General features: G+C 74.1%; 58 protein-coding genes (2 of these 58 running past the window's edge). 35 read left to right on the top strand and 23 right to left on the bottom strand.

The window, feature by feature from the left end; genetic code table 11:
• The 3 genes from ACWCXH_RS22315 to ACWCXH_RS22305 all read right to left on the bottom strand — a co-directional run.
• On the bottom strand, positions 1–1,900 hold the 5' portion of the coding sequence (locus tag ACWCXH_RS22315) for an NADP-dependent isocitrate dehydrogenase (RefSeq protein WP_449803188.1). 320 nt of this gene lie to the left of the window's left edge; 1,900 of the gene's 2,220 nt are visible here — the first part of the coding sequence; it begins with the start codon at positions 1,898–1,900; its stop codon lies beyond the left edge, outside the window.
• A gap of 175 nt (positions 1,901–2,075) precedes the next feature.
• Entirely contained in the window at positions 2,076–2,423 is a 348-nt protein-coding gene (locus tag ACWCXH_RS22310; protein WP_449803187.1) for a DUF4180 domain-containing protein, read from the bottom strand.
• Position 2,424: 1 nt separating this feature from the next.
• Positions 2,425–2,844, bottom strand: a complete 420-nt coding sequence (locus tag ACWCXH_RS22305) for a helix-turn-helix domain-containing protein (protein WP_449803186.1) — start codon at positions 2,842–2,844, stop codon at positions 2,425–2,427.
• A 235-nt stretch (positions 2,845–3,079) separates the two neighbouring features.
• Here ACWCXH_RS22305 and ACWCXH_RS22300 point away from each other — a divergent pair, with 235 nt between their 5' ends.
• The 4 genes from ACWCXH_RS22300 to ACWCXH_RS22285 all read left to right on the top strand — a co-directional run bounded on the left by ACWCXH_RS22300 (position 3,080) and on the right by ACWCXH_RS22285 (position 5,189).
• Entirely contained in the window at positions 3,080–3,397 is a 318-nt protein-coding gene (locus tag ACWCXH_RS22300; RefSeq protein ID WP_449803185.1) for an SAV_915 family protein, read from the top strand.
• Positions 3,394–3,720 (top strand): hypothetical protein, encoded by a 327-nt coding sequence (locus ACWCXH_RS22295; protein ID WP_449803184.1) that lies wholly within the window; start codon positions 3,394–3,396, stop codon positions 3,718–3,720. Before ACWCXH_RS22300 ends, ACWCXH_RS22295 begins: the two co-directional genes overlap by 4 nt.
• A 186-nt stretch (positions 3,721–3,906) precedes the next feature.
• Positions 3,907–4,608, top strand: a complete 702-nt coding sequence (locus ACWCXH_RS22290; RefSeq protein ID WP_449803183.1) for a hypothetical protein — start codon at positions 3,907–3,909, stop codon at positions 4,606–4,608.
• Positions 4,609–4,619: 11 nt separating this feature from the next.
• On the top strand, positions 4,620–5,189 hold the full coding sequence (locus tag ACWCXH_RS22285) for a hypothetical protein (protein WP_449803182.1): 570 nt from the start codon (positions 4,620–4,622) through the stop codon (positions 5,187–5,189).
• A 17-nt stretch (positions 5,190–5,206) separates the two neighbouring features.
• Here the strand turns inward: ACWCXH_RS22285 and ACWCXH_RS22280 are convergent, their stop codons facing one another.
• Positions 5,207–6,952, bottom strand: coding sequence for an MFS transporter (locus tag ACWCXH_RS22280; RefSeq protein ID WP_449803181.1), 1,746 nt, complete (start codon positions 6,950–6,952; stop codon positions 5,207–5,209).
• A 102-nt stretch (positions 6,953–7,054) separates the two neighbouring features.
• On the opposite strand from ACWCXH_RS22280, the gene ACWCXH_RS22275 reads away from it, so the two are divergent.
• Positions 7,055–7,894 (top strand): helix-turn-helix transcriptional regulator, encoded by an 840-nt coding sequence (locus tag ACWCXH_RS22275; RefSeq protein WP_449803180.1) that lies wholly within the window; start codon positions 7,055–7,057, stop codon positions 7,892–7,894.
• Positions 7,895–8,542: 648 nt separating this feature from the next.
• Positions 8,543–10,102, top strand: a complete 1,560-nt coding sequence (locus tag ACWCXH_RS22270) for an APC family permease (protein ID WP_449803179.1) — start codon at positions 8,543–8,545, stop codon at positions 10,100–10,102.
• A gap of 84 nt (positions 10,103–10,186) precedes the next feature.
• Here the strand turns inward: ACWCXH_RS22270 and ACWCXH_RS22265 are convergent, their stop codons facing one another.
• A complete protein-coding gene (locus ACWCXH_RS22265; RefSeq protein ID WP_449803178.1) occupies positions 10,187–11,812 on the bottom strand; it encodes an FAD-dependent oxidoreductase in 1,626 nt (541 codons plus the stop codon).
• A 308-nt stretch (positions 11,813–12,120) separates the two neighbouring features.
• On the opposite strand from ACWCXH_RS22265, the gene ACWCXH_RS22260 reads away from it, so the two are divergent.
• The 9 genes from ACWCXH_RS22260 to ACWCXH_RS22220 all read left to right on the top strand — a co-directional run bounded on the left by ACWCXH_RS22260 (position 12,121) and on the right by ACWCXH_RS22220 (position 19,003).
• Positions 12,121–13,287 carry a SchA/CurD-like domain-containing protein gene (locus ACWCXH_RS22260; RefSeq protein ID WP_449803177.1) on the top strand — a complete coding sequence of 389 codons (1,167 nt, stop codon included), beginning with the start codon at positions 12,121–12,123 and terminating at the stop codon, positions 13,285–13,287.
• A 31-nt stretch (positions 13,288–13,318) separates the two neighbouring features.
• Complete coding sequence (locus tag ACWCXH_RS22255; RefSeq protein WP_449803176.1) at positions 13,319–13,744, top strand: cupin domain-containing protein; 426 nt, start codon at positions 13,319–13,321, stop codon at positions 13,742–13,744.
• The gene (locus tag ACWCXH_RS22250; protein WP_449803175.1) at positions 13,741–14,997 is read left to right on the top strand and encodes a beta-ketoacyl-[acyl-carrier-protein] synthase family protein; all 1,257 of its coding nucleotides are present in this window, start codon (positions 13,741–13,743) and stop codon (positions 14,995–14,997) included. The genes ACWCXH_RS22255 and ACWCXH_RS22250 overlap by 4 nt, the downstream gene beginning before the upstream one ends.
• A 5-nt stretch (positions 14,998–15,002) precedes the next feature.
• Entirely contained in the window at positions 15,003–16,244 is a 1,242-nt protein-coding gene (locus ACWCXH_RS22245; RefSeq protein ID WP_449803174.1) for a ketosynthase chain-length factor, read from the top strand.
• A 31-nt stretch (positions 16,245–16,275) separates the two neighbouring features.
• Positions 16,276–16,536 carry an acyl carrier protein gene (locus ACWCXH_RS22240; RefSeq protein ID WP_449803173.1) on the top strand — a complete coding sequence of 87 codons (261 nt, stop codon included), beginning with the start codon at positions 16,276–16,278 and terminating at the stop codon, positions 16,534–16,536.
• Position 16,537: 1 nt separating this feature from the next.
• Positions 16,538–16,993 (top strand): SRPBCC family protein, encoded by a 456-nt coding sequence (locus ACWCXH_RS22235; protein WP_449803172.1) that lies wholly within the window; start codon positions 16,538–16,540, stop codon positions 16,991–16,993.
• 5 nt (positions 16,994–16,998) lie between these two features.
• The gene (locus ACWCXH_RS22230; protein ID WP_449803171.1) at positions 16,999–17,319 is read left to right on the top strand and encodes a TcmI family type II polyketide cyclase; all 321 of its coding nucleotides are present in this window, start codon (positions 16,999–17,001) and stop codon (positions 17,317–17,319) included.
• A gap of 321 nt (positions 17,320–17,640) precedes the next feature.
• Positions 17,641–18,186 carry a hypothetical protein gene (locus ACWCXH_RS22225; protein WP_449803170.1) on the top strand — a complete coding sequence of 182 codons (546 nt, stop codon included), beginning with the start codon at positions 17,641–17,643 and terminating at the stop codon, positions 18,184–18,186.
• Between the two features lie 94 nt (positions 18,187–18,280).
• Positions 18,281–19,003 (top strand): class F sortase, encoded by a 723-nt coding sequence (locus ACWCXH_RS22220; RefSeq protein WP_449803169.1) that lies wholly within the window; start codon positions 18,281–18,283, stop codon positions 19,001–19,003.
• A gap of 74 nt (positions 19,004–19,077) precedes the next feature.
• Here ACWCXH_RS22220 and ACWCXH_RS22215 read toward each other — a convergent pair whose 3' ends face one another.
• Positions 19,078–20,115: a methyltransferase gene (locus tag ACWCXH_RS22215; RefSeq protein WP_449803168.1), complete on the bottom strand. Its 1,038-nt coding sequence runs from the start codon at positions 20,113–20,115 to the stop codon at positions 19,078–19,080.
• Positions 20,116–20,141: 26 nt separating this feature from the next.
• Positions 20,142–21,218 (bottom strand): right-handed parallel beta-helix repeat-containing protein, encoded by a 1,077-nt coding sequence (locus tag ACWCXH_RS22210; protein WP_449803167.1) that lies wholly within the window; start codon positions 21,216–21,218, stop codon positions 20,142–20,144.
• Positions 21,219–21,497: 279 nt separating this feature from the next.
• Between ACWCXH_RS22210 and ACWCXH_RS22205 the strand changes: the two genes are divergently transcribed.
• Positions 21,498–22,442 (top strand): deoxyribonuclease IV, encoded by a 945-nt coding sequence (locus tag ACWCXH_RS22205; RefSeq protein WP_449803166.1) that lies wholly within the window; start codon positions 21,498–21,500, stop codon positions 22,440–22,442.
• 262 nt (positions 22,443–22,704) lie between these two features.
• Here the strand turns inward: ACWCXH_RS22205 and ACWCXH_RS22200 are convergent, their stop codons facing one another.
• A complete protein-coding gene (locus ACWCXH_RS22200; RefSeq protein ID WP_449803165.1) occupies positions 22,705–22,932 on the bottom strand; it encodes a hypothetical protein in 228 nt (75 codons plus the stop codon).
• Positions 22,933–24,147: 1,215 nt separating this feature from the next.
• On the opposite strand from ACWCXH_RS22200, the gene ACWCXH_RS22195 reads away from it, so the two are divergent.
• The 6 genes from ACWCXH_RS22195 (at position 24,148) to ACWCXH_RS22170 (ending at position 29,495) form a co-directional block, all read left to right on the top strand.
• Positions 24,148–24,345: a YegP family protein gene (locus tag ACWCXH_RS22195; RefSeq protein WP_449803164.1), complete on the top strand. Its 198-nt coding sequence runs from the start codon at positions 24,148–24,150 to the stop codon at positions 24,343–24,345.
• A gap of 104 nt (positions 24,346–24,449) precedes the next feature.
• Positions 24,450–25,682, top strand: a complete 1,233-nt coding sequence (locus ACWCXH_RS22190) for a glycosyltransferase family 4 protein (protein WP_449803163.1) — start codon at positions 24,450–24,452, stop codon at positions 25,680–25,682.
• Positions 25,679–26,872 carry a glycosyltransferase gene (locus ACWCXH_RS22185; protein WP_449803162.1) on the top strand — a complete coding sequence of 398 codons (1,194 nt, stop codon included), beginning with the start codon at positions 25,679–25,681 and terminating at the stop codon, positions 26,870–26,872. The genes ACWCXH_RS22190 and ACWCXH_RS22185 overlap by 4 nt, the downstream gene beginning before the upstream one ends.
• Entirely contained in the window at positions 26,847–27,731 is an 885-nt protein-coding gene (locus ACWCXH_RS22180) for an SGNH/GDSL hydrolase family protein (RefSeq protein ID WP_449803161.1), read from the top strand. Before ACWCXH_RS22185 ends, ACWCXH_RS22180 begins: the two co-directional genes overlap by 26 nt.
• A gap of 240 nt (positions 27,732–27,971) precedes the next feature.
• Positions 27,972–29,072: an NUDIX hydrolase gene (locus ACWCXH_RS22175; protein ID WP_449803160.1), complete on the top strand. Its 1,101-nt coding sequence runs from the start codon at positions 27,972–27,974 to the stop codon at positions 29,070–29,072.
• 33 nt (positions 29,073–29,105) lie between these two features.
• On the top strand, positions 29,106–29,495 hold the full coding sequence (locus tag ACWCXH_RS22170; RefSeq protein ID WP_449803159.1) for a DUF6188 family protein: 390 nt from the start codon (positions 29,106–29,108) through the stop codon (positions 29,493–29,495).
• Between the two features lie 75 nt (positions 29,496–29,570).
• Here the strand turns inward: ACWCXH_RS22170 and ACWCXH_RS22165 are convergent, their stop codons facing one another.
• The 7 genes from ACWCXH_RS22165 to ACWCXH_RS22135 form a co-directional block, all read right to left on the bottom strand.
• On the bottom strand, positions 29,571–29,945 hold the full coding sequence (locus tag ACWCXH_RS22165) for a hypothetical protein (RefSeq protein ID WP_449803158.1): 375 nt from the start codon (positions 29,943–29,945) through the stop codon (positions 29,571–29,573).
• 68 nt (positions 29,946–30,013) lie between these two features.
• Complete coding sequence (locus tag ACWCXH_RS22160; protein WP_449803157.1) at positions 30,014–30,409, bottom strand: roadblock/LC7 domain-containing protein; 396 nt, start codon at positions 30,407–30,409, stop codon at positions 30,014–30,016.
• Positions 30,410–30,491: 82 nt separating this feature from the next.
• Entirely contained in the window at positions 30,492–31,571 is a 1,080-nt protein-coding gene (locus tag ACWCXH_RS22155) for a hypothetical protein (protein ID WP_449803156.1), read from the bottom strand.
• Positions 31,568–31,951, bottom strand: a complete 384-nt coding sequence (locus ACWCXH_RS22150) for a hypothetical protein (RefSeq protein WP_449803155.1) — start codon at positions 31,949–31,951, stop codon at positions 31,568–31,570. Before ACWCXH_RS22150 ends, ACWCXH_RS22155 begins: the two co-directional genes overlap by 4 nt.
• A 921-nt stretch (positions 31,952–32,872) precedes the next feature.
• Positions 32,873–34,057, bottom strand: coding sequence for a peptidoglycan-binding protein (locus ACWCXH_RS22145; protein WP_449803154.1), 1,185 nt, complete (start codon positions 34,055–34,057; stop codon positions 32,873–32,875).
• 236 nt (positions 34,058–34,293) lie between these two features.
• Complete coding sequence (locus tag ACWCXH_RS22140; protein ID WP_449803153.1) at positions 34,294–34,707, bottom strand: helix-turn-helix domain-containing protein; 414 nt, start codon at positions 34,705–34,707, stop codon at positions 34,294–34,296.
• 89 nt (positions 34,708–34,796) lie between these two features.
• Entirely contained in the window at positions 34,797–35,207 is a 411-nt protein-coding gene (locus ACWCXH_RS22135) for a VOC family protein (RefSeq protein WP_449803152.1), read from the bottom strand.
• Positions 35,208–35,437: 230 nt separating this feature from the next.
• Here ACWCXH_RS22135 and ACWCXH_RS22130 point away from each other — a divergent pair, with 230 nt between their 5' ends.
• The 4 genes from ACWCXH_RS22130 to ACWCXH_RS22115 all read left to right on the top strand — a co-directional run bounded on the left by ACWCXH_RS22130 (position 35,438) and on the right by ACWCXH_RS22115 (position 39,386).
• Positions 35,438–36,457, top strand: a complete 1,020-nt coding sequence (locus tag ACWCXH_RS22130; protein WP_449803151.1) for a hypothetical protein — start codon at positions 35,438–35,440, stop codon at positions 36,455–36,457.
• A gap of 147 nt (positions 36,458–36,604) precedes the next feature.
• Positions 36,605–37,285, top strand: coding sequence for a response regulator (locus ACWCXH_RS22125; protein ID WP_449803150.1), 681 nt, complete (start codon positions 36,605–36,607; stop codon positions 37,283–37,285).
• A complete protein-coding gene (locus ACWCXH_RS22120; RefSeq protein ID WP_449803149.1) occupies positions 37,282–38,868 on the top strand; it encodes a sensor histidine kinase in 1,587 nt (528 codons plus the stop codon). The genes ACWCXH_RS22125 and ACWCXH_RS22120 overlap by 4 nt, the downstream gene beginning before the upstream one ends.
• Positions 38,865–39,386 carry a hypothetical protein gene (locus ACWCXH_RS22115; protein WP_449803216.1) on the top strand — a complete coding sequence of 174 codons (522 nt, stop codon included), beginning with the start codon at positions 38,865–38,867 and terminating at the stop codon, positions 39,384–39,386. Before ACWCXH_RS22120 ends, ACWCXH_RS22115 begins: the two co-directional genes overlap by 4 nt.
• 33 nt (positions 39,387–39,419) lie before the next feature.
• On the opposite strand, the gene ACWCXH_RS22110 is transcribed toward ACWCXH_RS22115, so the two are convergent.
• Positions 39,420–40,226, bottom strand: coding sequence for an alpha/beta fold hydrolase (locus tag ACWCXH_RS22110; RefSeq protein ID WP_449803148.1), 807 nt, complete (start codon positions 40,224–40,226; stop codon positions 39,420–39,422).
• A 214-nt stretch (positions 40,227–40,440) separates the two neighbouring features.
• Here ACWCXH_RS22110 and ACWCXH_RS22105 point away from each other — a divergent pair, with 214 nt between their 5' ends.
• The 4 genes from ACWCXH_RS22105 to ACWCXH_RS22090 all read left to right on the top strand — a co-directional run bounded on the left by ACWCXH_RS22105 (position 40,441) and on the right by ACWCXH_RS22090 (position 43,066).
• A complete protein-coding gene (locus ACWCXH_RS22105) occupies positions 40,441–41,079 on the top strand; it encodes an alpha-ketoglutarate-dependent dioxygenase AlkB (RefSeq protein WP_449803147.1) in 639 nt (212 codons plus the stop codon).
• 83 nt (positions 41,080–41,162) lie between these two features.
• Complete coding sequence (locus tag ACWCXH_RS22100; protein ID WP_449803146.1) at positions 41,163–41,909, top strand: VOC family protein; 747 nt, start codon at positions 41,163–41,165, stop codon at positions 41,907–41,909.
• A 272-nt stretch (positions 41,910–42,181) separates the two neighbouring features.
• Positions 42,182–42,901 (top strand): alpha/beta hydrolase, encoded by a 720-nt coding sequence (locus tag ACWCXH_RS22095; RefSeq protein WP_449803145.1) that lies wholly within the window; start codon positions 42,182–42,184, stop codon positions 42,899–42,901.
• Positions 42,902–42,922: 21 nt separating this feature from the next.
• A complete protein-coding gene (locus ACWCXH_RS22090) occupies positions 42,923–43,066 on the top strand; it encodes a hypothetical protein (RefSeq protein ID WP_449803144.1) in 144 nt (47 codons plus the stop codon).
• A 38-nt stretch (positions 43,067–43,104) separates the two neighbouring features.
• Here ACWCXH_RS22090 and ACWCXH_RS22085 read toward each other — a convergent pair whose 3' ends face one another.
• Both ACWCXH_RS22085 and ACWCXH_RS22080 read right to left on the bottom strand, forming a co-directional pair.
• Positions 43,105–43,653 (bottom strand): universal stress protein, encoded by a 549-nt coding sequence (locus ACWCXH_RS22085; RefSeq protein ID WP_449803143.1) that lies wholly within the window; start codon positions 43,651–43,653, stop codon positions 43,105–43,107.
• Positions 43,654–43,960: 307 nt separating this feature from the next.
• Positions 43,961–44,644, bottom strand: a complete 684-nt coding sequence (locus ACWCXH_RS22080; RefSeq protein WP_449803142.1) for a TetR/AcrR family transcriptional regulator — start codon at positions 44,642–44,644, stop codon at positions 43,961–43,963.
• A gap of 97 nt (positions 44,645–44,741) precedes the next feature.
• Between ACWCXH_RS22080 and ACWCXH_RS22075 the strand changes: the two genes are divergently transcribed.
• On the top strand, positions 44,742–45,560 hold the full coding sequence (locus ACWCXH_RS22075; RefSeq protein ID WP_449803141.1) for an MOSC domain-containing protein: 819 nt from the start codon (positions 44,742–44,744) through the stop codon (positions 45,558–45,560).
• A 72-nt stretch (positions 45,561–45,632) separates the two neighbouring features.
• On the opposite strand, the gene ACWCXH_RS22070 is transcribed toward ACWCXH_RS22075, so the two are convergent.
• Positions 45,633–46,025: a ribonuclease gene (locus ACWCXH_RS22070; protein ID WP_449803140.1), complete on the bottom strand. Its 393-nt coding sequence runs from the start codon at positions 46,023–46,025 to the stop codon at positions 45,633–45,635.
• A gap of 323 nt (positions 46,026–46,348) precedes the next feature.
• Between ACWCXH_RS22070 and ACWCXH_RS22065 the strand changes: the two genes are divergently transcribed.
• Positions 46,349–47,887: a carboxyl transferase domain-containing protein gene (locus tag ACWCXH_RS22065; RefSeq protein WP_449803139.1), complete on the top strand. Its 1,539-nt coding sequence runs from the start codon at positions 46,349–46,351 to the stop codon at positions 47,885–47,887.
• A gap of 466 nt (positions 47,888–48,353) precedes the next feature.
• Entirely contained in the window at positions 48,354–48,761 is a 408-nt protein-coding gene (locus tag ACWCXH_RS22060; protein WP_449803138.1) for an aggregation-promoting factor C-terminal-like domain-containing protein, read from the top strand.
• A 224-nt stretch (positions 48,762–48,985) separates the two neighbouring features.
• On the opposite strand, the gene ACWCXH_RS22055 is transcribed toward ACWCXH_RS22060, so the two are convergent.
• Positions 48,986–49,438, bottom strand: a complete 453-nt coding sequence (locus ACWCXH_RS22055; protein WP_449803137.1) for an HD domain-containing protein — start codon at positions 49,436–49,438, stop codon at positions 48,986–48,988.
• A 148-nt stretch (positions 49,439–49,586) separates the two neighbouring features.
• Here ACWCXH_RS22055 and ACWCXH_RS22050 point away from each other — a divergent pair, with 148 nt between their 5' ends.
• On the top strand, positions 49,587–50,513 hold the full coding sequence (locus tag ACWCXH_RS22050; protein ID WP_449803136.1) for an AEC family transporter: 927 nt from the start codon (positions 49,587–49,589) through the stop codon (positions 50,511–50,513).
• Between the two features lie 389 nt (positions 50,514–50,902).
• On the opposite strand, the gene ACWCXH_RS22045 is transcribed toward ACWCXH_RS22050, so the two are convergent.
• Positions 50,903–51,166, bottom strand: a complete 264-nt coding sequence (locus ACWCXH_RS22045; protein ID WP_449803135.1) for a dsRBD fold-containing protein — start codon at positions 51,164–51,166, stop codon at positions 50,903–50,905.
• Positions 51,167–51,444: 278 nt separating this feature from the next.
• Between ACWCXH_RS22045 and ACWCXH_RS22040 the strand changes: the two genes are divergently transcribed.
• Positions 51,445–52,434: a DMT family transporter gene (locus ACWCXH_RS22040; RefSeq protein WP_449803134.1), complete on the top strand. Its 990-nt coding sequence runs from the start codon at positions 51,445–51,447 to the stop codon at positions 52,432–52,434.
• A 229-nt stretch (positions 52,435–52,663) separates the two neighbouring features.
• On the opposite strand, the gene ACWCXH_RS22035 is transcribed toward ACWCXH_RS22040, so the two are convergent.
• Positions 52,664–54,007 (bottom strand): MFS transporter, encoded by a 1,344-nt coding sequence (locus ACWCXH_RS22035; protein ID WP_449803133.1) that lies wholly within the window; start codon positions 54,005–54,007, stop codon positions 52,664–52,666.
• On the bottom strand, positions 54,007–54,096 hold the 3' end of the coding sequence (locus tag ACWCXH_RS22030; protein WP_449803132.1) for a helix-turn-helix domain-containing protein. 531 nt of this gene lie beyond the right edge of the window; only the last 90 of its 621 coding nucleotides appear in the window; its start codon lies off the right edge, out of view; the stop codon is at positions 54,007–54,009. Before ACWCXH_RS22030 ends, ACWCXH_RS22035 begins: the two co-directional genes overlap by 1 nt.

The raw sequence follows: 54,096 nt of genomic DNA, 5'->3' as shown, positions 1-54,096 counted from the left end.
CGCGGTCCAGGGTGTCGGCCAGCACCTGGGCGCGGGCGTTGCCGGTGCTGGTGGCCAGGTGCTCGAAGCTCGCGGCCAGCGCGAAGAACTCGCCCAGGCTGTCCCAGCGCAGGTAGTTCTCCTTGACCAGCTGCTGGACGTGCTTCGGGGCGGAGCCGCCGGCGCCGGTCTCGAAGAGGCCGCCGCCCGCCATCAGCGGGACGACCGACAGCATCTTGGCGCTGGTGCCCAGCTCCAGGATCGGGAACAGGTCGGTCAGGTAGTCGCGCAGCACGTTGCCGGTGACCGAGATGGTGTTCTCGCCGCGGCGGATGCGCTCCAGCGAGAACGTGGTGGCCTCGACCGGGGACTTGATCTCGATCTGCAGGCCGGTGGTGTCGTGCTCCGGCAGGTACGTGTTGACCTTCTCGATCAGCACGGCGTCGTGGGCGCGGTTCCGGTCCAGCCAGAACACCGCCGGGTCGCCGGTGGCGCGGGCGCGGGTGACGGCCAGCTTGACCCAGTCCTGGATCGGGGCGTCCTTGGTCTGGCAGGAGCGGAAGATGTCGCCCGGCTGGACGGCCTGCTCCAGCACGACGTTGCCCTCGGTGTCGACCAGGCGGACGGTGCCGGCCGCGGCGATCTCGAAGGTCTTGTCGTGGCTGCCGTACTCCTCGGCGGCCTGGGCCATCAGGCCGACGTTCGGCACCGAGCCCATGGTGGCCGGGTCGAAGGCGCCGTGGGCGCGGCAGTCGTCGATGACGGCCTGGTACACACCGGCGTAGCTGTGGTCCGGCAGCACGGCGAGGGTGTCGGCCTCCTGGCCGTCCGGGCCCCACATGTGGCCGGAGGTGCGGATCATGGCCGGCATCGAGGCGTCGACGATGACGTCGCTCGGGACGTGCAGGTTGGTGATGCCCTTGTCCGAGTCGACCATGGCGAGGGTCGGGCCCTCGGCCAGCTCGGCGTCGAAGGAGGCCTTGATCTCGGCGCCGTTCGGGAGCGCGTCGAGGCCGGCCAGGATGCCGCCGAGGCCGTTGTTCGGGTTCAGGCCGGCGGCGGCCAGCGCCTCGCCGTACTGGGCGAAGGTCTTCGGGAAGAAGGCGCGCACGACGTGGCCGAAGATGATCGGGTCGGAGACCTTCATCATGGTGGCCTTGAGGTGCACCGAGAACAGCACGCCCTCGGCCTTGGCGCGGGCCACCTGGGCGGCCAGGAACTCGTTCAGGGCGGCGGCGCGCATCACCGAGGCGTCGACGACCTCACCCGCCAGCACCGGCACCTTCTCGCGCAGCACGGTGGTGGTGCCGTCCTCGGCGAGCAGCTCGATGCGCAGGGCGCCGTCGGCGGCGATCACGGCGGACTTCTCGGTGCTCGCGAAGTCGTTCTCGCCCATGGTGGCGACGTTGGTCTTGGAGTCGGCCGTCCAGGCGCCCATCCGGTGCGGGTGGGTCTTGGCGTAGTTCTTGACCGACAGCGGGGCGCGGCGGTCCGAGTTGCCCTCGCGCAGGACGGGGTTGACGGCGCTGCCCTTGACCTTGTCGTAGCGGGCGCGGACGTCCTTGTCCTCGTCGGTCTGCGGGTCGTCCGGGTAGTCCGGCAGGGCGTAGCCCTGGGCCTGCAGCTCGGCGATGGCGGCCTTCAGCTGCGGCACGGAGGCCGAGACGTTCGGCAGCTTGATGATGTTGGCGTCCGGGGTCTTGGCCAGCTCGCCCAGCTCGGCGAGGGCGTCACCGATCCGCTGGCCCTCGGCGAGACGCTCCGGGAAGCTCGCGATGATCCGCCCGGCCAGGGAGATGTCACGGGTCTCCACCCGCACACCCGCCGTCGAGGCGTAGGCCTGGACCACCGGCAGGAACGAGTAGGTCGCCAGGGCCGGAGCCTCGTCGGTGTGCGTATAGATGATGGTCGAGTCAGTCATCGGTACTCCGCTTCACGTCTCCAACGTCTTGACGTCAAGATATCTCGTCCCGGCCCCCTCGCTCCACCTCCCCCCGCCCCGGAGCGTGCGCCGGGCGCCCCGGGGGCGCGACGGCGGTCGGTTCCACCGTCGTCCCCGGACGCCCGAGCGGCAACCCGGGGCGGCCGCCGGCCGCCTACCGGGCCGCGAACCGGTCCTCCAGTTCGGCCTCGTCGGCCAGGAACCAGAGCTGGCCGCCGCGGTTGCTCTCCCGGACGAAGTCGCGCAGGGCGTTGCTCGCGGCCACGTGGTGGGCGATGTCACCGAGGACGACGAGGCCCATCCGGTAGTTGACGAACTTCTGGACGATGCCGCCGGCGACGCGGGTGCTCAACGTGAAGAAGTCCGGGTGCAGCCGGGCAGCGGGCACGACCACCCAGGTCGCCTCGTGGCCCCAGGCGTCGGCGATCGCGTCCATCGCGTCCTGCTCGGTGCGGATCGGGGCGCCGTCGGCGCTCAGCCGAAGGAACGTCGGGTCGGACATGTCACAACTCCCTGGTCAGCGTGTGGACGATGGTGAGCAGCGCGGCGGTGTCGGCCGGATCGCCGAGGATGACCAGCCGCAGGGTCTGCGCCTCCTCGTCGAGGACGGCCTCCACGTGCAGCGGCCGGCCGTCCTCGCGCGGACCGGCGATGGCCGCGAGCACGGTGGTGGTCAGCCGGTCCGCCCGCGCGCGGTCGATCTCCTCGATCCGGACGACGGACGACACCTCGGCGCGCCGCCCCCCGGCGGCCGCCTCGGCGACCGGGGCGCCGGTGAGGGCCTCCAGGTCGGCGCGGGCGATCCGGTACTGCTTGCCGATCCTGGTCGCCGCGAGGCGGCCGTCGCGGATGTAGCCGCGGACCGTGCGCACGTGGAGGCCCAGCAGTTCGGCCACCTGTTCCACCGAGTAGTACTGCGCCACCTGCAACCATCCTTCCCGACTTCCCTATCATTACGCAAACTATCATTCTTCGCGGACGTTTAGGGAATGATAGGGAGTTGTGTAGTCCAGTTGGGTGAGTCGGCCGTCAGGAGTGCGTCAACGCACCACCTCATTCGGTCAACGCTGCGTCAGGACCGGCGACGCCCGGCCGATACCGGCCTAGCTTCGAAGGAGCAACTCCGGCAGGCACCACCACCCATTGGGGAGCACCCGCATGGCCCGCGTCCTCTGGCACGTTCCGGTCACCGTCAACCACCTCGGCCACGGCACCGGAAGCACCAACGCCCTCCGCCTCTTCCGCCTGCGCGACGGCCGCCGCTGCGCCGTCGGATTCTCCACCCCCGAGGCGCTCACCGCCCTCCTCGGGCCGGACCAGGCCCACACCGAGCTCGGCGAGACCGCCCTGCGCGAGCTGACCGCCCCGCTCGGCGTCGACGCCCTCGTCCTGGACCCGCGGCTGGTGGCCCCGCCCGTCACCACCCCCACCGCGCAACCCGCCCCGACCCCGACCGCACAGCTCCAGCACCGGTGACCGCCCTCCAACTGGTCCCGGGCGACGAGGAGCCCGCGGCAGGACGGCCCGAACCGGCCCGGGCCCTGCACGCGCTCGCCCGGGTCAGCTTCGGGCCCGTCCCCCTCGACTTCGACCGCCTCGCGGCCGAACACCCGGCCGTCCAGAGCGGCCTCGCCTTAGCCGGCGACGCCGACCTGGAGCTCCGCCTGGCCTGCACCGGACCCGAGGAGCTGCGGGCCGTCGCCGTCGCCCTCCAACGGGCGGGCGCGGCCCGCGTCCGCATCGACCTCGTCCTGCGCGCCCTCACCCCGGGGCCGCCGACCCTGCGGTCGGTGACGTGACGTCATCGGAGGAGCCAATTCCGTTCAGCTGAAGGAGAGTTGGGAGAAAATCCAGTAGCGGTCGGACGCCCGCCACGCGTAGCGTGCGTCCGTCCGCCGGTCTGCCATGGACACCACCGTGGACATCGTGGTGGGCATCGCCGTGGACATTCGCCAAGGACCGTCTCCCAAGGAACAGGTGAGGACTTGTCCCGCTCCGCACTGCGCCCCGCCCTGGGCACTGCTGCCGCCCTGGCCGCCCTGATCCTGGCCGCCCCCTCCGCGCTCGCCGCGCCCACCACGGACCCGGACCGCGGCGACGACGCCGCCGTGTCGGTCGCGGTCTTCGGCGACGACACCCTGGCCGAGGGCCAGGAGCTGACCGTCGACGAGCTGACCCGCGACCACGGCGTCGACGCCGACCTCCTCCAGGCGTACGGACAGGGCGCCACGCCGGCCGACTCCGACGACCCCGGGGAGGGGGACGCCCAGGACTCCCGCGCGGCGTCCGTCCGGCTCGCCGGCGACCCGGCCTACGCCCTGGTGGCCAGCTGGACCTCCAGCGACCACCGCACGGTCAACCTCCGTCAGGGCAACGCCTCCTGGGGCTACACCAAGATCCAGCAGAAGCACAACCTCAACGTCGGCGCCGTCCGCGCCACCACCCGCTACCCCGCGCCGGGCTGGCCCAAGAAGCAGGCCAACCCGGACAGCTGGAACTACGTCACCCGTGTCGACCACGTGCGCTGCTCCGGTTGGCTGTGGTGGCGCAAGTGCACGGTCGTCGACTTCACCAACGTGCAGGTGACGGTGAACTACGGCAACGCCAAGGGCGTCATCACCGCGTACTGCATCGGCTACGCCGACCGTTGCCCGGACTGGGTGAAGAACGCCGCCAACGCCGCCTGACGATCGTTCCCATGGACATGGAGCAACCCCAGCTGGAGCGCGGCGACTTCCTGCGCGAAGCCGCCGCGCTCCAGCGGTCCAACACCGACGGCACCCGCCGCCTGACCCGGATCGCCTTCCCCGTCGGCGCAGACGTCGCGATCACGACGACGGGCCCGGACGCGGCCGTCCGCCTGCCGGTGACCGCCACGCGCGACGACCTGCACGCCGCCCTCGCCCCCGAAGGCGGCTGGGCGCCGCCCGACCCGGAACCGCTCGCCCGCCTCCCGCTCGCCGCCCCGGCCCCGCTCCTCCTCGTCTGGGCCGACCTCCTCGACGACCTCGGCGACCTCCTCTTCACCCTCACCGGCTACCCCCGCGACGTCGGCCGCCCCGACCTCGTGCCCCGCCTGGACGCCGTCACCCTCGCCGACGCCACCACCGCCGTCGTCGAGGTGACCGCCCTCGGCATCCCCCGCCGGGTCCGCATCCCCCTTGACACCGGCACCCCACTGGTGGCCGTACCCCTGGAGATCGCCGAACACCTGCTGACCCTCGGCGACTCCCCCACCACGGACTGGGACTACCCCATCTGCGGCTGACGGGCGCTCCACCGGTGTCAGGACCGCCCTCGGCACTCGGGCCGACCGTGAACCGGGCAGTCGTCCTCCACGGCCGAGTCACCCGCCGACCACCGCGCCGCCCGCAGGCGGACGCGAGCGGCGTCGAGCCGCTCCCCGTAGTCGGGGGCGAAGATCGCCGTGAGCATCTTGTCGAGGGTGCCGGAGATCCGGTGAAACGGCGCCCGGACCGCGGGGTCGTCGACGAGACCCGGCGGCAGCTGTGGGACGACCGCCGGATCGCCGTCGAGTTCGCCGCCTCCACCGCCCTGGCCGCCCTCGCGGCCCGGCCCGAGCGCGAAGTAGGTGAGCACCGCGCCCAGCGCGGACAGGGCGGCGAGCAGCAGTCCGAGCACATGAAGGGCGCCGGTGAACCCCTCGGCCAAGGCGGCACGGTGGGCCGCGTCCACCTGCCCCTGCACGGCCCTGCCCGCGAGGCGCGCCGCCTCGGCCGGCGGGAGGCCGCGCAGGCGGGCGGCGGTCAGGGTGGTGAGGAGCGCCGCCGCCCCGGAGACGGCGACGGACTCGCCGGTGATGCGCATGGTGTTGAAGATGCCGGCGGCAGCCCCCGCGCGCTCGACCGGGACGGTGCCGACGGCCGCGTTGTCCATCACCCCGAACGCCAGCCCGACGCCCGCGCCGAACGGCAGCAGCGGCAGCGTCGGCCACATCCCGTCGACGCGCACGGAGGCGAGCAGCAGCGCACCCGCCGCGATCAGCGCGGAGGCCGTGGTCAGCACGGCGCGGACCGAGGTCGCCGCCGCCAGCCGGCCCGCCACGAGCGGCAGCAGCAGGACGGGTGCCGTCATCGGCAGCAGGAGCAGCCCGCTGGCCAGGACGCCCCGGCCGCCCACGCCCTGGAGGTACGCGGGGAGGTGAACCAGCAGCACGACGAATCCGAGGGTCACGGTGAAGGGCTGGCACACGACGGCGAGGAACTCGGGCCGGCGGAACAGCCGGACGTCGAACATCGCCCGCTCGGCCCGGCGGAACTCCACCGCCCCGAACAGGACCACCAGCAGCGCCGAACAGACGAACAGCGCCACCGTCCCCGGCGCCGTCCAGCCGGCCGCTCCCGCCCGGACGAGCGCGAAGGACAGCGCGGCGAGCCCGGCGGTGAAGCAGAACAGCCCGGCCAGGTCGAAGCGCGGCCGGTCGGGGTTGCGCGACTCCGGCGCCCGGGTCGCGAGCAGCCACGCCGGGACGGACACGGCCGCGACGAGGAGGAAGACCGCCCGCCAGCCCGCCGCCTCCACCAGCGCGCCCGCCGCGAGCGGCCCGATCGCCAGGCCCGTGCCGAAGGACGTGCCCAGGATCCCGAACGCCAGCTGCCGGCGCCGCCCGGTGGTCGAGTGGGCCAGCACCGCCGCGCCCGACGCCAGGACGGCCGCGGCCCCGCACCCCTGGACCGCCCGCGCGGCGTCCACGACCGCCATCGACGGCGCGAGCGCGATCAGCAGCGACAGGGCGCCGACCAGTGCGATGCCGGTGAGCAGCACGCGGCGCCGGCCGAGCCGGTCGGCGAGGCCTCCCGCGGCGAGCGGCAGGGCGGCGAAGGTGATGTTGAAGGCGTTCAGCATCCACTGCGCGGCGCCGACCGACGAGCCCAGGTGCGCGGCCATGGCGGGCAGGGCGACGGCGGCCCCGGTCACCGAGAACGGAAGCGTCGCGCTCGCGCAGCCGACCGCGGCGACGGTCTCCCAGTAGCCGTCCCTGCCCGGGGAGTTGGGGGAGGTAGTGGTCATGCCCCGATCCTTCGCGGGCACCGGCGGCGGATGAAGTGAGCGCCGTTCCCTGGGACTGACAGGTCCAGGCACCCGCGGAGCACCGCGCCCATACTGGAGCGCATGGCCGACTCGACCACGCTCGCCGGCAGCCTCGGCGACTACCTCCGCGCCCGCCGCGCCCTGGTCTCCCCCACCGACGCGGGCCTGCCGCCGACCGGCCGCCGCCGCGTACCGGGCCTGCGCCGCGAGGAGGTCGCCGAACTGGTCGGCCTCAGCACCGACTACTACGTGCGCCTGGAGCAGGGCCGCGCCGACCGTCCCTCCGACGAGGTGCTCGACGCGCTCGGCCGCGCGCTCCGGCTCGGCCCCGCCGAGCGCGCCCACCTGTACGACCTGGCCCGCCCACCCCGCCGGAACACCGGAGCGCCGCGGAACGACGTGCTGCGCCCGGCACTTCGGCGGGTCGTGGAGGCCATGGCGGCCACCCCGGCCGTCATCATGAACGACCGCAGTGACGTCCTGGCCTGGAACCGCCTGGCCGCCGCGCTGATCGCGGACTTCCCCCGACTCCCGCCGCGCGAGCGGAACATGGCCCGCCGGATCTTCCTCGACCCGCGCGCCCGCGAGATCCACCTCGACTGGGAGGAGGCCGCGCGCACCACCGTCGGTATCCTCCGCATGGCCGCCGGGCGGCGTCCGCACGACCCGGGGCTCGTCCGGCTGGTCGGCCAACTCTCCCTGGGCAGCGCCGAGTTCCGTACGCTGTGGGCCGGGCACCACGTGCACGAGAAGAGGCACGGGCCCAAGCGCTTCCGGCACCCCCTGGTCGGCGACGTGACGCTCGACTACGAGACCTTCCAGGCCCCGGGCACCGCGCACCACGTGCTCGTCGTCTACACCGCCCCGCCGGGCAGCCCCGCGGAGGAAGCTCTGCGCTTCCTCGGCAGCTTCACGGCCTGACCGCGACACCTTCCGCCGCACCTTCGGCCACACCCCGGACACCCGCCGGCCGGGTTGGTCCGGCGCCCCGGGCTGTCTGGCGATCTTCCCGGACGGCAGCAGGCTCTTCGCCATGAGCAACGGAACGAGCGGCAAGCCGGCGCTCAACGACCGGCGGCGCCCTCCAGGACCGCCGCGGGGGTGGTGTCGAGAGCCGGAATGAGCCCACCGCGACGGCCTACGGGCGGGCGGCGCGGCACACGCGGACCGGCCATCACCCGGGCCTTCTGCATCACTATGCAGAGGTCGCCATGTCTATAAAACGACGTGCCCACCATAGTGCACGACCGACCACCCGAAGCTCAATTCCGGCTCAGATGCTGAACCTACTCGCCGGTCACGTAATGCGCTCGAAACGGCAACACCCCCTACCAGCGAGAATGTCCGGAAAAGTAGGTAAACATTCAGTAATGAAATCTGTGCATAGGCCTATGAATAGCCCTACTGTGTGGCAACTCTCCAGAGCAGCTCCGCCTGCCGGGGCCCCCACACACAGAGAGAATTTCCATGGTCTCCACCAACCAGGTCTCGCCGCCGGGACAGAGCACCGGCTCCGAATCCGGAACGGCCCACCGGTCGCTCCGCCGTAACGTCGGTCTCATCGGGCTCATGTGGGCCTCGGTCGGCTCGATCATCGGCTCCGGCTGGCTGTTCGGCGCCAAGAACGCCGTCACCGCCGCCGGCCCGGCCGCGATCATCTCCTGGGGCATCGGCGCCGTCGCTATCGTGCTCCTCGCGCTCGTCCACGCCGAACTCGGCGGGCTGTTCCCGGTCTCGGGCGGCACGGCGCGCTACCCGCACTACGCCTTCGGCGGCCTCGCGGGCATGTCCTTCGGCTGGTTCTCCTGGCTCCAGGCCGCCACCGTCGCCCCGATCGAGGTCGAGGCGATGATCGGCTACGCCAAGCACTGGTCCTTCGCCGACGGGCTCCTCAACAGCAACAACACCCTCACCACCAGCGGGTTCATCGTCGCCACCGTGCTGATGGCGGTGTTCGTCGCGGTCAACTTCCTCGGCGTGAAGGTCCTTGCGCGCACGAACAGCGTCGCGACCTGGATGAAGATCTTCGTCCCGCTCTTCACGATCTTCGTCCTCGCGATCACCAGCTTCCACGGCTCCAACTTCACCTCGCACGGTTTCGCGCCCTTCGGCGCCAAGGGCGTGCTCGCCGCGATCAGCACCAGCGGCATCATCTTCGCGCTGCTCGGCTTCGAGCAGGCCATCCAGATCGCCGGTGAGAGCCGCAACCCCAAGAAGGACATCCCCCGCGCCGTCCTCGGCTCGGTCGCCATCGGCACCCTGATCTACACCCTGCTCCAGGTCGTCTTCATCGGTGCCCTGCCGGTCAGCAGCTTCGCCCAGGGCTGGGACAAGCTCGACTTCCCCGGCATCGACGGCCCCTTCGCGGGCCTGGCCACCCTGGTCGGCCTCGGCTGGCTGTCCTGGGTGCTGTACACCGACGCCATCATCTCCCCCGGCGGCACCGGCCTGATCTACACCACCGCCACCTCGCGCATCTCCTACGGCCTGAGCCGCAACGGCTACGCGCCGCAGAAGTTCGAGCGCCTGGACAAGAACGGCGTGCCGTGGTTCGGCCTGATCATCTCCTTCATCACCGGCGTCATCTGCTTCCTCCCCTTCCCGAGCTGGCAGGAGCTGGTCGGCTTCATCACCTCCGCCAGCGTCCTGATGTACGCCGGCGCCCCGCTGGCCTTCGGCGCCCTGCGCCGCCGCCTGCCGAACCGTGAGCGCTCCTACCGCCTCCCGGCGGGCGGGGTCATCTCGCCGCTCGCCTTCGTGGTCGCCAGCCTCATCATCTACTGGTCCGGCTGGCAGACCCTGTCCCGCCTGGGCATCGCGATCGTGCTCGGCTACGCCCTGCTCGGCAGCTACGCGGCCTACGCGATCAAGAAGGGCCTGCCGAACGCGCCGCGCCTGAACTGGAAGGCCGCCCAGTGGCTGCCGGTCTACCTGATCGGCCTCGGCCTGGTCTCCTGGCAGGGCGGCTTCGGCGACGGCACCGGCACGATCCCGATGTGGTACGACATGGGCATCGTCACGGTCTTCTCGCTCGCCATCTACTACTGGGCGATCCGGGTCGCCCTGCCCGCCGAGGAGATCGAGCGTGAGGTCGCGGACGTGGAGGTGGTCGACGCCGGCGGTCACTGACCCCGGGTCCTGACGAACGATCCTGACGCACCCCAACGGCGGGCCCGCCGGTCGAGCAGCGACCGGCGGGCCCGTCCGCATGTCTCAGAGGCTGAGCACCGCTCGCAGCGCCGCCGCCACCGCCGCCTCCGGGTCCTCGACCGCGCCCGGCGAGCGCCACGCGACGAAGCCGTCCGGGCGCACCAGCACCGCGCCGTCCGGGCCGATGCCGTGCAGCTCGGCGAAGTCCGTACCCGGCTCCGGTGCCAGGTCGTCCTCCGGGTCGTCGCCGATCCGGTACGCGTCCATCGGGACGGCCAGCCGGTCGGCCGCCCGCTTGGCGCCCGCGCGCCAGGCGCCGCCGTCCGGGCCGGTGAGCAGCACCATCGCCTGCTCGTAGAGGTCCAGCGTGGACAGCCGCACGCCCGCGCACACCAGCCACTGGTGCGGCGCGCGGGTGCCCGGCTCGCCGGCCGACTCGAACTGCTCCGGGACGACCTCGCCCGACGGGTCCGCCCCGACCACCGCGCCCCGCGGGTAGCGGTAGCCGAGCGCCACCGCCAGCACCCCGGCCTGCCGCCCGACGCCCGGCAGGGCCGCGTACCCGGGGTGGCTGTGCTCGGCCGAGCGGGCCGAGGCGCGCTCGCTGGTCACCCGCGCCACCGGACGGCGCTCCTGCCCGTACGTCTCCAGCAGGCCGGGCCCGGCCCAGCCGCACAGCACGGCGGCCAGCTTCCAGGCCAGGTTGTGCGCGTCCTGGATGCCGGTGTTGGAGCCGAACGCGCCGGTCGGCGACATCTCGTGGGCCGAGTCCCCGGCGAGGAAGACCCGCCCGGTGCCGTACCGCTCGGCGACCCGCTCGGCCGCGTGCCACGGCGCCCTGCCGGTCACCTCGACGTCCAGCTCCGGCATGCCGACCGCGGTGCGGATGTGCCGCTCGCACCGCTCGTCGGTGAACGCCTCCAGCGGCTCGCCGCGCTCGGGGTGCCACGGCGCGTGGAAGACCCACTCCTCCCGGTTGTCCACCGGCAGCAGCGCGCCGTCCGCCTCCGGGTTGGTGAGGTAGCAGGCGATGAAGTGCCGGTCGCCGACGGCCTCGGCCAGCCGTTTGGCCCGGAAGGTGATGCTGACGTTGTGGAACAGCTCACCCTTGCCGGTCCGCCCGATGCCGAGGCGCTCGCGCACCGGGCTGCGCGGGCCGTCCGCCGCCACCAGGTACTGCGAGCGCACCAGCCGCTCCTCACCGGTCTCCCGGCTGCGCAGCACCGAGGTGACGCCCTCGGCGTCCTGCTCGAAGGAGACCAGCTCGGTGCCGAAGCGGATGTCGCCGTCGAGGTCGCGGGCGGCGCGCAGCAGCACCGGCTCCAGGTCGTTCTGGCTGCACAGGCACCATGAGCTGGGGCTGAACCTGGCCAGGCGCCCGCCCGGGTCGATCTCCCGGAACAGCCACTCCTGCTCGGCCCCGGTCAGCGACGGCGCCTGGAGGATGCCGTGGTTCGGGGCGAGCACCGAGGCCGCCTCGCGGATCGCCGGCTCGATCCCGGCCACCCGGTACAGCTCCATCGTGCGGACGTTGTTGCCTCGGCCACGCGGGTGATGCGACGTGTCGACGTGCTTCTCGACCACCATGTGCCTGACACCCAGTCGGCCGAGGAAGAGCGAGGCCGACAGCCCGACCAGTGAGCCGCCCACGATCAGAACCGGCACCCGGTCGTCAACCTTCGAATTCATCAATTGCTCCACCCTGTACGGGGATTGCGCGGCCCGGCACGTGGACCCGGCGCCGCCCTCGACGGGGCCCGCAGCGGCGGCTGCCCCGGTGTTCCATCCCCCGCCCGGGGCCCCTTGTGCCGCCCCTTCGCCCGGATGGCCCGCAAATCTCGCGCGCCCCCGGACCGGCCGAGCACGATCGACCTCAGGCCTGGCGCCGACTGCCCGGGCCGACCGCCATCGCGCCGTCCTCCCCCAGGCCGGGAGTCCCCCGCCGGACGCGGCCGGACAACGGCCCGCAGCGTGCGGCCCAGAGCAGAAAGTGGATCATGACAACTCTGTCCGAACCGCAGGCGCCACAGCACGCCGAGTCCGACACCCGGCTGCGGGTGGTCCTGATGCTGGAGATCATGGAAGGCGCGCAGCAGCGCTTCCTGGATGTCTACGAGCAGCTGCGCCACCAGGTGGCCGCGGTCCCCGGCCACGTCAGCGACCAGCTCTGCCAGTCGATCAACGACCCCCGGCAGTGGCTGATCACCAGCGAGTGGGCGGACCAGGAGGCCTTCCTGGAGTGGGTGGACAGCGAGGCCCACCGGGAGATGGTCAAACCCATGCACGGCTGCGTGAGCGACAGCTTCCGCTCGATGCGCTACGCCGTCCTGCGCGAGACCTCCGCCCACGGCGCCAGCGGCGCGCGGGCCCCGATGGCGGTGCCGCCCGGCCTGCCGCACACCGCGCCCGCCGGGCACGTCGGCCCGCCGAAGGCCGAGCCCGGCCCCGACGGGGTGGTCCGGCACGCCCTCACCTTCACGGTCAAGCCCGGCAGCGAGCCCGAGGTGGCCCGGATCCTGGCCGGCTACACCTCCCCCAGGGCGGAGGTGGACGAGCACACCCGGCTGCGCCGCACCTCCCTGTTCATGTACGGCAACCGGGTGGTCCGGGCCGTCGAGGTGACCGGCAGCCTCGGCGACGCGCTGCGCCACGTCGCGATGCAGCCCGAGGTGCGGGCCGTCGAGGAGGCCATCAACCCGTACCTGGAGGAGGCCCGGCAGCTCGGCGACCCGCAGTCCGCGCGCGCCTTCTTCGCCCGCGCGGCACTGCCCGCCAAGGAGCAGGCGGTCGCCACCGTGCCCGCGTCCGGCCGGCTGCACCGGCACGCCGTGCTCTACCCGGTCCGCCCGGGCTGCGGCGCGGCCGTCACCGAACTGCTGGCCGACCACGACGACCTCGCCACCGCCGACCCGACCGGCCCGGTCGCGGCCGGCACCGTCTTCCAGCGCGACGACATCGTCGTGCGCCTGGTGGACCTGCGGGTGCCCGCCGAGGCCGACCCGGCCGCCGCGCTCGGCGTGGCCGGCGACGCGGAGGCCGCAGCGCTCGCCCGGCTCCTCGACCTCGGCGCGGAGGGAACCTTGCGCACCGTCGCCGGCCTGCGCTCGTTCCTCGCCGCCCGCGCCATGACCCCGATCACCGACCGCAGCTCGCAGGACAACTGACGTTCCGCCATTCATCCCGAAGGAAACCACCATGTCCACGCAGTACCCACGGATCGTCCACGTCGACGAGGCTCCGGAGAACCGCCGCCACGGCGCCGAGCTGCGCACCATGCTCACCCCGACCAGCTGCGGGGCGACCAGCGGCTTCATGGGCCTGGCCATCGTCCGGCCCGGCGAGCGGATCGGCGAGCACTACCACCCGTACTCCGAGGAGTTCGTGTTCGTCGTCTGCGGCGACCTGGAGGTGGACCTGGACGGCGAGACCCGGCCCCTCAAACCCGACCAGGGCCTGATGATCCCGATCAACATGCGCCACCGCTTCCGCAACGTCGGCGACACCGAGGCCCGGATGGTCTTCCACCTCGGCCCGCTCGCCCCACGCCCCGACCTCGGCCACGTGAGCACCGAGGAGGGCGTCGCCGCCGGCCCGCCGGAACACGCCAAGGTGGTCTCGTGACCCGGCGCGTCGCCGTCACCGGGATCGGCGTCGTCGCGCCCGGCGGAGTGGGGGTCCCGGCCTTCTGGGACCTCCTCACCTCCGGCCGCACCGCCACCCGGGGCATCACGCTCTTCGACCCCACCGGGTTCCGCTCCCGGATCGCCGCCGAGTGCGACTTCGACCCGGCGGCACACGGGCTGAGCCCCGAGGACGTCCAACGGGCCGACCGTTACGTGCAGTTCGCGATGGTCTCGGCCGACGAGGCGATCGCCGACGCGGGCCTGGACCTGGCCGCCGAGGACCGGTGGCGGATAGCCGTCTCACTCGGCACGGCCGTCGGCGGCACCACCCGGCTGGAGCACGACTACGCCCTGGTCAGCTCCGCCGGCGCCCGCTGGGACGTCGACCACCTGCGCGCCGAGCCACAGCTGCACCGGGCGTTCGCACCCAGCACGCTGGCGTCCTCGGTCGCCGAACGGATCGGTGCGCACGGTTCGGTGCAGACCGTCTCCACCGGCTGCACCTCCGGCCTCGACGCGATCGGCTACGGCTTCCGGGCCGTCGAGGAGGGGCGCGCCGACATCTGCATCGCGGGCGCCTCCGACTCCCCGATCTCGCCGATCACCGTCGCCTGCTTCGACGCCATCAAGGCCACCAGCGAGCGCAACGACGACCCGGCGCACGCCTCCCGCCCCTTCGACGCCCACCGGGACGGCTTCGTCCTCGGCGAGGGCGGCGCCGTCCTGGTGCTGGAGGAACTGGAGCACGCCCGCCGCCGCGGCGCCCGGATCTACGGCGAGGTCGGCGGCTTCGCCACCTACGGCAACGCCTACCACATGACCGGCCTCACCCAGGAGGGGCTGGAAATGTCCCGGGCGATCGACGACGCGCTCGCCCACGCCCGGGTGAACACCACCGACGTCGACTACGTCAACGCGCACGGCTCGGGCACCAAGCAGAACGACCGGCACGAGACCGCCGCCGTCAAACGCTCGCTCGGCCGGCACGCCTACCGGACGCCGATGAGCTCGATCAAGTCGATGGTCGGGCACTCGCTCGGCGCGATCGGCGCCATCGAGGTCGTCGCCTGCACCCTGGCGCTCGCCCACGGCATCGTGCCGCCGACCGCCAACTACGAGACTCCCGACCCGGAGTGCGACCTCGATTACGTGCCGCGCACCGCGCGTGAGCTGCCGCTGAGCCACATCCTCTCGGTCGGCAGCGGATTCGGCGGCTTCCAGTCCGCCGTCGTGCTCAACAGAACGGGGTGAGATCCATGACGTCACGTCAGCAGGGCCGCCAGGCCGTGGTCACCGGCATCGGCGTGGTAGCGCCGAGCGGTGTCGGGGCCGATGCCTTCTGGAAGGCCACCAGGCAGGGCGTGAGCGTCCTCGACCGGATATCCCGCGAGGGCTGCACCGAGCTGCCGCTCAAAGTCGCGGGCGAGGTCCGCGACTTCGATCCGCGGACCGTGATCGACAGCCGCTACCTCGTACAGACCGACCGCTTCACGCACTACGCGATGGCCGCCGCCGACCTCGCCGTGGCCGACGCCGGATTCACGCGGGACCCGGAACGGCCCTACGCCGTCGGCGTGGTGACCGCGGCCGGCTCCGGCGGCGGCGAGTTCGGCCAGCGCGAACTCCAGCAACTCTGGGGAAAGGGACCGAAGTTCGTCGGGCCCTACCAGTCCATCGCGTGGTTCTACGCGGCCAGCACCGGCCAGATCTCGATCCGCGGCGGCTACAAGGGCCCGTGCGGCGTCGTCGCGAGCGACGAGGCCGGCGGCCTGGACGCGATCGCCCACGCCGCCCGCACGATCGAGCACGGCACCGACGCGGTGGTGGTCGGAGCAGCCGAGGCCCCGCTCGCGCCGTACTCGATGGTCTGCCAGCTCGGCTACCCCGAGCTCAGCCTCGCCGAGCGGCCCGACCGGGCCTACCTGCCGTTCACCGCGCAGGCCTGCGGTTTCTCCCCCGCCGAGGGCGGCGCCATGCTCCTGCTGGAGGACGAGCGCGCCGCGCTGCGGCGCGGCGCCACCGTCCGCGCCCACCTGGCCGGGCACGGCGCCACCTTCACCGGCGCCTCCCGGTGGGAGGAGTCCCGCGAGGGCCTGGCCGCCGCGATCCGGATAGCGCTGGACGAGGCCCGGATGGCACCCGAGGAGGTCGACGTCGTCTTCGCGGACGCGCTCGGCGTCCCGGCCGCCGACCGGGCCGAGGCGCTCGCCATCGCCGACGCGCTGGGACCGATCGCCGAACAGGTCCCGGTCACCGCGCCCAAGGCCGGCACCGGCCGCGCCTACTGCGGCGCCCCGCTGCTGGACGTCGCCGCCGCCGTCCTCGCCATGGAGGACGGCGTGCTCCCACCCACCCCCAACGTCACCGAGGTCTGCCACGACGTCGCCCTGGTGACCGGCCGCGCCCGACCCGCCGAGCTGCGCACCGCGCTGGTGCTCAGCCGCGGGCTGATGGGTTCCAACTCCGCGCTGGTGCTCCGGCGCGGGAAGCAGTCCTGACCCACCCCCTGCTTTTGAGAAGGGACATCCCGTGAGAAACACTTTCAGCTACCCCGAGCTGGCCACACTGCTCCAGGCCCGGGCCGGCGTCACCGTCGACCCCGGCGAACTGGAGCGCCCGGGCTCGTACTTCGACGACTTCGGGGTCGACTCGCTCGGCCTGCTGGGCGTCGTCGGCGAGCTGGAGAACCGGCACGGCCTCAAGGTCGCCGCGGGCGCCGAGTCCGCCAAGACCCCGGCCGAGTTCGTGCAGCTCGTCAACGACTCCCTCGCCCTGAAGGCCGGTGCCTGACATGCCCGGACACACCGACAACGAGATCGTCATCGCCGCGCCGCTCGACCTGGTCTGGGAGATGACCAACGACCTGGAGAACTGGCCGGACCTGTTCAGCGAGTACGCCTCCGTCGACGTCCTGGAGCGCGACGGCGACAGCGTCCGCTTCCGGCTCACCATGCACCCGGACGAGAACGGCAAGGTGTGGAGCTGGGTCTCCGAGCGCACCACCGACAAGGCCTCGCTCGCGGTGCGCGCCCGCCGGGTCGAGCCCGGCCCGTTCGAGTTCATGGACATCCGCTGGGAGTACTCCGAAGTCCCGGCCGGCACCAGGATGCGCTGGATCCAGGACTTCGCGATGAAGCCCACCGCACCGGTGGACGACGAGGGCATGGTCAACCACATCAACCGGAACTCCCGGATCCAGATGCAGCTGATCCGCGAGAAGGTCGAGCTGCGGGCCGAGGAGAGGTGACCGGCGTGCACCGCGCACTGATCGTCGCCCGGATGAAGCCCGAGGCGGCCCCCGACATCGCCGAGGTGTTCGCCGAGTCCGACCGGGGCGAACTGCCGCACCTGATCGGCGTCACCGGCCGCAGCCTCTTCCAGTTCGGCGACGTCTACCTGCACCTCATCGAGGCCGACCGCCCGCCGGGCCCGGCCGTCGCCAAGGTCGTCGGGCACCCGGAGTTCCGGGCCGTCAGCGACCGCCTCACCGCCTACGTCCAGGCGTACGACCCCAGCACCTGGCGCGAACCCAAGGACGCGATGGCGCGCGAGTTCTACCGCTGGGACCGCTAGTCCCGCCGCGTTCGACAACCGCAGTCCTCTGGGCCCACCCCCGGCCACCCGCCGGGGGCGGGCCCACGCGTGTCCGCATCCGGCCGCGCGCACCGGTGGTTCGTGGCCGCCACAACCCACGTTCACCCGAATTCTTCATGCACTCGGGTGAACATGCCCGGGAGTCCATCCGAAAGGCCCACGAGCCACACGGGCGCGGCCCTCCTCCGGTGGCAGGCGGCGGCGAGGTGGTTGACGGTGGATCAGGCGCACCACCCGCGAGTTCCCTTGCCCGGCACCCCGCCGGCGGTCGTGGGTCCACGCGCCGGAAGGATCATCCTCATGCGTTCTGCACGCACGCTGCTCGCCGGGGCGACCGTCGCCGCCGTCCTGGCCGTCGGCTCCCCCCTGGCCTTCGCGGACGGATCCGCAGTCCAGGGCAAGAACCTCACCTGGCAGGAGAGGCAGTCCGACCGGGGCAACGGCTCCGACGAGCACAGCAGCCACGACGAGAACGGCCGCGGTGAAAACGGCCGAGGCGAGAACGGCCGAGGCGAGAACGGCCGCGGTGAAAACGGCCGAGGCGAGAACGGCCGCGGCGAGAACGGCCGAGGCGAGAACGGCCGCGGCGAGAACGGCCGCGGCGAGAACGGCCGCGGTGAAAACGGCCGCGGTGAAAACGGCCGAGGCGAGAACGGCCGCGGCGAGAACGGCCGAGGCGAGAAAGGCGAGCACAAGTCCCCGCACGGCGGCGTGCACGCCGGCGGTGGCGGCATGGCCATGACCAGCGGCGGCGTGGCCTCGGGTGCCGTCCTGCTGCTCGGCGGGCTCGGAGCGGGCGCCTACGCGCTGCGCCGCGGCCGCCGGTCGACCGGCGTCGCGGCCTGATCCCCGCCGCCGCCCCTGGGCGTCTCACCGCCACGGCGGGAGGCGTGCGGGGGCGGCAGGCCGTCTCACGGACACTGTCCCGGAAAGGTGAGCCATGGTGGGTCCCGCCCCAGGTAGGTCACGGCTGCTGCGCGCCGGCATGGGCGCGACGGCGATCGGTCTGCTGCTGATCTACAACTCGACGGACACCCGGTCGACCGAGGGGTCCTCGTCCGCCGCGGCCGCTCCCCCGGCGGCCGTCGCACCGGCCGCCCCCGGCCCCCCGGCGGCCCCCGCCGAGGCGGCCAAGCCGAGCCCCGCGGCCGTCCCTGCCGTCCCTGCCGTCCCTGCCGCGCCGGCCGCACAGCCGCTGAAGCGGTCCAAGCCGACCCGGCTGCGGATCCCGCAGATCGGCGTGGACGCCCCCTTCACCGAGCTGACGCTCAACCCTGCGGGCCAGCTCAACGCCCCTCCGCCGGACGACAAGAACCTGGTCGGCTGGTACCGGGGCGGCGTGACCCCGGGCGAGCGCGGCAACGCAGTGGTGGCCGGCCACCTCGACACCGCCGACGGCCCGGCGGTGTTCCTGCGGCTGAGCCGGCTGCTGCGGGGCAACAAGGTCGAGGTGTCGCGCGCGGACAGCACCGTCGCGGTGTTCTCGGTGGACTCCGTCGAGACCTTCGCCAAGAACGCCTTCCCCGACCAGAAGGTGTACGGGAAGACGCCGGACGCGCAGCTGCGGCTGATCACCTGCGGCGGCGCGTTCGACAAGAAGGGGCGGGGCTACCTGGACAACGTCGTGGTGTTCGCGCACCTGGAGTCGTCGCACCCGGCGTGACACCCGCGATGAAACCGAACGGCCGCTGCTCCCCGTCGAGTTGGGGAGCAGCGGCCGTTCTCCTGCGCTGGGGATCAGCCCTTGACGGTGGCCTCGAAGGCGTGCAGGTACGGGTTGACCGGGCGGACGTCGCGGACGTGCAGGCCGGCCTCCTCCATCAGCCGGACCAGGCTCTCCCTGGAGTGCTTGGCACCGCCGACGTTGAGCAGCAGCATCAGGTCCATCGCGGTGGTGAAGCGCATTGACGGGCTGTCGTCGACGAGGTTCTCGACGACGACGACGCGCGCGCCCGGCCGGGCCACGGCCACGACGTTGCCGAGGGTGCGGCGGGTGCTCTCGTCGTCCCACTCCAGGATGTTCTTGATGATGTAGAGGTCGGCGCGGACGGGGATGTCCTTGCGGCAGTCCCCGGGCACCAGGCGGGCCCGCGCGGAGAACGCGCCGCCGTCCTGCAGCCGCAGGTCCGCCCCGGCCACCACCTTGGGCAGGTCGAGCAGGGTGCCGTGCAGGGCCGGGTGCTTCTCCAGCAGGCAGGCGAGGACGTGGCCCTGGCCGCCGCCGATGTCCGCCACCGAGTCGACGCCGGTGAGGTCCAGGTAGTCGGCGAAGTCCCGGGCGGACTGCCGGCTGGAGGTGGTCATCGCCTGGTCGAAGACCCTCGCCGAGTCGTGCGCGTCGCTGTGCAGGTAGTCGAAGAACTCCTTGCCGAACAGCTCGGGGAAGACGTTGCGGCCCGAGCGCACCGCCTCGTCCAGCTTCGGCCAGGCCTCCCAGGTCCACGGCTCGGTGCACCAGAGGGAGATGTAGCGCAGCGAGTCGGGGCTGTCCTCGCGCAGCAGGCGGGACATCTCGGTGTGCTCGAAGCGGTCGTCGGCGGTCGCGGCGAAGATGCCGTAGCAGGCGAGCGCGCGCATCAGGCGGCGCAGCGGGCGGGGTTCGGTGTCGAGCACTTCGGCGAGCTCGGTGACGGTCATCGGGGTGTCGCCGAGCGCGTCGGCGACACCGAGCCGGGCGGCGGCCCGGACGGCCGCGGCGCAGGCGGCGCCGAAGACGAGCTCGCGCAGGCGCATCGCGGCCTGGTGGCCGGTGTGGGCGGGTGCGGTGGTGGTCATGGGCGGTCCTTCGTGGTGTCTGGGGTTCAGCAGTGGCCGGACGGCTCGGAGACGGAGCACTCGTTGCGGGCGAAGGCGTTGCCGGTGCCGGTGTCGCGGTCGGCGAGGTCGGCCGGCGCGTTGCCGCTCAGGCGGTTGCCGGTGATGACGTTGCGCGCGTTGGGCATGCCGACGACGCTCTTGAAGAGGACGACACCGCCGGAGAAGTCCGAGGCACCGGCGTTGTCGCGGATCTCGTTGTCGGTGACCCGGGCCGCCTCGACGCCGGTGAGGACGACACCGGCGCCCTGGATCGCGCCGAGCCGCGGGTTGGGCTCGCAGTACTTGTTGTTGCCGGTGACGGTGTTGCGGGTGATGTCGAGGTCGCCGGCCCGCGGGGTGGTCTCGTCGCCGACGACGAAGACGCCGCCGCAGTTCGCGCGGATGTCGTTGTCCTCGATGCTCAGGCCGCGCAGCCGGCGGGCGGTGACGCCGATCCGGTTGTCGGTCAGGCGGTTCCCGGCCACGACGGTGCCGATCACGGGGGCGCCGACCTTGCGGTCGACGTGGTTGGCGAGGAAGACACCGGACTGGCCGTTGCGGAAGGCGCTGTTGCCGACGATCGCCGCGCGGGTCGAGACCTCCTGGCTGATGCCCTGCTCGCCGTTGTCGTGGACGAAGTTGGCGCGCACGTTCATGCCGGTGGTGCCGGTGATGTCGATACCGTTCTTGCGGAAGCCGCTGACGTCCATCGCCTCGATGGTGAGGCCCCGGAGCGGGGCGTCCTCGGGGCCGGCGACGCACAGGCCGTGCCCGGAGGCGGCGCACGCGTTCTCGGTGCCGTCGCCGGGCACGATCATGCTGACCGGGCCCGAGCCACGGAGGGTGAGGCCGGGGGTGGTGATGCGGACGCTGCCGCGGTAGGTGCCGGGCAGGACCTGGATGGTGTCGCCGGGCCGGGCGGCGTCGACGGCCTGCTGGATCGATTCGCCGGGGAGGACGAGGTACAGAGCGCCACCGTCCGCGTGGGCGGGGGTGGTGGCGAGGACGGTGGTGAGCACGGTGGTGAGGGCGGAGACCGCGGCGGTGGCCGCGGCGAGGTGGTGGACCCGTCGCGTGGGCATGAGTGGTGACCTGTCTTTCCGGGGACGGTCCGAGGCGTTGGGGGCTCGGCACGTCTCTCACGCGGTGTGTACGAGCGGTGACGGCTGGTGGGTATGGCCGTGTCGACGCTATGGGCGCCCGGGTGGGCCCGCCACCAGGGCTGGGCTGCGGGACTGACGGAGCGTCGGCCGGGCGGGGGTATTCCCGACGTGGCGTGCCGCCGGCACGGGCTCCCGGTGCCCGCTGTCACGCGGAGGCCGTTTTCGGGACACGCCCGGCCGCGTGGCATGCTCGAGGCCGTGAACAGCACCGCACTCGTACCGCCCGCCGCCACCGCCCGCAACCCGATCGGCGCCCACGTGCCGGTCGCCGCCCGCGGGCTGGCCGGGACCGGCCTCGCGTACGCGCGGCGGGTCGGCGCCGAGACGGTGCAGGTGTTCGTGGCGAACCCGCGCGGCTGGGCAACGCCCCCGGGCAACCCGGCGCAGGACGAGGAGTTCCGCACCGCCTGCGCGGAGCAGGGCGTCCCGGCCTGGGTGCACGCGCCGTACCTGATCAACTTCGGCTCCGACAACCCCGCGACCAGGGAACGCTCCGCCGTCTCGCTGCGCCACTCACTGCTGCGCGGGCACGCCATCGGCGCCCTCGGCGTCGTCCTGCACACCGGCTCCGCCGTCGGCACGGCGCCCGGCGGCGGCTCCCGCCGGACCGAGGCGATGGCGCAGGTGCGGGCGGACGTCCGGCCGCTGCTGGACGAGCTCGAAGCGCTCGGCGACGACGCGCCCTGGCTGCTGCTGGAGCCGACGGCCGGTCAGGGCAGCTCGCTCTGCTCCCGCATGGAGGACCTCGCCGAGTACGTCGAGGCGCTGGAGGGCCACCCGAAGGTCGGCGTCTGCCTGGACACCTGCCACGCCTTCGCGGCCGGGCACGACCTCGCCGCGCCGGGCGGCGTCACCACGGCGCTGGACGCCCTGGTCGCCGCGGCCGGGCCCGGCCGGCTGCGGCTGATCCACGCCAACGACTCCGAGGACGCGGTCGGCGCGCGCAAGGACCGGCACGCCAACATCGGCGCCGGGATGATCGGCGCGGAGCCGTTCCGCGAGCTGTTCGAGCACCCGGCGACGGCCGGCGTGCCCCTGGTCGTCGAGACGCCCGACCGCAAGCACGGCGGGGACGGCACCGGGCACGCGATGGACATCACGGCACTGAAGGAACTGCGGGACCGGGCCGCCGTCCGCGGGTAGCCGGACCCCGGCCGCTCGGGCTGCCGGTCCGGGGGTGTCGCCGGGCTCGCCGCCACCGGCGGCGTCATCACCTCGGCGGGCCTGATCCTCGCCGGGCCTGATCCTCGCCGGCACCTTCGCCGTGCTCGGCGCCCTGCCCGTCGTGGCGCCCGCCGATCCGGCTCTCGCGGCAGTCCGTGGCCCGCGAGGCGGAGTCGGGCCGACAACCTTGAGCCCGGGGACCGCTGCGCGCGGTCCCCGGGCTCACCGGTCGATCGGTCGATCAGTCGCAGTCCCCGATGCAGGAGTCCTCGCAGTGCTCGTGGATGTTGAGCCACTTGGCGTGCGGGCCGAACAGGCCGACACCGGCCGAACCCGCCTCCAGGCTTGCCGAGGACGACGAGTGCGACGCGTGCCCGTGCGCCATCGCCGGCGCCGGCGCCGCGAAGGCGGCGGCACCTGTCACGGCCACGATCACGGCGTACTTGCGGATGTTTCCACGAAGCGACATCAGATGTCCTTTGGGTGGTCTCTGGTCATGAGGGAGCGCCCCGGAGCCGGCAGCAAGCACACCCGGCCGCCCCGTGGGCACCGCCACAGGTTTGCACGCGAACGCGCACGAACCCGCCATCGCCGCAACCCGGGTGGGACAACCGGGTGACCGGTCTCCCTCGACCGGGCGAAGGCACCCGGCCACTGCCCACCCGTTCGGCGGTGCTGACGGGGCCCCTCGGGACTCCGGGTCAGGGGCGGCCCGTGACGATCAGGGGCTGGAAGTCCGGCGACTTGGCGGTGGCACCGGCGCCGATGGCGGTCAGGCGGCCGCCCGGGGCGGAGACGACGCCCTGCGACCGTCGCCCCTCCGGCGGCCCACGCGCTGTCCGGGCGCGGTGCCGAGGCACCCAGCAGGTACGCGTTGTTGAGCTCACCGGGCGGCTGCTCGACCTGCGTCGACGTCCACGCGGCGCCGTCCCAGTGCCGGGCGAGGAACCGGGCGGTGCTCGGCTCGCGGTCACCGAACAGCCAGGCGTCATCGGTCGAGCTGCCCGCGACGGCGGTCGCCCGGCCCTCGAAATCCGGTGCGGGCATGGGCAGTTCGGTCCACTGCGACGAGCGGTCGCGGTCGTCGTGGCTGACGACCACGGGCGTGAAGTGCAGGCGCGGTGCGACACCGGTGAGCCGGAAGCCCGCGGCCCAGGTGGTGTGCCGGTCGAGCTGCACCCCGGAGCTCGACACGGCTCCGGGGATGGCAGTTTGGCGGGGGTGAAGCCGGCGGTGGCCGCCTGGGCGGGCGCGGTGGCCACCGCCATCGCCGTCGCGGCCTCCAGTGTCGCGACGGCCAGTCGCAGGTTCCGTGTCATCGATTTGCTCCCTACTCGCTGTCCCGGCCGTCTCGTTGTCCGTGGTGGATCTCAGGAACCTCGGGGACCTCGTAGACAAGGAGCAGGTGGATTTGATGATCTGCTACGCGAGCGACGGCCACCGCAGGCTGCGTACGGCCAGGACGGCCAAAACCGCGCGGCGGGCAGTTCGACCAGCCCGGCCGTGGCCGGCGCCACGTACCATTCGCCGCCGCCCTCCGCCGTCATGTCGTCCGTCCGAGGCCGCCGCACCCGCTGGCACGGCAGGACCCACCACGTGCACCGGCCGACTCCGAACGGCCCGTCTGGCGTGCAGCGCACCAAGCTCGCCCCTACGGTGCCGAGTGGGGGCTACCGAGCGAGAGGTGAGCAGGTTCATGGCCGGCAAGTTCGAGCTGTACACCGACGAGAGCGGAATGCACCGGTTCCGACTCAAGGCGAGCAATGGTGCGATCGTCGTGACGGGTGACCCGCAGGAGAGCCGGGACGACTGCATCAAGAGCATCGAGTCGATCCGCAAGCTCGCGCCGTACGCGGAGCTCAAGGAGGCGGCCGCCGGATAGCGGACCGGCGGGTGCGGGTCGGCGGTGCAATTCGCCGACCCGCGTTCGTTTGTACGACAGATCCCTTTGGCCGAATACATGCCGGGCGCGGTCACAACAATGGCATGCGCGTCGTCATCGTCACCGAGTCGTTTCCGCCCGAGGTCAACGGAGTCGCCCACAGCGTGCTGCGGACGGCCGAGCATCTGGCCCGCCGGGGCCACCAACCCCTTGTCGTCACTCCCGCTCCCGCGCGTGGCGCCGAGTGCCCGCCGCACACGTTCGGCACCGCCACGGACGCGGCGGAGCTGCCGGTGGTACGGATCCCGTCCGTGCCGCTGCCCGGGTACCCGCAGGTGCGGGTCGCGCTGCCGAGCCGGCGGCTCGCCGCCGCGATCGCCGGGCACCGGCCGGACATCGTGCACCTGGCCGGCCCGTTCGTCCTCGGGGCGCGCGGTATGCAGGCGGCGGCGCGGCTCGGGGTGCCGGCCGTCGCCGTCTACCAGACCGACCTCGCCGGGTACGCGCACGCCTACCGGGCGGGGCGCGGGCTCGGGGAGGCGGCCGCCTGGCACCGGATCCGGGCCGTCCACCGGGCCGCCGCCCGGACGCTGGCGCCGTCCACGCCCGCCGCCCAGGACCTCACCGCGCACGGGGTGCCCCGGGTGCAGCTGTGGCCGCGCGGGGTGGACTCGGTGCGCTTCCACCCGCGCCACCGCGACGAGGCCCTGCACCGGGCGCTGGCCCCGGGCGGGGAGGTGCTGGTCGGGTACGTGGGCCGGCTGGCCCCCGAGAAGCGGGTGGACCTGCTGGCCGCCGCGTCGGCGCTGCCCGGGGTGCGGGTGGTGGTCATCGGGGACGGTCCGTCCGCGCCCGGACTGAAGGCCTCGATGCCCGGCGCGGTGTTCCTCGGCCGCCGGACGGGCGAGGAACTGGCGCGATGTTTCGCCACGCTCGACGTGTTCGTGCACACCGGTCCGCTGGAGACCTTCTGCCAGACCATCCAGGAGGCGATGGCGAGCGGGGTGCCGGTGATCGGACCGGCCGCGGGAGGCCCGCTGGACCTGGTCTCCCACCACCGGACGGGCCTGCTCGTGCCGCCCCGCGACGGCGCGGCGGTGGCCCGCGCGGTGGCGGCGCTGGCCGCCGACCCCGAGCTGCGGGCCGCGTACGGGCGGGCCGGGCGGGCCGACGTCACCGCCCGCACGTGGGAGGCGGTCGGGGACCTGCTGCTGCGGCACTACGCGGAGGTGCTCGCGGAGCACCACGGGGTCGAGATCCCGTCGCCCGTCGTTCCCCCGGTGGTGAGCGTGCCGCAGGCCGGGCCGGCAGCCGTCACCGAGGAACTGCCGGCATGAACGGGGCCACGGGCGGGTCGCTGCGGATCGTGCGGCTCGCGAACTTCGTCACCCCGGTCTCGGGCGGCCTGCGGACGGCGCTGCGGCACCTCGGCACCGGGTACCTCGCGGCCGGTCACCGGCCGGTGCTCGTCGTGCCCGGCGAGCGGCGCTCCGAGGAGGAGACCGAGCAGGGCCTCGTCGTCACGCTGCCCGGGCCGGTGCTGCCGGGCAGCGGCGGCTACCGGCTGCTCACCGACCGGCGGGCGGTGGCGGCCGAGCTGACCCGGCTGTCCCCCGACCGCGTGGAGGTGTCCGACCGCACCACCCTGCGATGGACCGGCGGCTGGGCCCGCCGGCACGGCGTCCGCTCGGTGATGGTGTCGCACGAGAGCGCCGCCGGGGTGCTCGGCACGTGGGGCGTTCCCGGCCCGCTCGCCGCGCTGGCCGCCAACCGGCTCAACGCGGCGACGGCGCGCGCCTACGACACCGTCGTGTGCACGACCGGCTGGGCGGCGGCCGAGTTCCGGCGCCTCGGCGTGCCCAACCTCGCGCACGCACCGCTCGGCGTCGACCTGGACACCATGCGCCCCCTGTCGGTGCCCGCGCGGGCGCACGAGCGGGCGCGGTACGCCGAACCGGGGCAGGCGCTGTTGGTGCTCTGCTCGCGGCTCTCGCAGGAGAAGCGGCCCGAGCGGGCGATCGAGGCGCTCGCCGCCCTGCGGGCGCGGCGGGTGCCGGCGGTGCTGGTGGTCGCGGGCACCGGTCCGCTGCGGGAGCGGCTCGCGGCCCGGGCCGAACGGCTGCGGCTCCCGGTGCGCTTCCTCGGACACGTGAGCCGCCGGGAGGCGCTGGCCCGCCTGCTGGGCTGCGCGGACGTCGTGCTCGCGCCCGGGCCGGTGGAGACCTTCGGGCTGGCCGCGATGGAGGCGCTCGCGTGCGGGACGCCGGTGGCGGCGAGCCGGTCCTCGGCCCTGCCGGGGCTGGTCGGTCTCGCGGGCGTGGCCGCCGCCGACACCGGGGCCGGATTCGCTTCGGCCGTACGGGAGTTGCTGGCACGGCCGGAGGACGCACGGCGCGCGGCCGCCCGGGCGCAGGCCGAACGGTACGCGTGGCCGACGGCGGTGGCGGCGTTCCTGGCGGCGCACGGCGTCCGCGCATCCGGTACGCGGGAGGGGGTTCGCGATGAGCGTGCTCGACACGGCGCGTGAGCCGACGGCGGACGCGGGGCGGCCCGCGGGCGAACCGGTGCGGTTCGTCGCGCTCGGTGACTCGCTCACCGAGGGCGTCGGGGATCCCGTCGCGGACGGCTGGCGCGGGTGGGCCGCCGTCCTGGCCCGGTCACTGGCGCCGGAGGGGACGGACGTCGAGTTTACGAACCTCGCGCGGAGCGGCACCCTGACGGTGGATCTGACGACGAGTCAACTACCGGACGCACTCGCGCGGCGGCCGGAGCTGGCAGCGGTGGTGGTCGGCGGCAATGACACCCTGCGGGCCGGGTTCGACATCCGCCGCACGACATTGGAGCTGGACGCCACGCTCGGTGAACTGTCCGGCCACGGCGCCCAGTTGCTGACCGCCTGCCTGCCGGACCCCGGCACGCTGCTGCGCCTGCCGGCACCGCTCGCCCGCCCGCTGGCGCGACGGATGCGGGCGGTGAACACCGTCGTCCACGCCCTCACCGCACGCCACCGCGCGGTGCACCTGCACATCGCCGAACTGCCCTGGTGCGAGGAGCGGCGGCTGCTCAGCGTGGACCGCCTGCACCCGAGCGCCGAGGGCCACCACCTGATCGCCCGGCACTTCCACGAGTTGCTGGCCGCCGACGGCCGCCCCCTCGGCCCGACCCCGGGCGCCGAACCCGCCGAACGCCCACCCGGCCGGGCCGCCGACCTGTGGTGGATGGCCACCCAGGGCACCCGCTGGATCGCCGCCCGCAGCACCGACCTGCTTCCGGGTCTCCTGGCACTCGCGGCCACCGAGGGCCTCGCCCGCCTGCGCGGGGCCACGGACCGCCACGACGAACAGATGGCCGGAGCGGCGGCCCAGGCCCTCGCATCCCTGGGGTGATGGCTGGACTCCACGCGGCAGCGGCGGGGGGCGGAGGCGAGGAGCTCGGGCGGCGGCGCCACCGGAACGGACGGACGGCAGCCCGTCTGGCGGGAGCCCTGGGCGGCGCGGTCGACGGGCGGGGTGCGCGATGTGGCCTCCGGTGGGTGGTCACGGGGCGTGCGGGTGGAACCGGGCGGGTATCTGTCGGTGTCGTCCGAAGGGACGTGGTCACGGGGGCCGGACCGGAGGGAGTGCCGAGTGGAGGCGTCACCGAGGAGTGGGCGGGAGCTGTTGGCGGCGGCCGGGGTGCTGTTCCCGGACGGGCAGGGGCGGGTGCTGGTGGTGCGGCTGCCGTACGACCGCAAGCACCCGGTGGCGATCCCGGGCGGCGGCTGGGAGCCGACGGACCTCTCCCCGCGCGAGACCGCCCTGCGCGAGATCGCCGAGGAGTTGGGGTTCACGCCCCGGCTCGGGCCGCTGGCCTGCATCGACTGGACGCTCGACGACCACCGTCCGCCGATCGCCGCCCACCTGTACTGGGCCGAGCCGATCGGCGCGGAGCAGGCGGCGGCGATCCGGGCGGACGCGGCGGAGGTCGGCGGCTGGGTGTGGCTGTCGCCGGACGCGGCGGGACACGCCCTGCCGCCCCGGCTGTCCCGGCGGGTGACGGCCTGCCTGCGGGCGCCGCGCACGGCCGGACCGCTGGAGCTGGAGGACAGCCGGCCCGCCGGGCACACGCTCGACCACCTCCCGGCCGCACCGCCGCCGCCCGAGTACACCGGGCCGGCCGGGATCCCGGAGCTCCAGGGCCACGGGGAGCCGGACCCGGCGCCGCCGCTGGACCGGGCCGCCTTCATCGCCTCCCGCCCCCGGATCCGGGCCAAGGCGCGCACGGTGTTCACGGACGGCGCCGGGCGCGTGCTGCTCGTACGGCTGAAGCCGTGGGACGGGCCGCGCGGGCAGGTGCCGTACTGGACCCTCCCGGGCGGCGGCATCGAGGCGGACCGGGAGCTGCCCCGGGCGGCGGCCCGGCGGGAGGTCCGCGAGGAGCTGGGGTGGGAGGTCGAACCGGGGCGGCTGCTCGTCCTGGACTGGTTGCCGGCCTCCGCCGCCGATCCGGCGCGCGAGCGGGACACCGCCGTCCTCGTCTACGTCTTCGACGGCGGCACGGTGACGGACCGGATGCTCGCCACGATCGCCCTCGCCGAGGACGAGTTGGTGGACTGGCGGCTCTGCGATCCGGCCGAGGCCCGGGCGTTGCTGTCCGCGCCCTCCTGGGCCAGGACGGCCTCCGCGCTGGCCGCCCGGGAGCGCGGCGGCGGACCACTCGAACTGGTCGACGGGCAGCCTGCGGGATAGCAGCGGGGCGGTGGCGTGATCCACACTGGGACCATGCAGAACGCGATCGGGGAGGTGCTGACCGGCCGGCGGGTGGCGTCGGTCAGCGGTGGCGGTCGGCTCGACCTCACGCTCGACGGGCCGGTGACCGTCCGGGTGGCGCACGAGTTCCGGTTCGCGGCGCCGTCCTTCGCCGCGCCGGCCGAGGTGGACCACTTCTTCCCGGCCCTGACCTTCCGCCCGACGGCGACGCTGCTCGCGCTCGTCGGCCGGACCGTCGACTCGGCCCGGGTCACCCCGGCCGGCGGACTGGAGCTGGACTTCGCCGGCGGCGGCGCGCTTTCGGTCCCGCCGCACGCGCTGCTGGCGCCGTGGAGCGTGGTCACTCCCGAGGGCGAGCTGTGCGCGGGGCTGCCGGGCGGCGAGGTCAGCTGGGCCGGATGAACCGGGCGGGGCCGGACGGGGCGGGCCGGGCCCGGCGGGCGGCGGCCCGCCGGGCCCGAGGCCCTGGATGCCGGATCAGACCTCCAGGTCGGCCTCGATCTTGGAGAGCTGGTGGCGGGCCATCGCCAGGTTGGCCCGGCCCTTGTCCAGCGCGAGGTAGAGGAACAGGCCCTTGCCGGTGCGGCCGGTGAGCGGGCGGATCAGGTGGTACTGGCTGCTGAGGGTGATCAGGATGTCCTCGATGCCGTCCTGCAGGCCCAGCATGTCCATGGTGCGCATCTTGGCGCGGACCACGTCGGTGTTCCCGGCGGCGGCCACGTTGAGGTCCAGCCCGCCGGGGCCGTCGAGGGTGGCGAGCGCCATGCCGCTGCCGTAGTCGACGAGCGCGGCGCCGATGGCGCCCTCGATGCTGGTCATGGCCTGCTTGAGGGCGCCGGCTGCGTCGGTCATGTCGGTGACTCCAGTTCAGTGAAAGGGGGTTGGGTGGTTGAAGAGGGACAGGGACAGGGGCAGGTCGGTCAGTCGGCTTCCCGTGGGTCCTTGGGGACCAGGGCGTCGGTGAGCAGGGCTGCGATCCGCCGGGCGGAGCGGCGGGCCTCCAGGTGCAGGCGGCCGACGTTGACGTCCGGGTGCGCCAGCAGCGTCAGCACGCAGCTGCCGCCGGCCGCGTAGGTGGCGACGTAGCCGTGTTCGCCGCGCACCAGGGACTCCCGGAACTCGCCCTGGCCCGTGGTGTCGGCGAGCCGCTGGGCGAGGGAGAGCGAGGCCGCCGTCATCGCAGCCAGGCCCGAGGGCTCGGTCCCGTGGGTGTCGTGGGCGACCAACAGGCCGTCCACGCTGGCCACCAGGCCGCCGGCGAGGTGGGGGATGCGGTGCTTGACGGCGCGGAGCTCGGCGAGCAGCTCGGTCTCCAAGGCGATCAGTTGTCTCCTTCCGACACGCTGCTTGAGCGCCCGCCTCATGGCCGGGACGGCGGGGTCGCGGGCGGAGAGTGGCTCAAAGTCGGGCCTCCAGGAGGGTCAGGACCCGGGTCAGCAGCGCGATGTCCGGGTCGGGCACGGTCAGCGGACGGGCCGCCGCCGGGGTCGGCGGGCGGTCGGAACGGGTGGCGGCGCCGGGTGCCGGGGCTCCGCGTCCGGGAGGCCCGGGCACGGGGGCTCCGGGTACCCGGGTTCCGAGTGCGGGGGTTCCGGGTGCCCTGGCGCCGGTGAGGGTGGCGCCAGGGACCCGGCGGTGGAGGCCCCCGGGGCGCGGGACTTCGGGTGCGGGTGCCTGTGCTGCTAGTACTGGTGCCTGTAACGGCGCGGGGATGGGCGCGGGCGAGGGGAAGGGGACGGGCGCGGACGCGGCGACCGGTCCGGGCACCACCGCCGGAGCGGCGTCGAGCAGCCCTGCCGCGGCCAGGCGGCGGACGTCCGCCGTGACGCCGAACCCGGACCGGCCGAGCAGCCGGGCCAGTTCGGCCGGGGTTCTTCGGCCGTCCGCGTGGTCGAGCAGCTCGCGCCGGCGGCGGCCGGGCGGACGGCGGGACGGCCGCCGGGCGGCCTCGGCCGGGCGGACGGGCGCGGTGTCGAGCTGCGCCCAGGGCCAGATGCCGTCCAGCAGGTGCCGGCGGCGCTCGGTCTCCCGGCAGACCCGCGCGGCGTCGACCGCCGTCACCGGGCCGAGCCAGTGCCGGACATCGGTCTCGAACCGCCAGAGGCCGCCGCCGGTGTCGGCGAGGACGAAGAACGCGGCGTCGAACAGCGTTCCCAGGTGGCCGAGTTCGAGCTCCCCGCGGGTCAGTCGCCCCTGCTCGACGAGGGCCGTCGCGACGCGGGCGTGCGGGCCGTGGGCGTCGACGAGTTCCCGCCACTGCCCCGGCGCGATCCGGCCGCAGCCGGTGAGGAGGTCGCCCAGGTCGGGGGCCAGGTCGGACTCGGCGTGGGTCACCAGGCCGTCGGTGAGGTAGACGCTGCCGAGCGGGCCGCGCAGAGCCCCGGTGGCCCCGCGGGCGGCGAGCAGGTCGACCGCCTCGCCCGGGGTGCGCGGAACCGTCGGTGGCAGCACGGCCGTTGGTGCGGCGTGCGCGCTCACCCGAGCACCAGTTCCTCGGCGAGCGCCTGGAGGCGGTAGCGGGCGGCGGCGAGGTTGCCGTCCTCGCGGTCCAGCCAGAGGTGCAGGACGAGTCGGCTGTCGAAGACGGTGTCGATGAAGCAGATCAGGTGGTAACTGCGGCCCGCAGTGACGATGATGTCCTGTAGCGGGGCGCGCCGGTCCTCCGCCCCGGTGAAGGTCTGGCTCTCAACGGCCGCCCGTACCAGGTCGGTTGTCTCGGCCGCCGCAGTCTCGTGCTCGCCGGCCGGGCTCTCGCCCAGGCTGCCGAGAGCGAGTCCGCTGCTCCAGTCGACCAGGCTCGCGGAGCGGGCGCCGGTGATCGCCATCGCTCCGGAGAGGCATTCGTCGATACCCGGCACACCGGCTCCTTCGTGGGGGGTCGTCCATCGCACGGGGGGACTGCTGCGCGGCCGGGCCCGCAGCGCGGCGCCGACCGGACCGCCACAACGAGTGGCGGGTTCGACACGGAAGGCTACTGCCCGATTCCGTATGACGAACATTCCAATGGCATATTCACACGAGTAGCAGCGAGTTCCGGCCAAGCCGTGACGAACCGTCAGTGCGGTGACGCGACCGAACCTCCCTGGCCCCGGCCCCGCCGCCGACGACCGTCCACCGGCCACCTGGAACGGGACCTTGGCCGATAGTCGGCCGTGACGGAGGGTTTCGGCCACCGAATGCGATAGAGGAGCCGGGCGGCGGGAGCCGGGCGGCGGGAGCCGGGGCTGCAGCGGGATCGGGGCCGAGGCTCGGAGGCTGCAGCGGAAGCGGAAACACCCGGGAACGACGAAGGGGCCCGTTCCGCCTTGGACGGAACGAGCCCCTTCGGGTGGAGCGCCAGGCCCGGGTCGCACGGACTCTCCCCACTGAAAGTGGGACGTGCTCTGGTAGCACCGCTGACGCCTGTTCGAGAGATCGTTTCCTCTCGACGGGAAGAACACTAGCAGGTCATCACACCTGTTCAGAAATCGCGTGAGGAACTCCGGGGGACAGCCCGACCGCCTCCGCCAACAGCCGGTAGGACTCGGCCATGGCAGCCCGGTCACAGCTGCTCGTGGTGACCAGGAACTCGTCGGCACCCGCCCAGGCCACCACTGCGGCCACCTCGGCGGGGGGGCCGCACCGGGTTGCCGGCGATGCGGCCCGCGAGCGATTGGTCGGACGCGGCCCGCTCGCGCGCGGTCATCGGCCGGGCGAGGACCTCGGCCGCCGGGGCGGACGGGCGAGCCGGCAAGGGCGGGCGGGCCGGCCGGGGCCGGTGGGCGCCCGCCCCGGCCGCCTCACTCCGTCACGGTGAAGTCCTGTGCAGCGCCCAGGCGTTGGAGCGAGTCGTGCCCCGGAATGCCGTCCGCGGCCGCGCCGTCGTACCCGCAGCGGCGCTGCCAGGCGGCGTAGGCGGTGACGGTCAGGCTGCCGAACGAGCCGTCCACCCAGCGCTGTTCGAGCAGCCCCTCGTCGGCCAGCGCCTGCTCGACGATCGCGACCTCGGCGCCGTACGTGCGGTGGCCCTGCTCGGCGCCCGGGTCGGTCTGGGCGGCCGCGACGACGTGGGCCAGCGAGACGGTGCGCGGACCGGGCAGGTAGCCGAGCAGGCGCAGCAGCGAGGTCTCGCCCGGGACGCCGTCGGCCGCCGGACCCGAGTAGCCCAGACTCTGCTGATAGTCCGCGTAGTTGAGGGTGTCGGCGTCCGTCCAGTCCGGGCCGGGCCCGGCGTGGTAGTGGCCGCCGAAGCCGTGCGCGACGAGCGCCCGGCCGACGACGGTGACCTGGTAGCCGTGGGCGCCGTAGCCGTACTGGAGGCCGTTGACGGTGACCTGGTAACGGGCCGGGCCCGGATCGGAGGGCGGGGTCGGCCCCTGCGGAGGGGAGGCCGGGCCGCCGGTGAAGTCCGGCCAGGAGCCCGGATCGGTGTGGTCGTTGTAGGGGACGTGGGCGTGGGCGTACCAGCCGCCGCGGGTCTCCCACACCTGCTCGTCGCGCCGGCTGCTGAAGTCGGTGGGCCGGCCCATCGGCCAGACGTCGGGCACGCCCCACGAGGCGATCCAGGCGTGCAGCCGGCCCCAGCCCGCGCACGGCGTGTCGACGAGGCGCGGGTAGACCGTGCCCTGGTAGCGGCAGTAGGGGAAGAAGACCGCCTCGATCTGGATGACGACCCGGCCGGCGCGGTTGGTGCGGGTCGGGCTCCCGGACGGGCTGAGGAGGCTCTTGGAACGGGAGTCGGCGGGGAAGAGCTGTGCCGTGCGACCGCTGAACGGGTCCCAGATGAGGTGCGGCGCGTCGCCGGCGCCGCTGGTGGTGAAGTAGTTCACCAGGTCGTCGAACGTGCACCAGTCCTGCGGGGCGGCGGCGGTGGCGTCGCGGTCCCAGGTGATGTGCGCGATGGCTTTCGGCGGGTACTGCTGGTCGGTGGGGGCGTGATCGCCGAGGTCGTGGACCTCGGCGCCGGGCAGCCACAGTTCGGGCATGCTGTCTCCTCCGGGTGGGGTGACGGAGTGACGGGGTGACCGCGGCGACGGGGTGACGCGGTACGGATATCGTTGCCGTTATCGGCAGGTTCATGCCCCGGGATGACCCCGCGGACCCCTGCGGCGGCCTTCGAAGCCCCTGAACCGCCCCAGCCCGCTTACCAGTTCGTAAGACTGATGAGTAATTGCATTTCCGTACGAATTTCGCGCTCCCCGGGCAGGGCCGCGGCACGGGTTCAGGCGCGTACGGCCGTCGGCGGCCGTGCCCGGGCAGCACGGGCGCAGGGCCTGGCGTCGAACGCCTCTGGTGTCGCACCGACGAGCTCGGTGAACCGGTCGCGGAGGACGCCCGGCGTGGCACAGCCGACCGCGGACCACGCCTCCGCGGCTCCGGTGCCCCCGCCCAGCAGGAGTGCGACCGCGCGCTCGACGCGGCGTGCCATCAGGTACCCGTACGGCGAGGCACCGTACGCGAGCCGGAACTCGCGGCTGAGCTGTCCGGCCGGCATCCGGGCGCCGCGGGCGAGCGCCTCGACGTCCAGCGGGCGCGCGTACTCCCGGTCGATCCGGTCGCGCACGCGGCGCAGCCGCGCGAAGTCGCTCAGGCGCTGCGCCGCGGTGCGTGCGCGCGCCCACGCGGGGTGGCACATGGGAGAACCCCCTTCGTCGACGTCCGTCGACTCTCGTCAGTGGTCGCGAACGCCCGGCCCGAGGCCCGGGATCGGGATCGGGCCCGGGCTCAGCGGATCTCCTGGATGCGGACCATGTTCCCCGCCGGGTCGCGGAAGGCGCAGTCGCGGACGCCGTACGGCTGCTGCGTCGGCTCCTGCACGACCTCGGCGTCGTGGGCCTGCACCTTCTCGAAGGTGCCGTCGAGGTCCCGGGTGGCCAGCAGGATCCAGCCGTACGTGCCCTTGGCCATCATCTCGGCGATGGTGCGGCGCTCGTCCTCGGTGATGCCGGGGTCGGCGGCCGGGGGCGCCAGCAGGATGGACGTGCCGGGCTGGCTGGCGGGTCCGACGGTGATCCAGCGCATCGTGCCCTGGCCGACGTCGCTGCGGACCTCGAAGCCGAGGACGTCGCGGTAGAAGGCCACGGACGCGTCCGGGTCGACGTGCGGAAGGACGGTGGTGTGAATGGTGAGGTCCATGGCGACGATGCTAGGGGCGGCCCGTGGACCGCGCTTCTCGATTCCTGACCGGTTGCCGGGCCGCACCGCCCCGGCGCACCCCGCGCGCGCACGACGCGGGTGCGCCCCCACACGTCCCGGGCGCGTCCGAAAGCCGTCGCGGTTCCGTCCCCGTTCGCGTCGACGGGGTCCGGAATCGCGCGGATTCCGCAATGGTGGTGTCAACGACTCGCGCGGCTGGGGGAGTTGTCATGGGGGACGGCCAGGAACTGGTGACCACGACCGTCGACGCGCTGATCCGGGCGCCCGGGACGGCGGTGGCGGATCTCGTGCGCACGCGGCTGCGGGCGGCGCCCGGGGGCGGTGAAGCGGTGGCCGCGGCCGAGGCGGACCCGGCGGACCCGCGGGCGCGGGAGGCGCTCACCACCGCGGTCGGCCGACTGCTCGCCGAGGATCCGGCGTTCGCCCGCTACCTGCTCACCACGGAGCTGGGCCCGCCCGCGAACCCCTCGACGGTCCACCTCCGGATGAAGCCGGCCGACCCACCGACCGTCCACCTCCGGGTGGAACCCGCGGACGCCCCGACCGTCCACCTCCGGGTGAAGCCGACGTCCACCCGCCGCGCCACCGGCGGCATCCTGGTGACGCTCGCGCTCGTGGTGGTCGCCGCCCTGGTCGCCCTCGGGATCAACCTCGGCAACCGGCCGCTCCTCCAGCCCGGGGTGCGTGGCCTCGCCCACGCCGCCCCGGTGCTGCGCGACCCCGCCCAGGCCCAGGGCATCCTGCCCGACCTCGGGGCGATGCCGGGCGGCTGGCGGATCGAGAGCGGCCCGCGCTCCGGCACCGGCGTCGACGACGACGTCCCGTGCTTCGTCCAGGACGGCTGCGACCAGCAACTCGCCTACGCCACCGTGACGTTCCGTACCGCCTCCGGGCACAGCGCGCAGTTCACCGTGGTCACGTTCACCTCCGCCGAGACGGCCGGCCGGGCCTTCGACGCGATGCTGAAGAACGTGGGCGGCGCCGACGCCGCCGCGGGCGTCCCCCTCCCCTCGATCGGCGACCAGAGCGCCGCCCGGTCACACGGCGCGCAGGGGATGGAGGCCCTCGTACGGGTCGGCACCACGCTCCTCCACGTCGGCGACTCCGCGAACGTGAACGTCGGCGACGCGCCCGCCGTCACCGCCTTCGCCCGCCTCCTCGCCGCCCGCGCCCAGCAGGCCCAGGACGGCCGCACCCCCGACGCCGCCGCCCCCGGCTCGACCTCCTGAATCCCCACCACCCTCGGCCGCGCGCTTGCGGCCCCGCGGGCCGCGTATGAGCGTTTCGCAACAACGTGCGATAGGTTTCGCAACAACCTGCCGCCCACCCCGCGCCACGGTTCGATGCATGCCTGACCAGCGCCGATACTGGCAGACATGCCACGAGTACTACTGATCGAGGACGACCCGTCGGTGCGCGACGCGCTCGCGCTGGGCCTGCGCCGCCAGGGCCACGCCGTGCGCACCGCCGCGTCGGGCGAGGAGGGGCTGGCCGAGGCCCACCGGGAGCCGCCCGAGGTCGTGGTGCTCGACCTGATGCTGCCGGGCATCGACGGCCTGGAGGTGTGCCGCCGCCTGCGCGCGGAGGGCCCGACCCCGGTGATCATGCTGACCGCCCTCGGGGGTGACGTCGACACCGTGCTCGGCCTGGAGGCGGGCGCCGACGACTACGTGGTCAAGCCCGCGCAGTCCCGCGTCCTGGACGCCCGGATCCGCGCCGTGCTGCACCGCGGCGGCACCCCCGGCCCCGAGCCGGTCCGCGAGACGCACGGCGACCTCGTCCTCGACCGGGCCGCGCTGACCGTCACCAAGCGCGGCACCCCGCTGCTCCTCGCCCCGGACGAACTGCGCCTGCTGCTGGAGCTCGCCGCCGCGCCCGGGCGCGTGTTCAGCCGCGAGCAGCTCCTGGAGTCGGTGTGGGGGCTCGGCCGCCAGGACGACGTCCGCCTCGTCGACGCCGCGGTGGACCGGCTGCGCGCCGAGATCGAGGACAGCCCGGCCGCGCCCCGCCACGTCCAGACCGTCCGCGGTTTCGGCTACCGCTTCGGACCGCTGTGAGCACCGCCCGCCGGAACCCGCCGGCCGACGACCCCTCCGGCAGACGGCCGTCCGCCGGGGCGCCCTCCGAGAACCCCGCGCCGGCACGGCCTGCCGACCCCCGACGGCGCCGCCTGCTCCGCCTGCGCCGCGCCGTCGCCGGGCTGCGCCCGCGCATGCTCGCCGCGTTCGTCGCCGTCGCCGCCCTCAGCGCGCTCGCCACCGCCGCCCTCACCTACCGGGCCGCGACCAACTCCACCCTCGACCTCACCCAGGACACCACCCTCGACGAGCTGCGCCGACGCATCGACGTCCTCTCCCCCGCCCTGCCCTTCCCACCGACTCAGGCCGAACTCGACCGCCTCGCCGGACAGTTGTCCGGCACCGGCGGCTTCCGCGACTGGCGCGTCCTGGCCTCGTACGGGACGATCCACTCCGAGTGGACCCAGCCCGTCGCCGTCCCACCCACCCTGCAGGCCACCGTCGGCGCCGGCCACGCCGCGTTCCAGCGCTTCGCCGCCGACGGCCACCCGTGGCTCGCCGCCGGCGTGCCCGTCACCTACGCCCCGTCCGGCACGAGCACCGGCGTCCCCGGCAGGACCCCGCCCGGCCCCGGTACCCCCTCCGGGCTCACCGTCTACGCGATCCTCCCCCTCGACCGCGAACAGGGCGCCGCCGACGAGGTGCTCGCCGGGGCCGCCGGGGCCGGCGCGTTCGCCGCCGTCCTCGCCGCCGGTCTCGCCCTGCTCGCCGCCCGGCAGGTGCTGCGCCCGGTCCGGGCCCTCGGCGACGCCGCCCGCGCCCTCGCCCAGGGCCGGCTCGACACCCGCCTCACCGTCACCGGCCACGACGAACTCGCCCAGCTCTCCAAGACGTTCAACCACACCGCCCGCACCCTCCAGGGCACCATCGAGGAACTGCGCGCCATCGAGAGCCAGGGCCGCCGGTTCGCCGCCGACGTCTCCCACGAACTGCGCACCCCGCTGGCCGCCATGCTCGCCGTCACCGACATCCTCGACGAGGACGCCGAGCAGCTGCCGCCCGACACCGGCACCGCGCTGCGCATGATCAGCAACGAGACCAACCGCCTCACCCGGCTCGTCAACGACCTCATCGAAATCTCCCGCCTCGACGCGGGCGCCGCCCCGCTGCGCGCCGAGGACGTCGACGCGGCCGCGGCCGTGCGCGAGACCCTCGACCTGCGCGGCTGGACCGAACGGATCGAGGTCGACCTGCCCGCCGCCCTGCCGGTGCGGCTCGACCCGCGCCGCTTCGACGTCATCGTCGCCAACCTCGCCGGCAACGCGCTGCGCCACGGCCGCCCGCCGGTGCGGCTGATCCTGCGGGAGGCCGACGGCGAGCTCGTGCTCACCGTCACCGACCGCGGCCCGGGCATCCCGCCCGCCGAACTCCCGCACCTGTTCGACCGGTTCTACAAGGCCGACAAGTCCCGCGCCCGCTCCGAGGGCAGCGGGCTCGGCCTCGCCATCGCCCAGGAGAACGCCCGCCTGCACGGCGGCGTCATCGAGGCCGCCAACTCCCCTGCGGGCGGTGCGGTGTTCACCCTCGTCCTGCCCCGCGGCACCACATCGGAGGACCAGTGACGACCACCGGAGGGCCACGGCACACCACCGGACGGCCGATGACGACCGCCCGCCGCCTGGCCGCCGCCACGGCGCTGCTCCTGCTCGCGTGCGGCTGCTCGATCCCGAGCACCGACCCGGTCCGCAGCGGCCTGCCCGCCACCGGCATCGAACCGGGCACCCGCCTCTACTTCCCCGGCCCGCAGGGCATCCGGCTCGCCATCCGCCCGGGCGCCCGGCGCGAGGACCTCCAGCGGACCCTCGACACCCTGCTCGCGGGCCCCGACCCGACCGAGCGGCACGGCGGCCTCTACAGCAACCTCCCCACCACCGGCCGCGTCGAGGCCACCGCCACGCCCGGCGCCGTCACCCTCCGTCTCTCCTGGCCCACCGCCTCGCTCAGCACCACCGCGATCCAGCAGCTCGTCTGCACCACCGAGGACGCCCCCGCCGACGGCCCGACGCCGCACGTCTCCATCGTGAGCAGCGACGCCCCCAGCGCGATCCAGCAGCAGTGCGACCTCCACCGCAACGGCTGAGCGCACCGGCGTGGACCTCGCCGAGGGCCCCGGTCAGCCCAGCGAGGCGAAGAACGCGATCAACTGCTCGTTGACGGCGGCGGGTTGGTCGACGTGGGTGGTGTGACCGGCGTCGGGGATGACGGCGGCGGCGGCGCGGAGGTTGAGGGCGGCGGTGGCCTCGGCGTGGGCGCTGGGCCAGAACTGGCTGTCGGCGCCGGCGATGACGAGGACGGGGACCCGGGCGCGGGTGACCTCGTCGCGCCAGTCCTGACGGGAGTGGTCGAGGAGGAGGGCGTGCGTGTCAAGAGTGATGAGGCTCTCGGCGCCGCGTCCGCCGGCGGCCTTGAGCCGGGCGTCGAGTTCGGCGGGGTCGGGCCAGGGGCGGCCGTGGCCGGTGGCGAAGGCCTCGGGGGTGGCGAAGAGGGTGCCGAGGTTCTGCTCGGTCAGGCCGTAGAAGCCGTGGGGCCAGTCGGGGGTGTTGAGCATCTTCGGGGTCTGGTCGATGGTGGCGATCCCGGCGAGGCGTCCGGTGCCGCAGAGACTGGTGTAGGCCCAGATGGTGCTGGCGCCCATGGACTGGCCGACGGCGATCACGTCGTACAGGTCGAGCCGGGTGAGGAGTTCGTCGAGGTCCTTGCCGTGACGGGCGATGCGCTGGCCCCACCAGGGGCGGTCGGACTGGCCGCTCCAGCGGCGGTCGAGCGAGATGACGCGATGTCCGGCGGCGCGCAGGGGCTCCCACTGCAGGGCCCAGTCGTCGGCCGAGGCGCCGTAGCCCGGGACGAGGACGACGGGCTGCCCGACCCCGTCGTCGTAGTAGTGCAGCGAGACGCCGTCGTCGGTGGTGATCCTGGGCATGGCGGCACTCCTGGTGACCGGGTGACGTGGGGACCGCCTCATGCTCCCGGCGCGGCGGCGGCCGGACCGGGGCGCCACGCCTGGCACCTCACCCGGTCAGCGGACTCCGGCGCTGGTGGCCCGGAGGTGGCGGACGGGTGCGGCTGAGCGCGCGGGCGTCCCCGGCGCGGGCGATATTCGAGTGAATGTTCGAATCGAGGCGTACGCTGGAACCATGCCCGGCACCGTTCACCTCCAGCCCTCGCTGTTCGACGACCTCGGCGACGACGTCCGCCTCGGGCCGCTCGGCGGGATGCGGCGGTTGGTGCTCGGGGACGGGGCGTGGCTCGATGTGCTGCCGGGGTGGCTGCACGGGGCGGACCGGGTGTTCGAACAGCTGGCGGCGGAGGTGCCCTGGCGGGCGGAACGCCGGGAGATGTACGAGCGCATGGTGGACGTCCCGCGGCTGCTCGCGTCGTACCCCGAGGGGGCCGAGGCCCCGCACCCCGTGCTCGCGGAGGCCCGCGAGGCGCTGAGCGCGCACTACGCCGAGGAGCTGGGCGAGCCGTTCCGGACGCTGGGCCTGTGCTACTACCGCGACGGACGGGACAGCGTGGCCTGGCACGGCGACCGGATCGGGCGCGGGAACCGCGAGGACACCATGGTCGCGATCCTGTCCGTCGGAGAGCCGCGCGCGCTCCTGCTGCGGCCGCGGCACGGCGCCGGGGCGGTGGTCCGGCACCGGGTCGGGCACGGGGACCTGGTGGTGATGGGCGGCTCCTGTCAGCGGACCTGGGAGCACGCGATCCCGAAGACCGCGCGACCGGTGGGCCCGCGGATCAGCATCCAGTTCCGGCCGCGCGGCGTGGCCTGAAACCCCCGGTTGCCGTCGGCGGAGCGGTCGTGGACGCTGGCCGGAGGGGACGGGCGCGACGGGGGGCGAGCGCAGGAGGCGGCATGCCGAAGGCTGGCAGGTACCGCGAGGGCGTCCCGTGCTGGGTGGCGCTCGCGGTGCCGGACGTCGAGCGGGCCCGGCGCTTCTACGGCGGGTTGTTCGGATGGGACTTCGTCGCGACCGGCCCGGCCGAGGCGGTGGCCACGCTGTACGGCGCGCAGGTCGCGGCCGTCGGGCCGCCGTCCGAACCCCCCGCCTGGCTCACCTGCCTCGCCACCCCGGACGTCCGCCGGAGCACCGCCGCGATCCGGGCGGCGGGCGGGCGGCTCGTCCGCGAGCCGTACGACGTGCCGGACCAGGGCCGGGCGGCGCTGGCCGCCGACCCGCTGGGCGCGGTGTTCGGGCTCTGGCAGGGCGGGCCGGTCCCGGGCGCGGGGCTGGTCAACGAGCCGGGCACGTTCACCTGGAACGAGCACCTCTCCCCTGATCCGGACGCCGCCCGCGCCTTCTACCGGCAGGTGTTCGGCTTCACCTACGACCGGCCGCGGGACGGCTACTCCGTCTTCCGCGCCCAGGGCCTCCCGGCCGGCGGGATCGGGCCCGCGGAGGCCACCGGCGCCGTGTGGCGGACCACCTTCGCGACCGACGACGCCGACCGCGCCGCCGCACGCCTGCGCACCCTCGGCGGCACCGTCCTCACCGGGCCCGAGCCGACGCCGTTCGGCCGCTCGATGCTGGTCCGGGACGACAGCGGGGCGGTGTTCACCCTGATCGCCGTCCCACCCGACGAATCCGCGGAGGCGGCCTGACCCGCATCGCCCCGCTTCAGTCCTTCACCGTGCCCGCGAGCCCGGACACCAGCCGCCATGACCCCGCGAACGCGAACGAGGTCCGGCACCCGGATGGGTGCCGGACCTCGCCCGACAATGGAGCGCCAGGCCCGGGTTGCACGGACTCTCCCTACTGAAAGTAGGACGTGCTCTGGTAGCACCGCTGACGCCTGACGAGAGATCATCTCCCTCGCGACGAGAAGTACAGTACCAGGTCAGCGGCCAGGCACCGAACCGGAGGGGAACACCGCATGACCAGTACGCAATCCGACGCCCCCGACGTCGTCGAGTACGCCGACGGACGGCCGATGGACGTCCACCTCCCGCCGGCCGGGACGGCCGGGCCGGTCCCCGTCGTGCTGCTGTGGCACGGCCGCGGGCCCGACGAGCGGGACGTCCTGCGGCCGCTCGCGCGGGAGACCGCCCGGCACGGGCTGCTCGTGCTCGTCCCCGACTGGCGCTCGGACCGGGAGGACGGCGGCCGCGCCGAGCTGCTCGCCTCCCTCGCCCACACCCGCCGCGCCGCCGTGCGGTTCGGCGGCGACCCGGACCGGCTCGTCCTGGCCGGCTGGTCGATGGGCGGCCGGGAGGCCGTCGCCGTGGCGATCGACCCCGGCACGCCCGCCGAACTGCGGCCGGCCGCGGCGGTCGGCATCTCTTCCAGCTACGCCCGCCCGGCCGTCGCCAACGGCGTCGTACCGGTCGAGTTCCTGGCGCGGACGCCGTCCCCCGTCCCGCTCTGGCTGATCCACGGCACGGAGGACACGGTGATGGGGCCCGAGCACACCCGGTTGCTGGCCACCGCGGCCACCTCGGCCGAGCTGTACGAGCTCCCCACCGACCACGCGGGCGTGGTGATGACGGAGTACAGCCCCGAGGCACAGCGCTGCGTTCCCGCGACGTCCGAGAGCGCCCTGGACGCCGGCCGCCGCGTCGCCGCGGTCCTCGCCGAGGCGGCCGGGCTGTCGTAGGGCTGTGGCACGCTCTTCGCCATGGACTCCCCCTCGCTCGCCGGGTGGCCCGCCGACCGGCTCGACGGCCGCGCGTGGTGGGAGGAGCACGTCGTGGACGAGCGGGACGGCGAGGTGCTCCCGCCCTGGCCGGGCGCCGCCGCCCGGATCGCCGTACCCGGCTGATACCCCACCGGCATTGGCCGGCTCCGGCCGACTCCGGCCTACTGTCCGGCCGGCGCGAAGCTCACGCCGTGGCTTCGCTCCAGCGCCTCCAACTCCCGCTGCAGCGGCGGCCTGGGCACGGCCAGCACCGGGCACGACGCGTGCCGCACGCAGTAGGCGGTGACGGACGGGCGCAGCAGGCGGGTGAGAGGGCCGCGGCTGCCCGCGCCGAGGACGAGGAGGTCGCCGGGGCGGTCGGCGCAGCGCACCAGCGTGTGGCCGGTCTCGCCGCGGACGGCCTGGCAGCGCAGCCGCACACCGGCGTAGCCGCCGCCGAACGCCTCGTCGAGGGCCCGCCGGAGGCGGGCGACGGCGGCGTCGCGGCCGGCGGTGAGCATCGGCGGGCACGGGGTGCGGCGGTGGCCGGCGTCGCCACCGGCCGGGGTCCAGCAGAGGACGGCGAGCACCTCGGCGTCGGTGCGGCGGGCTTCGGCGACGGCGTGGTGGAGGGCGGCGAGGCTGCCGAGGGAGCCGCTGAGGCCGACGACGATCCGGTCGCAGTCGTCGGCGGGTTCGCCCGCCGCCCCGGATATGCCGCTGTCCGCCATGGTCCGTCCGCCTCTCCGCTCGTGTGACGGCGCGCGCTGCGTACGCGCGCCGTCCTCCGTGTCGTCACATGCAAGACGGCCGGAGGGGTCGGCGGGCTCCCCTTTGACGGAGTCCTGACGCGCAGGTGGGCGTTCCGTATGCACTCCTGATGCCGGGAAGACCGGGAGCACCGGGAGCGCCGGGAACGCCCTTCCGGGGCAAGGGACTCCTGCCCGGGCTCGCCAACCGGCCGGGCCCGGATCGGGCGCAGTACCCGCTGAGCCCGATCCACTTCCCGGTGGAGTCGCCGCCCCGGCGGGCCGGCGGTTAGGGCGCGTCCTTCGGTTCAGGCCGGTCGGCCTCCCAGAGGTCGGCGAACATCCGGTCCAGGTGCTCCTCGCCGATCGGCGGGACGGGCAGCGGGTGGGTGGCGCGGGCGCGGAAGCCGTCGAGGAGGAGGGCGAGGTAGCGCCGCCAGAGGTCGGGGCGCAGCTCGGTGGCGGCGGGCAGGGCCCGGCACAGCGGGCCGAGCAGGAAGAGGAGGTCCATGGTGACCACGTCGCGCCGCATGGTGCCCTGTTCCTGGGCGCGGGCGATGAGGGCGCCGACGGTGGCGGCGTGCTGCCGGCCGATCTCGATCATGCCGGGGATCGTGGGGATGGCCTGGGTGACGAGGTCGTTGATGCCGCGGTCGGCGGCGACGAGCTCGAAGATCCGCTCGAAGTAGCGCTCGATGGCGGTCCAGGCGTCGGCGGCGGCCAGTGCCTCCTCGCCCGCTGCGGCGAGGGTGGCGCCGGCGTCGGCGAACACCTCGGCGATCAGCGCCTCCCGGGTGGGGAAGTGCCGGTAGAGGGTGGCGTTGCCGACGCCGGCCTCCTTGGCGATCTGGTCGAGCGGGACGTCGAGGCCGTGCCGGGAGAACATGTCGCGGGCGGCGGCGAGCAGCAGGTCACGGTTGCGCCGGGCGTCGCGCCGGAGCCGGGCCGGGGGGTTCGCGCTGCTCGGTGCCATGCCCCGAACCCTAGCAACTCGGGCGAAAAGCCCGCAGTCGACCGCGGCGAACGGTCGACTACGCTGGCCGGCAGTAACGGGGAGGGGCGGGGAAGTCATGGCCACTGTGGTGGAGTTGCGGTACTACCCGGTCAAGGGGTGCGCCGGGGTCGCGGCCGAGCGGGCGGAGCTGACCCCCGCCGGGCTCGCGCACGACCGGGCGTTCATGGTCGTGGACGAGGGCGGCGTCTTCCGCTCGCAGCGACGGGACCGTGCCCTCGCCGCCGTCCGCCCGTCCGTCTCCGCGGACGGCGGCCGGATCACCTTGGCGGCGCCGGGCGTCGAGGCGGTGACCACTGCGGTGGACACCGAGGGACCGCGGCGGCCGGTCGAGCTGTTCGGCACGCCGTTCCACGGCATCGACCAGGGCGACGCCGTGGCCGAGTGGCTGTCGGAGGTGCTCGGCACCCGCAGTCGGCTGGTCCGCGTGCCGCCCGAGCACGACCGGGTCACCGACGGGCTCACCCCGGGCACCTCCGGGTACGCCGACAGCTGCGCCGTCCACCTGCTGTCCCGCGCGTCGCTGGACGACTTCAACGCGCGCACCGGCGAACCCCCGCTCCCCATGGACCGGTTCCGCCCGAACATCGTCGTGGCCGACTGGGACGAGCCGCACACCGAGGACCTGGCCCGCCGACTCACGATCGGCGACGCCGAGTTGGGTTACGCCAAGCTCGCCGTGCGCTGCGCCGTGACGCTCGTCGACCAGTCCACCGGCGCCAAGGCCGGTCCCGAACCGCTGCGCACCCTGGCCCGCTACCGCCGGGCCGCGGGCGGCGGCGTCGCCTTCGGCGCCAAGTTCGCCGTGCTCCGCCCCGGCACGCTGCGCGTCGGGGACGAGCTCACGGTGGCCGCCTGGGGCCCGTCGGAGCTCTGAACTCCCTTACGCGGCATGGCTGCCGGCCTCGACGGCACGCCGCCGGGGCCAGCAGCCGGATCGAGGACAGGCTCAGCAGGTCTGGTCGATCAGGTAGAACGTGGCGTAGTGGTCGCCCGTGTAGTAGTCCTCCTGGGACTGCTGGCCGGTGATGATGCGTCGGGTGCCGCGGGTCGGGGCGCCCGGCGTGATGACGGTGTACTCGTGGTAGTAGCCGTAGGACTGGCTCGGGAGCACGTCCTCTCTGTTCTGGAACACCACGCCGTCCTGGGAGTACGGGAACGGACCGTTGCTGGCGATCAGGTTGAGGGTGTCGTTGGCCTCCGACGGCAGGGCGGAGAGGCAGACCGTGCCGCTCACGTCGGCGTGCGCCTCGGTGGCGACGGCGACGGGCGCGAGGGTCATCAGGGCGACGGCGGTGACGGCGGCAGCGCGGTTCTTCCACGCGCGTAGAGTGCGGGTCATGACAAACAGTGTGGCGAGCCCCCGGCCCATCCGGAAGGCCTGAACCAACTTTTTACCCATCGGTAACTTGCTTGCCCAGCAGGGGATTTGACGCGTACTCCGATCCGCATCGTGATCCCTTCGACACCCTCCGCGAGACCGTCCACGAACCGCCCGTGAACTACCGGAACCGTGCGTTCCCGTCGTACCGCTCGACTTGCTCACACCTTCGCGACGTTTCCGCCCCACCGCCGCCGCGCCCCATAGAGTGTCGATCGTTCCGGGGATCCCGATCATGGACGGGACTCCCGACGACCGCGGGACGATCACCAGTGGGGGCGGGCATGGGTACGGGAACGTCGCTGACGGCGCACCAGCTGATCGGACTGCTCGTCGACCCCGGCAGCTTCCACACCTGGGACGAGCCCGCCGACCCCCACCCCGCCGACCCCGGCTACCGCGCCTCGCTCGCCCGCGCCCGCGAGCGCACCGGCCTGGACGAGGCCGTCCTCACCGGCGCCGGCCTGATCGGCGGGCGGCCGGTGGCGATCGTCGCGTCCGAGTTCGGCTTCCTCGGCGGCTCGATCGGCGTCGGCACCGCCGAGCGGATCACCCGGGCCGTCGAGCGGGCCACCGCCGAGCGGCTGCCGCTGCTCGCCCTGCCGGTCTCCGGCGGGACGCGCATGCAGGAGGGGTCGGCGGCCTTCCTCTGCATGCTGCGCATCACCGCCGCCGTCCAGGCGCACCGGGCCGCGGGCCTCCCCTACTTCACCTACCTGCGGAACCCCACCATGGGCGGTGTCTTCGCCTCCTGGGGCACGCTCGGCCAGCTGGTGTTCGCCGAGCCCGGCGCCCGCCTCGGCTTCCTCGGCCCGCGCGTGTACGAGGAGCTGCGCGGCGTCGAGCTGCCGGCCGAGGTCCAGCGCGCCGAGACGCTGGCGGAGAGGGGGCTGGTGGACGCCGTCGTGCCGCCGGAGGAACTGCGCGAGGTGGTGCGCCGGTCGCTTGCCGTCCTGGCGGCCAGGCCCGCGCCGAGCCCCGCTCCCCCATCTGCGGCCCCTCGCTCTACGGCTCCCCTATATATGCAGAAGCCAACCAGGACGCGGGCCCCCGCCGACGCCTGGGACTCCGTCCGCCGAACCCGCCGCCCCGACCGCCCCGGCACCCGCGAACTGCTGCGCCGCACCGCCGAGGAGCTGGTGCTGCTGGACGCCCCCGGCGGCCGGGGCGGCGCACTGGTCCGCGCGCTCGCCGTCCTCGGCGGGCAGCCGGTGCTCGTCGTCGGCCAGCAGCGGCGGACGCCCGACCACGAGCGCCCCTTCACCGCGGCCGACCTGCGAGCCGTCCGCCGCAGCGCCCGACTGGCCGAGCAGCTGGGCCTGCCGCTGCTCACGGTGGTGGACACGGCCGGCGCCGAACTGTCCGCGCAGGCCGAGCTGGACGGCATCGCCGTCGAGATCGCGCACTGCCTGACCACCCTGCTCGCGCTGCGCACCCCCGTCCTGGCGGTCCTGCTCGGCCAGGGCTCGGGCGGCGGGGCACTGGCCCTGCTCCCGGCGGACCGCGTGATCGCCGCCGAGCACTCCTGGCTCGCGCCGCTGCCGCCCGAAGGCGCGTCCGCGATCGTCCACCGAGACGGCGCGCACGCGGCCGAGCTGGCCCGGGCGCAGGGCATCGGCGCGGACGACCTGGCGCGGGTGGGCCTGGTGGACGAAGTGGTCCCGGAGCGGCCGGACGCCGCCGACGAGCCGGAAACGTTCTGCGAGCGGCTCGGGGAGGCCGTCGCCGCGGCCCTCGGCGCGCTCGCGGCGGTTCCGGAGGCGCAACGGTTCGCCGCGCGGGCCGACCGGCACCGTCGGCTGGGTGATCCTCGCTCTCGGTGACGTCGGCGTGTGGCGCCGGTCTCATCGGAGGAGCGATCGTCTGTACCCAAAGTGGTGGCCGCAGGCCGCCGAGTGACGACACCCGGGGTCCAAACGGTGAGTGCGCTCACAGGGAATCCCAGGCGACGACGGGTCGTAGTAGCGCCCCCGCGGCCATTTCGCCGTTCCGGCCGATTCACACCCGAATGGACATTCGAGCAGGTCAGAACCGGTCCGCACGGCCCCCTCGATCATCCCTTCGAATCGATGGCGGTCGACGGGTGTACGACCGCGGATCGTATCGAGGGGGTCTTGGCGGCGGCCGATCCGGTCTGACAACAATGAATCTCGTCGTCAGCCGCACCGGCTCCTGTCCCGCCGGTGAACGGCTTGTCGCCGAGTCGCGCCCCGCAACCGTCGGCCCCTGTCCGGCCATGGTCCTGGACGGGACGCGACCCGGCCCAACCCGATTGAGGTCCATTTGTTCATGCCCGCTTTCAAGCTCCGTATGCGCACCTCTGCCGCCGTTCTCGCCGGCACCGCCGGTCTGACCGCCCTGAGCGCCGGCGTGATGCCCGCCACCGCCGACGCCGCGACCGCCGCCTCCCCGAAGACCGTCAAGGCCATCGCCGCCCGGATCGTCCCGGCCAACCAGCTGGCCTCCTTCAGCCAGATCATCTTCCACGAGTCCAGCTGGAACGTGACGGCGACCAACCCGAGCTCGGGTGCGTACGGTCTGGGCCAGGCGCTGCCGGCCTCCAAGATGGCCTCCGCGGGCGCCGACTGGCGGACCAACCCCACCACCCAGATCAAGTGGGCGCTGAACTACATGAACACCCGCTACGGCAGCCCGAACGCCGCCTGGGCCTTCTGGCAGACCCACCACTGGTACTAAGCCGACCCCCTCGGCAGCACCCCCCTCGGCAGCACCGTCGCATACCCGCTTCCCGCACCACCTCCCCCCTCACCCCGGGGGTCGGACAGGGACCACCCGGGTGACCCGGCAGGGCCCGTGCCCGCGCGATCCGCGTGGCACGGGCCCTGCCGCGGTTTCCGCCACCCCCGCCCACCGGTCACTCATGCACCGGCAACTCCTCCACAGGCAAGGGGACTTGACCGTCAGAGCTCCCCGGTGAGCCCCAGCAGCTCGCGCATCCGCGCGTACTTGGCGCGCAGCCGCTCGGCCGTCGCCTCGTCCAGCACGGCGAGCCGGGCCGGGTCGGAGTTGTGGGCCAGGTCGGCGCGCTTGACCAGAAGCGCCCCCGGGGTGGCCAGGATCCGGGCGGTGTACTCCTCGACCGGCTCGCCCGGCCGCTTGGTCAGCGCGTCCACGATCGCCTTGGTGGACTCCGGCAGCGCCGCATGCTCCAGCCAGTCGCGGCTCAGCCGGTCGTCCTCGACGGTGTCGTGCAGCCAGCCCGCCGCGATCTGCGCCTCGCTGCCGCCCCGCTCCGCCGTCCCCCGGGCCACCGCCGCGAGGTGCTCGCTGTACGGGTGGCCGTTCTTGTCGACCTGCCCCTCGTGCGCGCGTCGGGCGATCGTCTCCACTTCGGCCAGGCTCAGATAGTCCATCGGCTCATCGTAGGGCCCGCGCGCGAGCGCGCAGGGCCCGCCCGCCGACCATCGGGTCCGAGATCGGCCGTTTGACGTGGCTGGTTTACTGCCCCGGGCGGGCGAGCCCCGCCGACCCAGGCGACCCGTCCGAGCGATCCGAGGAACCATGCCCGACCTGCACCCCCTGCTGTCCGGATTCGCACCCATCTGGGCGCTGACCGGAGTCGGCTACCTCGTCGGGCGGTCCGGACTGCTCGGCGCGCAGGCGGAGGCGGTGCTCAGCCGGTTCGTCTTCCACGTGGCGATGCCCGCCGCGCTCTTCCTGATGATCGCCCGCACCCCGCTGGAACGTTTCGCCAACGCCTCGATGCTCGCCTTCGCGGCCGGCACCGCCGTCGCGACGGGCCTCGGGCTGCTCGCCGGCCGCCTGCTGTTCCGGCGCAGGCCCGGCGAGCTCGCCATCGGCGGCATGGCCGCCGGGTACGTCAACTCGGCCAACCTCGGCATACCCGTGGCGATGCAGGTCCTCGGCGACGCCTCGTTCGTCGCGGCGGTGGTGCTGTTCCAGATCCTGCTCGTCACCCCCACCGTGCTCGCCGTGCTCGACGGCCGCGGCGCCGGACTGCGCGCCGTGCTCACCCTCCCGCTGCGCAACCCCGTCCTGCTCGCGACCGCCCTCGGCGCCGTCACCTCCGCGACCGGCCTGCACCTGCCCGCCGAGCTGAACCACTCGTGCGAACTGCTCGGCGGCGCCGGCGTCCCGACCGCCCTCGTCGCCCTCGGCATCTCGCTGCACAACCGCCCGCCCGCCGACGCCGGCTCGCGCCGCGCCGAGGTCGGGCTGACCGTCCTGGTCAAGACGCTCGTCCAGCCGCTCGCCGCGTACGCCGTCGCCGCCTTCGCACTCCACCTGCCGCGGCACCAGTTGCTCACCGTCGTGCTCTTCTCCGCCCTGCCGACCGCGCAGAACGTGTACGTCTACGCGCGCGAGTACGGGCAGGGCACGGCGCTCGCCCGGGACGCGGTGCTGTGGTCGACGCTGGTGTCGATGGCGACGCTCTCGGTGATCAGCTGGTCCCTCGGGCCCGCCTGACCGCTCGGACACCACGGAAACCATGGGCACCACGGGCCCGTCACCGGGTCCGCAGAAATGACAACTGCCCGTACACGGCACGACGGTCGGCCCCCCGGAGCCGTACAGAACGGTGGACTCGCCGCCCGCGCCCGGGCCCGGTGGAATGCTGGCGGCCATGAGCCAACCGGACTCCTCCTCCGCCGGACACCGCCACCGCCCGGCCGTCGTCACGCTCCCGCAGGCCGACGTGGACCACTTCGACCGCGTCCCGCGCGCCGCCTTCGTGATGGAGCCGCGACTGCGCTGCGAACTCACCGACGGCCACGGCGGCCTGCGGCGGCTCAGATTCGACTGCGCCAGAAGGGAGTTCAGCAGATCGGTTGAACAGATCGGTTCAGTGGATCGGTTCAGTAGATCAGATAACCCGGCCGGTGCCCCTCGTCCTCGATCTCCCCGGTGGCCTGGACCCGCAGCTTGCGGGACAGCTCCTCCAGGGCGCGCGAGGCCGCGACCTCCTCGCCGATCCTGGCGAGCGGACGGTCGTCCGCGCTCTTCACCGACTCCCCGCGCGCGCTGAGGCCCGGTGCCCGCGCACCGGTCAGCCTCGCCTCGCACGCCGTGTGCACGCCGTCTTCCTCGAAGCTCAGCTCCACATCCCACTGGTTGTGCATGCCACACCTCCTGGCGCCGGCCCCCGTCGCGCCTGTCCTGACCGGCACGGACGGTGCCCCGTGGCGGCCGCTCACACCAGCGTGCGCCCACCGCACCCACCCCGGCAAGCGCGGGCACCCGGCCCCGGACACGCCGGGCCCCGGCGCCGCCCCGGCGGTAGGCTGACGGAAGGCGCCGCGACCGCCGCCCGACCCAGGACCGCCGACGCGGCGCAACCAGCGATCCGCCGAGCGGCGATCGGCGAAGTCGGGGCAGCGACACACCGGGTGGTCCCTCCGTGGCGGTCTTCCTCCTCGCTCTGAGCGCCGCGTGCTGCCTGGGCCTCGGGTTCGTCCTCCAGCAGCACGCCGCGCAGCGGGCCCCACGTGCCGACATGCTGCACTGGCGGCTGCTGCTCGACCTGATGCGGATGCCCGAGTGGCTGCTCGGCACCGGGTTCATGGTCAGCGGCCTGATCCTCTCCGCGCTCGCGCTCAACAAGGGCGAGGTGTCCCTCGTCGAACCGCTGCTCGCGACCAACCTCCTCTTCGCCATGGCCCTCTCCCGGGTGCTGACCCGTCAGACCCTCGGCCGCTCCGGCTGGGCCGGGGTCCTGCTGCTGGGGCTCGGGGTGACGGCGTTCATCGTGGCCGGGCAGCCCACCGGCGGCGGACCGCCCGCCGGGGAGCTGCGGCACTGGCTGGTGGTCGGTACGGTCGTCGGGCTGGTCCTGCTACTGGTGTCGCTGGCCCGGAAACTGCCGCTCTTCGAGGAGGCGACGCTGCTGGCCCTCGCCGCCGGTCTGCTCTACGGACTGCAGGACGCGCTGACCCGCACCACCACCCAGCGCCTCGACCACGACGGGCTCTCCGTCGTGCTGCGGACGTGGCAGCCGTACGCCGTGGTCGTGGCGGGCGTCGTCGGGCTGCTGCTCGTGCAGAGCGCCTTCGAGGCCGCGCCGCTGCGGATGTCCCTACCCGCGCTGACCGCCGCCCAGCCGCTCGCCGGGATCGCCTGCGCGGTCGGCTTCCTCGGCGACCGGCTGCGGGTGACCCCGGGCGCGCTGGCCTGGCAGACCGCCGGGCTGCTCGCGATCGTGATCGGCGTGGTCGTGATCGGACGCCACCCCGCGATGCCCGGCACCGTCCGCGACACGCTGGAGAGCATCGGGGCACCGCCGGACGACCGTCCCGACGACGACACCCCCGACGCCCGGCCTGGCAACGGGACGGACGACGGACGCAACGGGCAGGCGGGCCGACAGGCGAACGGACAGGCGGGGCCGTAGAGATCCAGGAACGCCTTGTGGTCCGTCGGCAGCCGCAGCCCGAGCCAGGCCTCCGAGGCCGCCCAGAGCTCCGGCCGCGCCCGACCCCAGGGCACGGGCTCGCCCAGCAGCTCCCTCAGCCGACCGAGTGCTCCGACGGTCACGGCCTCGCTTCCCTTCGAACACGCTTCGAGTACGTTCGCGCCGCATTCTGCGCCGTCCTGCTGGCAGCGCGGTTCCACTGACCGCGTCACTCCGTCGACCGCACCGCCTTCGCCTGCGCGGGCACCGGGTGTCGGCCCGGTGCGTCCGTCGCCGGGGTGTCCACTGGCAGGCCGCGGAGGCGGTCCATCTCGCGCCATTCGCGGCGGAGGCCGGCCGCGCCCGTGGTCGCGAAGTACAGGGCCCCGGACGCGATCAGGACGGGTATCAGACCGACCAGGGCGACCGCAGCGCCGGCCAGGAGGCCGCCGAGGGGGATGCCGGCCCAGGCGAGGGAGTCACCCAGGGCGTGGACGCGGCCCAGGAGCGGGCGGGGCACCCGCTCGAAGAGCACGGCGCCGAGGATCGGGTTGAGGAAGCCCGACCCGAAGCCGGCCACCGCGAAGACCGTCACCACCGCCCACATCGGGGCGCCGAACGCGAGCACCAGGAAGCGTGGTGCCCCGGCGAGCAGGAAGCCGGCGAAGAAGACCGTGCGGCGCGGCAGCCGGTGGGCGACGCCCGCCGCGATCAGGCTGCCGGCCACGGCGGCGATCCCCATGGCGCTGCCGGTGAAGCCGATCGCGGCCGGGCCGTGGCCGGAGTCCTGCGCCCAGACCGGGACCAGCACGGTCGCGAACCCGGCGTCCAGCAGGTTGGTGACGCCGACCGTCACGATCACGGTGAGGAGCAGCGGCTCGGCGTGCAGGAAGGCGAAGCCCTCGCGGAACATCCGCCAGTAGCCGCCGCCCTGTTCGGCCGCATCCGGCACGGCGGCCGGAGCCGCCGTCCGCCCCATCCCCCGCGGCAGCGCGAGGCCGATGATGAGCGAACCCAGCGCGAACGCCGCCGCGTTGACCACCAGGCCGGCCATCGGGCCCGCCGCCGCGACCAGCCCGCCGCCGACCGCCGGGCCGACGGTGGAGGCCAGCCGCTCGGTGACGCCGGAGAACCCGGTGGCGCGCTCCAGCGGCACCCGGGCCCGGTCCGCCGCCTCCGGCACCATGACCGACTTGGCCAGGTCCCCCGGGCCGCGCATCGCGCCGATCACCGCGACCATGCCGAGCAACAGCCCGAACGGCAGCAGCCCCAGCGTGTGCAACAACGGGACCAGCCCGGCCGCGACGGCGCTCACCGCGTCCGTCGTCCAGGAGACGACGCGCGGGCCGAGTCGGTCGACCAGGGGCCCGGTCAGCGCCTTGACCAGCACGTACGGCGCCATCTCGGCGAAGGCCACCAGGCCGGTCATGGTGGCGCTGCCCGTCGTGGCGAGGACGAACCAGGGCAGCGCGACGGCCGAGACCCGGGTGCCCGTCAGCGAGACGACCGACGAGGCCAGCACACCGACCAGCGGCCGGAGGCTGCGCGCGGAACTGAGGGCGACGGTCTCCATCAGTTCCCCTCCCCGGCGGCCTCCGCCGTGGCCTTCGGCTCGGGCAGCACGTGGACGACGACGGCCACCGGCTCGGCGCCCTCGGGAGC

It is taken from the genome of Kitasatospora sp. NPDC001660 (assembly GCF_053596725.1).
The sequence above is the reverse complement of the archived record's forward strand: the minus strand, read 5'-3'. Positions and strand labels throughout refer to the sequence as shown.

What these genes read in the sequence shown, in the direction of transcription:
- ACWCXH_RS22310 (WP_449803187.1), bottom strand. Translation starts at nt 2,423, where the DNA reads ATGTCCGACCCGACGTTCCTTCGGCTGAGCGCCGACGGCGCCCCGATC.
- ACWCXH_RS22300 (WP_449803185.1), top strand. Translation starts at nt 3,080, where the DNA reads ATGGCCCGCGTCCTCTGGCACGTTCCGGTCACCGTCAACCACCTCGGC.
- ACWCXH_RS22285 (WP_449803182.1), top strand. Translation starts at nt 4,620, where the DNA reads ATGGACATGGAGCAACCCCAGCTGGAGCGCGGCGACTTCCTGCGCGAA.
- ACWCXH_RS22280 (WP_449803181.1), bottom strand. Translation starts at nt 6,952, where the DNA reads ATGACCACTACCTCCCCCAACTCCCCGGGCAGGGACGGCTACTGGGAG.
- ACWCXH_RS22275 (WP_449803180.1), top strand. Translation starts at nt 7,055, where the DNA reads ATGGCCGACTCGACCACGCTCGCCGGCAGCCTCGGCGACTACCTCCGC.
- ACWCXH_RS22270 (WP_449803179.1), top strand. Translation starts at nt 8,543, where the DNA reads ATGTGGGCCTCGGTCGGCTCGATCATCGGCTCCGGCTGGCTGTTCGGC.
- ACWCXH_RS22265 (WP_449803178.1), bottom strand. Translation starts at nt 11,812, where the DNA reads ATGAATTCGAAGGTTGACGACCGGGTGCCGGTTCTGATCGTGGGCGGC.
- ACWCXH_RS22260 (WP_449803177.1), top strand. Translation starts at nt 12,121, where the DNA reads ATGACAACTCTGTCCGAACCGCAGGCGCCACAGCACGCCGAGTCCGAC.
- ACWCXH_RS22255 (WP_449803176.1), top strand. Translation starts at nt 13,319, where the DNA reads ATGTCCACGCAGTACCCACGGATCGTCCACGTCGACGAGGCTCCGGAG.
- ACWCXH_RS22245 (WP_449803174.1), top strand. Translation starts at nt 15,003, where the DNA reads ATGACGTCACGTCAGCAGGGCCGCCAGGCCGTGGTCACCGGCATCGGC.
- ACWCXH_RS22235 (WP_449803172.1), top strand. Translation starts at nt 16,538, where the DNA reads ATGCCCGGACACACCGACAACGAGATCGTCATCGCCGCGCCGCTCGAC.
- ACWCXH_RS22225 (WP_449803170.1), top strand. Translation starts at nt 17,641, where the DNA reads ATGCGTTCTGCACGCACGCTGCTCGCCGGGGCGACCGTCGCCGCCGTC.
- ACWCXH_RS22220 (WP_449803169.1), top strand. Translation starts at nt 18,281, where the DNA reads ATGGTGGGTCCCGCCCCAGGTAGGTCACGGCTGCTGCGCGCCGGCATG.
- ACWCXH_RS22215 (WP_449803168.1), bottom strand. Translation starts at nt 20,115, where the DNA reads ATGACCACCACCGCACCCGCCCACACCGGCCACCAGGCCGCGATGCGC.
- ACWCXH_RS22210 (WP_449803167.1), bottom strand. Translation starts at nt 21,218, where the DNA reads ATGCCCACGCGACGGGTCCACCACCTCGCCGCGGCCACCGCCGCGGTC.
- ACWCXH_RS22200 (WP_449803165.1), bottom strand. Translation starts at nt 22,932, where the DNA reads ATGTCGCTTCGTGGAAACATCCGCAAGTACGCCGTGATCGTGGCCGTG.
- ACWCXH_RS22190 (WP_449803163.1), top strand. Translation starts at nt 24,450, where the DNA reads ATGCGCGTCGTCATCGTCACCGAGTCGTTTCCGCCCGAGGTCAACGGA.
- ACWCXH_RS22185 (WP_449803162.1), top strand. Translation starts at nt 25,679, where the DNA reads ATGAACGGGGCCACGGGCGGGTCGCTGCGGATCGTGCGGCTCGCGAAC.
- ACWCXH_RS22180 (WP_449803161.1), top strand. Translation starts at nt 26,847, where the DNA reads ATGAGCGTGCTCGACACGGCGCGTGAGCCGACGGCGGACGCGGGGCGG.
- ACWCXH_RS22170 (WP_449803159.1), top strand. Translation starts at nt 29,106, where the DNA reads ATGCAGAACGCGATCGGGGAGGTGCTGACCGGCCGGCGGGTGGCGTCG.
- ACWCXH_RS22165 (WP_449803158.1), bottom strand. Translation starts at nt 29,945, where the DNA reads ATGACCGACGCAGCCGGCGCCCTCAAGCAGGCCATGACCAGCATCGAG.
- ACWCXH_RS22145 (WP_449803154.1), bottom strand. Translation starts at nt 34,057, where the DNA reads ATGCCCGAACTGTGGCTGCCCGGCGCCGAGGTCCACGACCTCGGCGAT.
- ACWCXH_RS22140 (WP_449803153.1), bottom strand. Translation starts at nt 34,707, where the DNA reads ATGTGCCACCCCGCGTGGGCGCGCGCACGCACCGCGGCGCAGCGCCTG.
- ACWCXH_RS22135 (WP_449803152.1), bottom strand. Translation starts at nt 35,207, where the DNA reads ATGGACCTCACCATTCACACCACCGTCCTTCCGCACGTCGACCCGGAC.
- ACWCXH_RS22130 (WP_449803151.1), top strand. Translation starts at nt 35,438, where the DNA reads ATGGGGGACGGCCAGGAACTGGTGACCACGACCGTCGACGCGCTGATC.
- ACWCXH_RS22125 (WP_449803150.1), top strand. Translation starts at nt 36,605, where the DNA reads ATGCCACGAGTACTACTGATCGAGGACGACCCGTCGGTGCGCGACGCG.
- ACWCXH_RS22110 (WP_449803148.1), bottom strand. Translation starts at nt 40,226, where the DNA reads ATGCCCAGGATCACCACCGACGACGGCGTCTCGCTGCACTACTACGAC.
- ACWCXH_RS22105 (WP_449803147.1), top strand. Translation starts at nt 40,441, where the DNA reads ATGCCCGGCACCGTTCACCTCCAGCCCTCGCTGTTCGACGACCTCGGC.
- ACWCXH_RS22100 (WP_449803146.1), top strand. Translation starts at nt 41,163, where the DNA reads ATGCCGAAGGCTGGCAGGTACCGCGAGGGCGTCCCGTGCTGGGTGGCG.
- ACWCXH_RS22095 (WP_449803145.1), top strand. Translation starts at nt 42,182, where the DNA reads ATGACCAGTACGCAATCCGACGCCCCCGACGTCGTCGAGTACGCCGAC.
- ACWCXH_RS22090 (WP_449803144.1), top strand. Translation starts at nt 42,923, where the DNA reads ATGGACTCCCCCTCGCTCGCCGGGTGGCCCGCCGACCGGCTCGACGGC.
- ACWCXH_RS22085 (WP_449803143.1), bottom strand. Translation starts at nt 43,653, where the DNA reads ATGGCGGACAGCGGCATATCCGGGGCGGCGGGCGAACCCGCCGACGAC.
- ACWCXH_RS22080 (WP_449803142.1), bottom strand. Translation starts at nt 44,644, where the DNA reads ATGGCACCGAGCAGCGCGAACCCCCCGGCCCGGCTCCGGCGCGACGCC.
- ACWCXH_RS22075 (WP_449803141.1), top strand. Translation starts at nt 44,742, where the DNA reads ATGGCCACTGTGGTGGAGTTGCGGTACTACCCGGTCAAGGGGTGCGCC.
- ACWCXH_RS22070 (WP_449803140.1), bottom strand. Translation starts at nt 46,025, where the DNA reads ATGACCCGCACTCTACGCGCGTGGAAGAACCGCGCTGCCGCCGTCACC.
- ACWCXH_RS22065 (WP_449803139.1), top strand. Translation starts at nt 46,349, where the DNA reads ATGGGTACGGGAACGTCGCTGACGGCGCACCAGCTGATCGGACTGCTC.
- ACWCXH_RS22060 (WP_449803138.1), top strand. Translation starts at nt 48,354, where the DNA reads ATGCCCGCTTTCAAGCTCCGTATGCGCACCTCTGCCGCCGTTCTCGCC.
- ACWCXH_RS22055 (WP_449803137.1), bottom strand. Translation starts at nt 49,438, where the DNA reads ATGGACTATCTGAGCCTGGCCGAAGTGGAGACGATCGCCCGACGCGCG.
- ACWCXH_RS22050 (WP_449803136.1), top strand. Translation starts at nt 49,587, where the DNA reads ATGCCCGACCTGCACCCCCTGCTGTCCGGATTCGCACCCATCTGGGCG.
- ACWCXH_RS22045 (WP_449803135.1), bottom strand. Translation starts at nt 51,166, where the DNA reads ATGCACAACCAGTGGGATGTGGAGCTGAGCTTCGAGGAAGACGGCGTG.
- ACWCXH_RS22035 (WP_449803133.1), bottom strand. Translation starts at nt 54,007, where the DNA reads ATGGAGACCGTCGCCCTCAGTTCCGCGCGCAGCCTCCGGCCGCTGGTC.